We start from the raw sequence: 52,388 nt of genomic DNA on the forward strand, positions 1-52,388 counted from the left end.
GCCGCCGCCGTCGTGCGGCCCGCGGCCGGGCCGATGGCCGGCCACTCGCGCGGGCACGGCGGGTCGGCCGCCCAGAAGTCGGCGAAATCGGTCTCACCGGTCGGTCGTTGGGGCTCCACCAGGTCGTCGCTCCTCGGCTGGCGCGAGGGGGCTCCGCGGTGGCGGGGCGCACCTTCGCGACACGTTGTCTGGATGCTCGGCGGCCGGGGCGCGTGCAAGGGCACGGCCGGGCTCACGGACGGCGCCGGCCTGTGTTCAGGGGCAGGCCGGGCGGCGCGGAAGATCGCGGTGGTCCCGTTCGCCGGTCACCATGCGATGTGCAATCCGGTGTCCGTCCTAGGTCGCCGTGTCGAGTTTAGGGGGACACGGGGCACAGGGGTGGATCGGTTCATATCCGACCCCGGAGGGTGACGGCGGGATCGCCCGCCCCGCGGACGTGCCGGGCGGCGCCGCGCGGGAGAATGTGGTGAACGTTACCCGCTGTTCGTGCATATCAGCGCTATTTCCATCATTTCGGTATGGTTAGGTGGCTTTGTGGACTCTCGTGATCACGGCACCGTCACCGCCGCCCGCTCCGCCATGTGCGGCGGGTCACGGCGCTGTCCCCAGGGGGACGGCGCGGCCGGCGGTTGTACCGCGCGCCGCTGATCCGCCTCCCGTCTCCCCGGGGGCCCGCCCGGCCCTTCCGCCGCCAGCGCGTCGCCCCCCGCACCGGAACCTTCCGCTCCGTACGCTCTGCCATGGGCGCCTGCGGCCCGGACCGTTCCCACCCCCGCGCAGTCCCGGGCCTCCGGCGTGTGCGGATCCACTCTGAGCCGAGCATTGAGGAAGCCAGTGATAGACGCTGTGGGCCTGCGCAAGGTCTACCGGGTGAAACGCCGCGAGGTCCTCGCCCTCGACGGTGTCGACCTCCATGTCCGCCAAGGCGAGATCTTCGGTGTCGTGGGGCAGAGCGGTGCCGGCAAGAGCACCCTGCTGCGCTGCGTGAACCTGCTGGAGCGCCCAACGGCCGGCACCGTGGCCGTCGGCGGCGAGGAGCTGACCGGCCTGGGCGGCGCGCGGCTGCGCGCCGCACGGCGCGGGATCGGCATGGTGCACCAGCACTTCGCGCTGCTGTCGTCGCGCACCGTCGCGGCCAACGTGGCGTTCCCGCTGGAGATCGCCGGGGTGGCGCGGGCCGAGCGCCGGCGCCGGGTCGGTGAGCTGCTGGAACTGGTCGGCCTGGCCGACAAGGCCGGCGCCTACCCCGCCCAGCTCTCCGGCGGGCAGAAGCAGCGCGTGGGCATCGCCCGCGCCCTGGCGTCGCGGCCCAAGGTCCTGCTCAGCGACGAGGCCACCTCGGCGCTGGACCCGGCGACCACCGCCTCGATCCTGGAGCTGCTGCGCGACCTCAACCGCGAGCTGGGCCTGACCATCCTGCTGATCACCCACGAGATGGACGTGATCAAGCGGATCTGCGACTCCGCCGCGATCATGGAGTCCGGCGCCTTCACCGAGTCGGGCCGGGTGCTCGACCTGCTCGCCACCCCCGGGTCGCTGCTGGCGCGCTCGCTGTTCCCGCTGCCCGGCTCCGGGCTGCCGGAGGACACCGTCGCCCTCACCTACACCCGGGCCTACGACGAACCGCTGATGTCGGAGCTGACCCGCCGCTTCGACGTCGACGTCAACGTCCTCGGCGGGGCCGTGGAAGCAGTCTCCGGGGTGTCCGTGGGCCGGCTCAACGTGCAGATCAGCGGCGCCAACCGGGACGCCGCGCTGGACTATCTCAGCGGCAAGGGGCTGCTGGTGGAGGTGGCGGGCCGATGAGCTGGCTGACCGAACTCATCGAGCGGTGGCCCGACATGGGGCCCGTGCTGTGGATCGGCACCCTCGACACCCTCTACATGGTGCTGTGGTCGACGGTGATCAGCTCCCTGGTGGGCCTGCCCCTGGGCGTGCTGCTGGTCACGACCGACCGCGGCGGCCTCACGCCCGCCCCGGCGGTCAAGGCGGTGCTCGGCGCGATCGTCAACGTCGGACGCTCCCTGCCGTTCATCGTGCTCATGGTGGCCGTCCTGTCGCTGACCCGGCTGCTGATCGGCACCACACTGGGCCCCACGGCGGCCATCGTGCCGCTGAGCATCGGCGCCATCCCCTTCTTCGCCCGCCTGGTGGAGACCGCGCTGCGCGAAGTCGACCGCGGCGTCATCGAGGCCGCCCACGCCATGGGCGCGCGCAAGACCACCATCGTGGGCAAGGTGCTGCTCCCCGAGGCGCTGCCCGGCCTGATCGCGGGGCTGGTCATGACGGTCGTCGCGCTCATCTCCTACTCCGCCATGGCCGGGGCCATCGGCGGCGGCGGGCTCGGCGACATCGCCATCCGCGAGGGCTACCAGCGCTTCGACGAGTACTACCTGTGGGCGACGGTCGTCCTCCTCGTCATCGTCGTCCAAGCCGCGCAGAGCATCGGCGACCTGCTGATCAGGCGGCTGTCCCACCGCTGACCCCGGGCGGTGCCGTCCGGTCCGCCGCCCTCCGCGGGCCCGGCCGCCACAAGCGCGCCGGACCCGGAACCGACCACCCCGACCACCCGGCCGGCGGAGGCCACACCGAAACGAAGGAGCACACACGTGCGCAAGATCTGGGCCATCATCGGAGCCGCGACGCTCACCACGGCCGTCGCCGCGTGCGGCAGCCCGAGCGAGCAGGCGCAGGACGACGGGGGCGGCGGCGACCGCACCACCCTGCGCGTGGGGGCCTCGCCCGTGCCCCACGCCGAGATCCTCCAGTTCGTCCAGGACGAGCTGGCGGCCGACGCCGGGCTGAACATCGAGATCGTCGAGTTCACCGACTACAACCAGCCCAACGCCGCACTCACCGAAGGCGAGATCGACGCCAACTACTTCCAGAACGTCCCGTTCCTGGACGAGTACCTGGCGGCCAACCCCGACGCCGACCTGAGCTGGGTCGCCAACGTCCACCTGGAGGCCTTCGGCCTGTACTCGGAGGACATCGAGGACATCGCCGACCTGCCCGACGGAGCGCAGGTGGGCATCCCCAACGACCCCGCCAACCTCGACCGCGCGCTCAAGCTGCTGGAGTCCCAGGAGCTCATCACGCTCGACCCCGAGGCCGGCGACACCGCCACCGAGAACGACGTCCAGGACAACCCGCAGGACCTGGAGCTGGTCCCGGTCGAGGCCGCGCAGCTGCCGCGCTCGCTGGCCGACGTCGACGCCGCGGTGGTCAACGGCAACTACGCCCTCGAGGCGGACCTGCCCGAGGCCGCCAACGCGCTGGCCTGGGAGGACACCGAGGACAACCCCTACGGCAACGGGCTGGTCGTGTCCGCCGCCGACGCCGACAACGAGGACATCGCGACCCTCAACGAGCTGCTGCACAGCGACGAGGTCCGCACGTTCATCGAGGAGCAGTGGCAGGGCGTCGTCATCCCGCTCGACGCCGACGCCTGACGCCCGGCGGTGCCGCGCGGCCCCTGGGGCTGAGCGCGGCCCGTGTGCCCAGGTGTGAAACGGGGCGCCCGTACTTCGGTGCGGGCGCCCCGTCGCGTTTCGTGACACTGCGTGGCGGTGGGCCCGGCGGGTAACGGTTGAGTCTCGGCGGCGCCTGGGGATTGACTGCGTGTCTGTGAGCCAGTTCTCTTATGGGAGCGCTCCCATGCAGGGGTACCGGGACGCGATCGAGATGCACTTCTCCGATTCGTTAGGGGTCGCATGATGACTAAGCGTGTGCGCGGTGCCCGGGTGGTCGCCGCGATGCTGGGCGGCGGGGCACTGCTCGTGAGCACCGCCTGCGGAGGTGGAGACGGGGCCGGGGGTGACGTCGAGCTGGTGATCGACACCTTCGGTGTAATGGGCTACGACGAGCTGATCAGCCAGTTCGAGGAGGAGAACCCCGGCGTCACCGTCGAGGAACGCAACATCACCGACCTCGCCGACTACACGCCGCAACTCCAGCAGAACATCGCCGCCGACGGCGGGGCCGGCGACGTGGTCGCCATCGAAGAGGCCAACATCGCCCAGTTCCTCGCCCAGGCAGACCGCTTCGTGGACCTCAACGAGCACGGCGGCGCCGACCTGGAGGGCGACTTCCTGGAGTGGAAGTGGGAGCAGGGGCACAGCTTCGACGGCCGCCTCATCGGGCTCGGCACCGACATCGGCAGCATGGGCGTCTGCTACAACGTCTCGCTGTTCGAGGACGCCGGCCTGCCCACCGACCGCGAGGAGGTCGGCGAGCTCTGGCCCACCTGGGAGGACTTCATCGCCACCGGTGAGGACTTCGCGGCGGCGGACACCGGCGCGAGCTTCGTCTCCACCATCCAGCCCTACTTCCGCGCGGTCACCGCGCAGGCCGGCGGTGCCCCCTTCCAGAACCCCGAAGGCGACCTGGTGGTCGAGGACAACGCCGACACCCGCGCCGCCTACGACACCGTCACCGCCATGGCCGACGCCGGGCTCTCGGCCAACCTGCCGATCTGGTCGGAGGAGTGGAACGCGGGCATCCAGAACAACGCCTTCGCGACCCTGCCCTGCCCGGCCTGGATGCTCGGCCACATCGAGAGCACCGCGGGCGACGCCGGCGAGAACCAGTGGGACGTCGCCGCGGTCCCCGGCGGCAGCGGCAACTGGGGCGGCTCCTTCCTCGCCGTGCCCGCGCAGAGCGAGCACCCCGAGGAGGCGGCCGAACTGGCCAAGTTCCTGACCAGCGCCGAGGGCCAGCTCGGCGCCTGGAACGAGGCCAACGTCCTGCCCTCCTCGCCCGAAGCGCTGGAGAGCGCCGACGTCACCGACTTCACCCGGCCCTACTTCAACGACGCCCCCGTGGGTGAGATCTACGGCGCCTCGGCCTCGCAGCTGTCCCCCGTCTACTACGGCCCCGACAACCAGGCCATCGACGACGCCTTCCGCGCGGCCCTGGAATCGGTCGAACAGGGCCAGGCGACGGCCGACGAGGGCTGGGACACCGCCGTGGCCGACTCCGAGCGCGCCCTCGGCGAAGGCTGACCCCGACCGACCCGGCGGCCCGGACCTTCCCTCCGGCGGCGGCGTCCACGCCGCGCCCGGCACCGGGCCGCCACTCCGGGGCGGGCCCGGGAGCGGCCGCGCGGGCGCGGACCCGCGGCGGCCGCCCGGAGCCGCCCCCCAGCCCACCGACGGAAAGGAGCGCGACGTGGCCTCGACCCGGCACGGCGCCCCACCGCCCGCGCCGCCGAGCGCGGGCACCCCCGAGGGACGGCGCCCCTCGGCCTCCGGCACCCCGCGCCGCGGCGCGGGCAGCGGCCGGTTGCTCTCCCGCCTCGACCTCAAAGGGTCCCCCTACCTGTTCATCGCCCCGTTCTTCCTGCTCTTCGGGGTGTTCGGGCTGTTCCCGCTGCTCTACACGGTCTGGGTGTCCTTCCACGAGTGGAGCCTGATCGGCGGCAACGAGGGCTTCATCGGGCTGGACAACTACGTCCGCCTGGCCGGTGACGCCAAGTTCTGGATGGCGCTGTACAACACGATCGGCATCTTCATCGTCGCCGTCGTCCCCCAGCTCCTGCTGGCGCTGGCCCTCGCCGACGTCCTCAACCGGCGCATCAAGGGCCAGTCCATGTTCCGCATGGTGCTGATCCTGCCCTACATCACCTCCATCGCGGCACTGGCGATCGTCTTCAGCCAGCTGTTCGGATCGGAGTACGGCATCATCAACCAGGCGCTCGGCTACCTCGGGATCGACGCGGTCAACTGGCGCGGCGACAAGTACTTCTCCTGGGTCGCCATCGCGGTGATGATCGACTGGCGCTGGACCGGCTACAACGCCCTCATCTACCTGGCGGCCATGCAGGCCGTGCCCAAGGACGTCTACGAGGCGGCCGCGCTCGACGGGGCCTCGCGGATCCGCCAGTTCTTCCAGATCACCATCCCGATGCTGCGGCCGACCATCATCTTCACCGTCATCATCTCCACGATCGGCCAGATGCAGCTGTTCACCGAGCCCGCGATCTTCGACACCGGCGGCGCCATGCAGGGCGGCACCCAGGGCCAGTTCCAGACGGTGATGATGCTCGTCTTCCAGGAGGCGTTCCGCTACGGCAACTACGGCTACGGGTCGGCCATCGCGTGGGTGCTGTTCCTGCTGGTCGTCGTCCTCGGGCTGATCAACGTCGCACTGACGAGCCGGATCAGGGGGGCATGATGACCACCGCGACGATCTCCCCGCCCGCGGGCGGCCGCGCACCGCGCACCCCGCGCCGCTCCGGGCGCATGCGCCGGATGCGCGAAGCCACCCAGCTCACCTACCTCGCGCTGCTGCTCACCGTCCTGACCTCGGTGTTCCCGCTGTGGTGGATGTTCGTCATCGCCACCCGCGACAGCGCCTCGGCGTCGCAGTTCCCGCCCGCGCTCGTGCCCGGCGGCCAGTTCCTCGCCAACATGGAGCGGCTGTTCGCCAACACCACCGCCAACTTCACCACCGGCCTGGCGAACTCGCTGATCGCCGCGACCACGGTGTCGGTGTCGGTGGTCTTCTTCTGCTCGCTGGCCGGCTTCGCCCTGGCCAAGCTGAAGTTCGCCGGCCGCACCTTCTTCACCGTCGCGGTGGTCGTCACCATGGCGGTGCCGGTTCAGGTCGGGGTCATCCCGCTGCTGATCATGATGGACTGGCTGGGCTGGCGGGGCGACCTCCAGGCCGTCATCGTCCCGTTCCTGGTCAGCGGGTTCGGCGTGTTCATGATGCGCCAGTACGTCCAGCAGACCGTGCCCGACGAACTGATCGAGGCGGCGCGCATCGACGGCTGCTCCACGTTCCGCATCTACTGGAGCGTCGTGCTGCCCGCCCTGCGCCCCGCCATGGTCGTGCTGGGGCTGCTCACCTTCATGCAGGTCTGGAACGAGTTCATCTGGGCGCTGGCCGTCCTCAACCCGGACAACCCCACCGTCCAGTTCTCCATCAACCAGCTCAACGAGTCGGCCTACTCCCGCGACTTCGCCCTGATGTTCACCGGTGCGACGTTCGCCACCCTGCCACTGCTGATCATTTTCGTCGTGCTCGGCCGGCAGCTCGTCGGCCGCATCATGGAAGGAGCGATCAAAGCGTGACTCGACTCCCGACGTCCCCTGTCGCCCAGCAGGCCCCGGCCCCCGGAGCCGCCCCCGCGGTGCGCTTCCCCGCCGGCTTCGTCTGGGGCGCCTCCACCTCGGCCTTCCAGGTCGAGGGCAACACCACCGCCGACGGCCGCGGGCGCAGCATCTGGGACACCTTCTCCGAGACCCCGGGCAACGTCGTCGACGGCGACACCGGCGAACCCGGCGGCGACCACTACAACCGCTATCCCGAGGACATCGCGATCATGCGCGAACTCGGGCTCGGCGCCTACCGGTTCTCCATCGCCTGGCCCCGCGTCCTGCCCGAGGGCGGCGGCCGGGTCAACCAGGCCGGGCTGGACTTCTACGACCGGCTGGTCGACGCCCTGCTCGACGCCGGCATCGACCCCTGGCCCACCCTCTACCACTGGGACCTGCCCCAGGCGCTGGAGGACGCTGGGGGCTGGCCGGCCCGCGACACCGCCTACCGCTTCGCCGACTTCGCCGAGGTCATGCGCGACGCCCTGGGCGACCGGGTCGGCACCTGGACCACCGTGAACGAGCCGTGGTGCGCGGCGTTCTTGGGCTATGCCGACGGCGCACACGCCCCGGGCCGCCGCGAACCCGCCGCGGCGCTGGCAGCGGCCCACCACCTGATGCTCGGCCACGGCCTGGCGGCGGCGGCGCTGCGCGAAGGCCAGGGCGGGACCGGCCAGGCGCGCCGGGTCGGCCTCGTGCTCAACCCCACGACGCTGCGGCCCAACTCCACCGACCCCGCCGACATCACCGCCGTGCGGCGGGCCGACGGCGTGCGCAACCGGATCTTCCACGGCCCGCTGTTCCAGGGCGCCTACCCCCACGACGTCCTGGACGACCTGGCGCCGGTGAGCGACTTCGCCTTCGTCAAGGACGGCGACCTGCCCATCATCGCCGCCCCGCTGGACCTGGTCGGGGTCAACTTCTACACCCCCCACTGGGTCGCGGCCTCCGACCGCGGCATCGACCCGGCCGACATCGCAAGCGGAGGCGACAGCGGCGCCTACGTGGGGTGCGAGGACGTCACCTTCGTGTGGCACGGGCTGCCGCGCACCGGGATCGGCTGGGAGGTCGACCCCTCCGGCCTCTACGACGTGCTCACCCGGCTGGCGGGCGACGCACCGGGGGTGCCGATCTACATCATCGAGAACGGCGCCGCCTACCCCGACCAGGTCGGCGACGACGACGCCGTCCACGACCCCGACCGCGTGGCCTACCTGGACGGCCACCTGCGCGCCGTGCGCGAGGCCATGAAGGCCGGGGCGCCGCTGGCGGGGTATTTCGCCTGGTCACTGCTGGACAACTTCGAGTGGGCCTGGGGCTACAGCCAGCGTTTCGGGCTGGTCCACGTCGACTACGCGACCCAGCGCCGCCGCATCAAGGACAGCGGCCGCTGGTATGCGCAGGTCGCGCGGGCCGGAGAGCTGCCCGGATAGCGGTGTAATGGTGGGAGGGGCGCGCCAGGGGAGCGCGCCCGACCGTGGCACGGGGGACCGGGAGGGTGCGTCATGAACGGTGGCCGACGGCCGACGCTGGAGATGGTGGCCGCGCGCGCGGGGGTCGGGCGCGGCACCGTCTCACGCGTCATCAACGGGTCCGAGCAGGTCAGCCCGGCGACGCGCGAGGCGGTGCGGGCCGCGATCGCCGAGCTGGGCTACGTGCCCAACCACGCCGCCCGGACCCTGGTCACCCGGCGCACCGACACCGTCGCCCTCGTCGTCTCCGAACCCGACGAGCGGCTCTTCGCCCAGCCCTTCTTCGCCGATGTGGTCCGCGGGGTCAGCGCGGTGCTCAACGAGCGTGAGCTTCAACTCATGCTCACCACCGCGCGCTCCGCGGACGAGCACGACCGGCTGGGCGACTACCTGACCGGCCACCACGTCGACGGCGTGCTCCTGGTGTCGATGCACCGCCACGACCCGCTGCCCGACCGGCTGGCCGAAGCGGGGGTGCCCTGTGTGATCGGCGGCCGGCCGCAGTGGCAGACCCGCCACCCCATCCACTACGTCGACATCGACAACGTCGGCGGCGCTCGGATGGCCACCGAGCGGCTGATCACCACCGGGCGCGAGCGCATCGCCACCGTCGCCGGGCCGCAGGACATGGGCGCGGGGGAGGACAGGCTCACCGGGTACCGGGCGGCGCTGGAGGACGCCGGACGCTCCGCGCCCGACGAGCTGGCCGCCTTCGGCGACTTCAGCTTCGAGAGCGGCGAGGCGGCCATGCGCCGGCTGCTGGAGACCGCGCCCGATGTCGACGGCGTGTTCGCCGCGTCGGACCCGATGGCCCTGGGCGCCATGCGCGTGCTGCGCGCATCGGGCCGCCGCATCCCCGACGACGTGGCCGTCATCGGCTACGACGACTCCACCTTCGCCCTCCACAGCGACCCTCCGCTGACCACCGTGCACCAGCCCACCACGCGCATGGGCGGGGAGATGGCGCGGCTGCTGGCCGACAGCGTCATCCCCGGCGCCACCTCCTCCAACCGGCTCATCCTCGACCCCCACCTGGTGGTGCGCGAGACCGCCTGATGCGGCGCTCCCGGAGCCGGGCCGCGAACCCTGGACGGCCGGTGACCGACTGTGCGACGCTGTGCACGCTTCTGCGGTGCGATGAGAGGGCACCCCGGTGCCGGCAGGGCGGGTCGGGACCCTTGCGGTCCGGGAGCGGTGGGAGAGGATCGGGGGACGGGATGGATGCCCGAACGCGCCAGTGCTGTGCGCTCACCGACTGCCCGTGGTGCAGCCGCGGTGATCTGCTGTGCCACTACTGCGCGGGATCCGGGCTGTGGCGCCCCGAGATGCCGGTCCAGGACGGCGACGGCATGATCTCGTGGAAGCGCGTCGAGGAGGAGTGCCGGATGTGCACCGGTACGGGGAAGGAGCACCTCCACGTCGCAGCGGGGTGATCCCGGAACGGGAAACCAGCCCCGGAGCCGCCCGGCACCTCAGGCCGGATCCGACGCCAGCGGGCAGCGGATGTCCTCCCAGGCGTTGGGGGAGCAGCAGACGGTCGCGATGAACGCGCGCTCACCGTCGTCGAGCAGGTAGCCCCACGCCACGTCGCGGCCGTCGGACAGGTCCCTGATCGCCGCCTCACGGCGTCGCTCGTCCGGTTTCCAGAAGGGCTCGGGATCCCTCAGCACATCGGAGATGTCGGCGTACTGGCCGGCCATCCAGCCGACCGCGCCGTCGGCGTCGTCCCACGTGCCGCGGACCGCGTGCGCGGGGCGACGCAGCCACCAGCAGGTCTTGATCGGCGGGATGTCCGACGACCGGAAGCCGGGGCCGTCGATGTGGCTCGCGGCTCTGTGCCGCGCGCGCTGCTCTTCGGGCCCCCGCCACATGAAACCGTGGTAGTGCATGGTCCAACCATGCCATGCTCCCCGCCGGCCGGGCGGGCCATCGCGGTATCGGACGGTGCCGCCGCCCATCACCCGCACGGCCCGGACCGGCACCGGTCCCGGTACGTGGAGGTCCCCGGGCCGGGATACCGTGCAGGAGGGAGCCGGCGGCCGGATGCGGCCGCTCGCAGGGGGAGGGGATACGTCATGCGCTGGGTCACCTATCTGTCGCCGAGCGGGGGCAACGAGCGGCCGGGGGTCATCGACGACGGCTGCGTGTTCGGCTACCCCGGCGGGCAGAGCCTCCCCGAGCTGCTGGCCGAGAACGGCGGGGCGCTCGGCGGTGCCTTCCAGCGCGCGCTGGCCGCGCCGGTGGAGATCATCGTGGAGTTCGAGACCCGGCTGTGCGCCCCGGTCCGCCCCGCGGGGCCCGTTCCCGCCCTCATCGGCGGGGCGTGGACCACTCTTGACCCCGCGCTGGTCCGCGGGACCGACGACGGTGCCGGCCTGCCGCCCGGCGCGCAGGCGGCGTCGGCCGCCGTGGGCGCGGCCGCGCTCTTCGGTGCCGGAGGCCGCCACGCGGGCTACGCGCCCGCCTGCCTGTGGCGTACCCCCGGCCAAGGGCCGGTGGCGCTGACCCTGGGCCCGGCGGTCGTCACCGGCGACGAGTTCGACGGCACGGACCTGCGCGTGACCGCCTCGGTGGACGACACCGAGCTGGCCCGCGCCGAGATCGACGGCGGCCTGGGCTGGGTGCCCGCCGAGCACAGAGGCGGCGGCGTGGTGGCGAGCCTGCCGGCCGAGACCCGCCTCCTGGAGCCCGGCGAGGAGCTGTTCGTCGACGGCGGCCCCCTGGGCGGCTTCGAGATCCGGGTGGGCTCCGGGGTCTAGGTCCTGTTTTTTGGATGCTTTCGGAATAGCGAGCGGCCGTCCAGGCGTCGCGTCGCAAGCCGATTCGCGAAGGTCAGCCTGGTTGGCTGTCCGAGCGCAATCGGCGCAGCGAGGCGGCGTCTGGTGGTCGCGAGCCCGGAATGATCCGAAAAACAGGGCCTAGTCCCCGCCCGCACCTCCCGCTCAGCCCGTGTACTCCCAGTGCCAGGGCTCGAATCCGTTTTGCGCCCATGCGGGGTTGTGCCAGTCGTAGCGCGGGGCGTGGTCCATCATCCACGTGTACTCCGCGGAGCCGTGGACGTTCACGCCGCCGCACAGGTCCACGGCGATGCCCAGGCCGTGGGTGCTCGTGCCGGGGCTGGCCGCCATCCCGGCCGCCATCTCCCGGAACAGGCGCACCTGCTCGTGCAGCGGCCGGTAGGAGTCGGCCACGCACATGGGGCGGCCGAAGCGCTTGCGGAAGGCGCCGTCGAGCTCGATGAAGGCCGCGGCGGCATCGGCGCGCAGCCGCTCCCCGGTCTGCGGGAGAGGGCACAGCGCCGACTCCGGGATGCGGCCGTTGGCGTAGCCGGCGGTGCGCACCGACACGCAGCCAGCGGGCGCGGCGGCCTCCGTTGCGGCCGGGGGAGTGTCGTCCCCGGAATCGTCCCGGGCCGCCGCCTTGGCGCGGTCGAGCGCCTGCTCCCTCTCGCGCTCCAGGGCATCGGTGCGGTCGCGCGCCTCCGCGAGGGAGAGCTCCAGTTCCGTCTGGTCGGCGAGGATGCCCTCGACCGCCCCCTCCTGCTCGGTGACGGCCTCCAGGGCCTCCTCCTTGGCCGTCTCGGCGTCGTCGGCCGCCGTCCGGCTCTCCTCGGCGGCCTGCGCGGCGCGGTCCGCCAGCGTCCCTGTGGCGGCGCCTGCGGCGTCGGCGCGGTCGAGCACCTGGCCGCGGTGGCCGCTGAGCAGATCGAGGTAGGAGCCGCGGTCCACGACCTCCTGGGGGCCGCGGGCCGCGGTCCAGGCGACGATGGGGCCGAGGTCGGCCCCTGTGTAGGCGGCGACGGCGTAGGCGGCGGCATCGCTGCGAGCACCGTCGCCGGCCTCCTCGGCGGCGTCGGCGGCGCGACGGGCCGAGTGCGCCCGGCGCTCGGCGTCGTCGCGGCGCTCGACGGCGTCGCCGTAGGCGAGGATCGCGCGGTCGGCCTCCTCGTAGAGGCCGTCGAGCTCGGCCCGGACCCCGGCGAGCCGGGCGGTCAGCTCGCCCACGGCGTCGGCGCGCTCCTGTTCGGTGGCGCGGGCGCGGTCGATGTCGTCGTCGCCGGGGGGATCGGCGAAGGCGACGGGGGGCGGCCCGCTGGCGGCGACCGCCCCGGCGGCCAGGGCGGCGGTGAGGGCGGCGCGGAGCGCGGCCCTGCCGCGGCCGGGCCGGAAGCCGGGGCCGGACCGGAGGAGGGCACCGCCTCGGCTGCGCGTCACCGGTGACCCCTCTCGTGCCCGTGAGCGATGTCCGTCGTCACGTGTCACGTTGGCACAGAGTCTCCGTTACATCACCTATCGTCACCGGTGTGTTCAAAAAGTTATCTATGTGATGGGTGAGGCCGATGGGGTCGGCCCGATACCGCCCTGATCAACGCATCATGGGCGGAAACGTGTGGTGGCGGAGGTCCCGGTTGCGAAGATCTTCCGGATTGGGTGCCGTCGGAGTCTCGGATACCTCTGTGCTAATTGGTACGCTATCCACCTCACGTGCACCATTCATGGTTTATGGTGCTCGACGCCTCTCCCCCTCTTGAGGCGCGTCCGGCGCGGACGATCCCCACCCCATCCGTCGCCGATCGCCGTGCACGGCCACGCCGACCGGCCGGCCCCGGAGTCACCACGGTTCCGCCGGGCGCCCGCGGCAACTCTTGGGGGGCCAAACGTCCATCACCCGAGGCGGTGACACGAAAGGTTGCGAGGGTCCGTGTCGACACGAGCGACAGAAGATGGTGCAGACTCCCGTCATGAGGAGCCGCCGGCCGGGCGATCCGGAGCCTCGAAGCGCAAAGTGCGCTGGTGGGCGCCGCGCGACTGGCGCGTGCGCTCCCGTCTCGTCGCTCTCATCGTCATCCCGACGGTCGTGGCCCTGGTCCTCGCCGGGCTGAGGGTCTACGAGGGCGTCGTCAACACGCTCACCCACGAGCGCATCGAGAACACGGCCGTCCTGCACGAGGCGGTCGTGGAGCTGGCCAACCAGCTCGGCCGCGAGCGCCTCGCCAGCGCCGCCTACATCGCCGACAACCCGAACTACCAGCTGCGCTCGGACGAGCTGCGGGGCGCGCTGGAGGACGAGGTCGAGCTGAGCCTCCAGGCCCAGCAGAGGGTCGACCAGGCGGTGCTCGCACTGGGCGACCCCGGCACCGAGCTCGCCTCCGACCGGCTGTCGTCCATGGTGACCGCCATCGAGGGCCTCGACTCCATCCGCGAGGAGGTCCAGAGCACCCGCGTCACCGTCCTGCCGACCGTCGCCAAGTACCGGCAGGTCATCACCGCGATGAGCGACTTCAGCCAGACCATCGCGGAATCCACCGAGGACACCGAGCTGCGCGAGAGCGTCCGCACCACGACCGCCCTGGGCCGGGCGCGCGAGCAGCTGTCCTACGAGGCCGCGCTGATGCTGCACTCCCTGGTGCGCGGCACGATGTCGGGCGGCGTGCAGGAGGCCGTCGACGGCGCCCGCGCGCGCTACGACAACGAGATCCAGAACTTCAGCAACAGCGCCACCCCCGAGCAGCGCCAGGTCTTCGACACCACGTTCACCGGCGTCGAGGTGAGCCAGATGGCCACCACCCGGCTGCGGGTGATGATGCGCGCCGAGACCGACCAGCGGCTCACCGGGATCAGCGACGACGACAACGCGCAGTCCTACCTGGGGGTGGCCACCACCTCCCTGGAGCGCATGGAGCAGGTCGAGGACTCCCTGGCGGGCTCCGTCGAGAGCCAGGCGTCCGACCTCCAGTCGGCCGCACTCATGCGGGCCGTGCTCGACTCCCTGGTCGTGCTCTGCGTGATCATCGCGGTCGGCATCATCACCTCCCTGGTGGTGCGGTCGCTCGTGCGCCCCCTGCGCGCGCTGCGCGAGGGCGCCATGCGCATCGCAGAGGACGACCTGCCCGGCTCCATCAGCCGGATGCAGGAGATGAACACGGCACCCGGCGAGGTCGAGGTCGAACCCATCGGGGTGTCCTCCCACGACGAGATCGGCGAGGTCGCCCGGTCCTTCGACGAAGTCCACCGGGTGGCGCTGCGCCTGGCCTCCGACGAAGCCGCCCTGCGCAGCAACGTCAACGCGATGTTCGTCAACCTCTCCCGCCGCAGCCAGACCCTGGTCGAGCGCCAGCTCCGGCTGATCGACGGCCTGGAGCAGAGCGAGCAGGACTCCGACCGGCTGTCGGACCTGTTCTCGCTCGACCACTTGGCCACCCGCATGCGCCGCAACAACGAGAACCTCCTGGTCCTGTCGGGCCAGGACAACACCCGCAAGTGGGCCCAGCCCGTCCCGCTGGTCGACGTGCTGCGCGGCGCGATCTCCGAGGTCGAGCAGTACGACCGCGTCAACGTCCGGGCCCCCTCGCACATCTCGGTGCTGGGCCGCCCCGTCAACGACGTCATCCACCTGGTCGCCGAGCTGGTCGAGAACGCCACCTCGTTCTCCTCGCAGGACACCCAGGTCTCGGTGTCCGCGCAGGTGCTCGACGGCGGCGGCGTCCTGGTCGAGGTCACCGACAGCGGCATCGGCATGGCCCCCGACGAGATCGTCGCCACCAACATGCGCCTGTCCGAGCCGCCCGTCATCGACGTCGGCGTCTCGCGGCGCATGGGCCTGTTCGTGGTCAGCCGCCTGGCCGCCCGCCACGGCATCCAGGTGCGGCTGTCGGAGGCCCACAACGGCGGCATCACCGCCTCCGCGGTCTTCCCGCCCGACCTGCTGATCACGCCGGTCGAGCAGCCCGCGCCGCCGTCCCCGGGCTCCGCACCCGGAACCCCCGACACCTTCGCCGACGCCACCGCGGCCTTCGCCGCCAGCCCGGCGCCGCCGGAGCCCGACGACATGTGGTCGTCCCCGCGCAGCGGCGCCGGCGACCTCCCCAAGCGCAGCCCCGGCGTCTCGCCGCGGCCCGGCGACGACTCCGGGCCGGCCGGCAACGGCCGCCGCGGCGAGGACCGGCGCGCCGACGAGCACCCGCCCAGCGGTGAGGACCTGTGGCGCACCGGCTGGAACGCACCCACTCCGGCCGCCGCCCCCGAACCGCCGCCCGCACCCGAGCCCCTGCGCAGCGAACCGCCCGTCCCTGAGGTGCCGCGTGCCCAGGAGCCCCGGGTCGAGCCCTACTCCTCCTACGGGGCCGACACCGCCCGCGGGCGCGACGCCCTGGACCGCTCCGAGAGCGGGGAGCGGCAGCAGGAGCGCCGCCCCGTCGAGGAGACCCGCGCCTGGCACGCCGAGCCGGAGCCCTCGGGCGGGGTCTGGGCGGCCGCGCGCGACCGTTCGGGCACCGACCGCCCCGGCCCCCGGCCGGGCGACCCCGAGACCCGCGAGGGCTACGGCTCCACCGCCTACCTGTCCCGGCGCTACGGCGGGGGCGCGGCGGGCCGCGACACGGTCGTGCCGCCCTCCCCGGAGCACGCCGCCGAGGCGCTGCCGATCTTCGACGCCATAGAGTCCAACTGGTTCCGCCGGCGCACCGGCGGGCCCGTGTCCGAACCCGAGACCGGCCCCATCCCGCACGTCAACGGCGCCGGCTCCAACGGCGACGCCCAGGGCGGCCGGAGCGCCGCCGCGGCCACCGCCGACAGCGGGACCGACACCCCGCCGGCCGGCAGGGTGACCCCCCGCGACCGGGCCGCGGGCGTCTACCGCAGGCCCCGCCCGCACTCGCGGCCCGTGCCCGCCACTCCGCCGGCGGCGGCCCCCGCGGCGGGCGCGGAACAGGCGCCGGCGGCGCGTACCGGTGGCCCTGATCAGGCGCGGACCGAGGACGAGTGGCACTCCGAGGCCGACCGCGGCTGGAAGGCCGCGCGCAGCGCTTCGGAGCCCATTGCGGGCGGTCTGACGAGTACGGGGTTGCCAAAACGCGTTCCTAAGGCAAACCTTGTCCCCGGTACGGCTCCCCAGCCGGAGAACGTCAAGCAGATTCCGGCGCGTTCCGCGGACCGCGTGCGCAACCGCTTCTCCGGCTTCCAGAAGGGGATCCGTGAAGGACGCAACCGAACCGGCGAGCAGCAGTCCGAGGAGAACTAGTGTTCAGCGCGGGTAGGTCCGGGTATGGCCCGGCGACCCGCGGCACGGCCCGAGGGCCCTGTCGCGGGGGCAGCCGGAGATCACGGATGAGGCATGAATTAGCATCATCTGCACTTCTCGCGACATTCAACCCCATAAGGTCACTACAGAAGCACACTCGGCTGGCGGCCTCCTGCGTGGACGGCCGACGTGAAAGCTGGGACGGACAGGAGCGCAGATGAATCAACCGGTGAATGAGCTCAACTGGCTGATCACTGACTTCGCGAATCGCGTACCGGATGTCGCGCACGCGATCGTCGTATCGTCGGACGGCCTGCCGCTGGCGGCCTCCGCCGGTTTCCCAGCCGACCGGGCCGACCAGTTGGCGGCCATCGCCTCGGGTCTGTCCAGCCTCACCCAGGGCGCATCACGCGTCTTCGAGGGCGGAGCGGTCGCGCAGACCGTCGTGGAGATGGAGCGTGGGCTGCTGCTCATCATGTCCATCGGCGACGGTTCCTGCCTGGCCGTCCTCGCCGCCGCGGAATGCGACCTGGGGCTCGTCGCGTATGAGATGACCCTGCTCGTCGAGCGGGCCGGGAGGGCGCTGACTCCGGCGGCGCGCACCTCGGGAATCCACTGACCCCCACCCCACAGGAGGAAGTGGTGGCACCTCACAGCAGAGATGCCGGGAACGCGTCGTGGTTCGGACAGGCGCCGGGTACCCCCAGGACCCTTGCCGACGGTCCGGGCGCGGACGTTCAACGACCCACCCAGCAACCAGTCGACCAACAACCCAGGCCGGCGGCCAACAACGCCCCCAGCTCGCTGGTGCGGCCCTACGCTGTCACAAGGGGCCGGACCAAGCCGAAGTCCCAGCTCCCGCTGGAGGCGCTGATCTCCTCGACGACGACCGCACGTGGCGAGACCGGATCGCTCACCCCGGAGTGCCAGGCCATCAGCGACCTGTGCCGTGAATGGCGCTCCGTGGCCGAGGTCTCCGCGCTGCTGCGGATCCCGCTCGGCGTCGCGAGAGTGCTCGTGGCGGACATGTCGGAGCAGGGCCTGATCCAGATCAGGTCCTCGCTCAACACCGAGAGCCGGCCCAATGCCAACCTTCTTGAAAGGGTGCTCAGTGGACTTCGCAAGCTCTAGCGCGGCCGACGAAGGCGGTGCTGTGGCGAGTGCGATGACGTCGGTCAAGATCGTCGTCGCCGGAGGCTTCGGTGTCGGTAAAACGACGTTCGTGGGCTCCGTTTCCGAGATCGTGCCCCTCACGACCGAAGCGGTCATGACCAGCGCGAGCGTCGGGGTCGACGACCTCGCCAAGACGCCGGACAAGCAGACCACCACGGTGGCGATGGACTTCGGCCGGGTGTCCCTGGACTCCGACCTCATCCTCTACCTGTTCGGCACGCCCGGCCAGCACCGCTTCTGGTTCATGTGGGACGACCTCGTCAAGGGTGCCATCGGTGCCGTCGTCCTGGTCGACACCCGCCGCCTCGCCGACTGCTTCCCGGCGATCGACTACTTCGAAGAGGCGCGGCTGCCCTTCGTCGTGGGGATCAACGGGTTCGACGGGTACTACCCGCACGCCGCCGCCGAGGTACGCGACGCCCTCACGCTCAGCCCCGACATCCCGATCGTGCAGGTCGACGCGCGCGACCGCGCCTCCACCAAGTCGACCCTGATCACGCTGGTGGAGCACGCCATCACGGTGGGCGACCCCGGAGGCGCGGCCGGCCAGCCGACCTCCACCGGGAGCCAGAGCACCTGGCGCTAGGTCGTGCTTCGGAGACCGTGGCCCGTGCGCCGCGGCACCGGGGCACGACCTGCGCCGCCCGTCAGCGGGCGCTCAGCCGTCGGCCGACCAGCGCATCGCGACCGCCCGCACCGGGGCGCCGTCGCCGCTGTCCAGCCGCAGGGGAAACGCCGAGAACCACGGGTCGGGGAAGTCCAGCAGCTCCAGGCCGCACAGGTTCTCGATGATCGTGCCGCCCGCGCCGAGCACGGCGAGGTGGGTGTCCCACCCGCTGCCGGGGTGCGCCCCGAAGGGCGTTTCGTCGGGGCTGGGGGCGTCGATCCCGATCGTGCGCACGCCCGCGTCCACCAGCATCCGCGCGGCGTCCCCGGCGAGGTAGGGGTGGTCGAAATAGCGGTCCGTCCCGTAGTGCGCCGACCAGCCCGTGTGCAGCAGCACCACCGCGCCCGGCACGAAGCGCCCCCGCCAGGGCCCGAGGTCGGCGGCGGCGATGGGGGAGCGGTCGCCGCGGCCGCGGACGTCGGCCACCACCGCGCGTCCGGTGAACAGCTCCAGCGGTAGCTCGTCCACCCGGGCGCCATCGGCGAGGAAGTGGAACGGCGCATCGGCGTGCGTCCCGTTGTGCGTGCTCATGTGCAGTTCGGTGGAGTTGTACCCCTCCTCCGCCAGCGTCGCCGACCGCGTGAGCTCCGGGGCCCGGTCGCCGGGGAACGCCTGGGTGCCGGGCCCGATGGGGCGGCTCAGATCGACGATTCGCGTCACGCGCACGGCGGCTCCCTGCCTGGGGTGGGTATGCGGAATCAGGCCTGGGGGCCTGCGTACCACACGGCCGCCGCACGCACCAGCGGGTGCGGGGAGTGCGCGTCATGGCGCGACAGGGCAAGATGGCAGGCGATGACTGCGAATCCACCGCAGGGCGGGCCCGACGGCGGGTCCGACCCGGGCGCCAACGCCATGACCGACCGGTTCCACGACGCCGGGACCCGCATCCTCGACGCCCTCCTCGAAGCCTCCCCGGAGTGGGCGAGTGAACTCGGCGACCAGCGGTTCTCCGACCGCCTGTCCGACCACTCCGCCGAGGCCGACGCGCGCAAGGCGGCGATGCTCACCGACGCCCTCGGGGCGCTCGACGAGATCGACGACCTCCTGCTGCCCGCCGCCGACCGGGTCGACCTGGAGATGCTGCGCAACCGCGTCTCAGCGGACCTGTGGCGCCTCACCGAGCTGCGCCCGCACACGTGGGACCCGCTCGTCCACCTCCCGGGCGACGCCCTCTACGCGCTCATCGAGCGCGGCACCCAGCCCCCCGAGGACCGGCTGCGGGCGCTCGCGGCACGCTGCCGGGCCGTGCCCGGCCACCTCGCCACCGCGCGCGAGCGCCTCGGCGACGGCCCCGGAATGCCGCGGGTGCACGTCGAGACCGCCATCGCCCAGGCGCGCGGCGCGGCCGCGCTGCTCGGCGCCGGGGTCGACACCCTGCTGGAGCAGGCGCCCGCCCTGCGCGGCGAGGTGGAGCCCGCCCGCGACGCCGCGGCCGACGCGGTGCACGCCTTCGCCGGCTGGCTGGAGCAGGAGGCGGAGCGCGCCACCGCCGACCCCCGCCTGGGTGGGCGCTTCTACGCCGCCCAGCTCTGGTACACGCTCGACTCGGAGCTGACCGAGGACGCGCTGCTGACCCGCGCCGAAAGCGACCTGCTGGCCACCGAGGAGGAGATCGCCGAGGTCGCCGCCGCCTACGACGGCCGGCCCCCCTTCCCCGGCCAGGTGCGCGAGGTCCTCGACCGGCTCGCCGCCGACCACGCCTCCACCGCCGACACCATCCGCCCCGCCTGCCAGGAGGCGTTCGACCACCTCATCGAGCGCATCGGCGACGTCGGCTTCGCGACCGTCCCCGACCACCCCGTCCGCATCATCGACATGCCCGAGGCGCGCCGCGGCGTGGCCGTCGCCTACTGCGACCCGCCCGGACCCCTCGCCCCCGCCAACGGCGAGCCCACCCTCATCGCCGTCGCCCCGCCGCCCGACGACTGGACCGAGGAGCGCCGCGCCTCCTTCTACCGCGAGTACAACAGCGTCATGCTGCGCAACCTCATGGTCCACGAGGGGGTACCCGGCCACGCGCTCCAGCTCGCCCACGCCGCCGGGTACCAGGGCGGCACCCGCATCCGCCGGGCACTGTGGAGCGGCACCTTCATCGAGGGCTGGGCCGTCTACACCGAAGAGGTCCTGGCCGGCCTGGGCTGGAGCGCCTCCGGCGGGGACGGCGACGACCTCCGGCTGCGCCTCGTGCAGCTCAAGATGCGGCTGCGGATGATCATCAATGCCATCCTCGACGTGCGCACGCACGCCCGCGGGATGACCGAGGCCGAGGCCATGACGCTGCTCATCGAGCGCGGCCACCAGGAAGAGGGCGAGGCCGCGGGCAAATGGCGGCGCGCCCAGCTCACCAGCGCGCAGCTGTCCACCTACTACGTCGGCTACCGCGAGGTCGCCGACCTCGCCCGCGACCTCGCCGAGGCGCGGCCCGGGGCCGCGCGCCGCGAGATCCACGACGCTCTGCTGGCCCACGGCTCGCCGTCACCGCGCCATTTGCGCACCCTGCTGGGGCTCGGTACCGGCTGAAACTCCGGTCCGCACCCCCGTGGCCGGGGTGCGGACCAGGGAGCGGAAGCGCACCGGATCCGGCCGGATCCGGCCTCAAGGGAACCCCGGACGCCCCGGGAACGTCGGACAGCCGCAGGTGCCGGACACCGGTGACGCCCCCCGCCCCGGGGCGGCAGCCCATACCCGCCGGGCGCGCTCCGCGCCCCGGGCCCGGTGTGCGGTCTTTACACCTGGCTTACGCAGGTATCCCTAGATTCCTGGGCTCGCGCCCCGAACCCACCCCGGAGTACGCACCCCCATGGCCACGGACCTCATCGTCGGATTCCTCACGCTCACAGCGCTGGAGATCGTGCTCGGGATCGACAACCTCGTCTTCATCTCGATCCTCGCCGGAAAACTCCCCGAGCACCAGCGCGACCGGGCCCGCAAGCTCGGCATCGCCCTCGCCCTCATCTCCCGGCTGCTGCTGCTCGCCTCCATCACCTGGATCATGCGGCTGACCACGCCGCTGTTCACCCTCTTCGGCCATGACTTCAGCGGCCAGTCGCTCATCCTGCTCATCGGCGGCCTCTTCCTCATCGGCAAGGCCACCTACGAGATCCACGAGAGCCTGGAGGGGGAGGAGGACCACGCCGGATCCAAGGTGCGGGCCGCCTTCGGCGCGGTCGTCCTCCAGATCGTCGCGCTCGACGTGGTGTTCTCCCTCGACTCCGTGATCACCGCGGTCGGCATGATCGGCGACCAGCCCAACGGCATCTGGGTCATGGTCGCGGCGGTGGTCATCGCGGTCGTCGTCATGCTCGTGTCCGCCACCCCGCTCAGCAACTTCGTCAACGCCCACCCGACGGTCAAGATGCTGGCGCTGGCGTTCCTGCTGCTCATCGGCATGACCCTGGTCGCCGACGGGCTCGGCTTCCACGTGCCGAAGGGCTACATCTACACCGCCATGGGCTTCTCGCTGTTCGTCGAGATCCTCCAGCTGCTCCGGCGCCGCGCCAAGAAGTCCCCGCCGGTCCAGCTCAGCAGCCGCTACTCCGAGCGCACAGAGGGGACGGAGGGCACGGAGGCCGCCGCCTCCTGAGCTTGAGCTGTTCCGGTCGACATGCTGTTGGGGTTTGTCGGCCACGCCGCGTCGCTCCGTGTCACTCGGGGCGGCGCGGACTTCTATGCTGGGAACCGCGGAGTCGGAAGGGGCTGGCATGACGGACCGAGACGAGCACGACCACGCGGCCGGTGTCGGCGGTGGAGCGGCCCTCTCGCCCGATGCCGACCCCGACGGCTACGAACGGCTGTGGACCCCGCACCGCATGGCCTACATCAAGGGCGAGAACAAGCCCGCGGGCGCCGGCCCCGGCGACGGCTGCCCCTTCTGCCGCGCCCCTCGGCTCCCCGACGACGACGCCCTCATCGTGGCGCGGGGCAAGGCCGCCTTCGCGGTCCTCAACCTCTACCCGTACAACAGCGGGCACCTGCTCATCTGCCCCTACCGGCACGTCGCCGACTACACCGACCTCGACGACGCCGAGACCGCCGAGCTGGCCGCGCTCACCCAGGCCGGGATCACCGCACTGCGCCGGGCATCGGCGCCCCAGGGGTTCAACGTCGGGATGAACCTCGGCGCCCCCGCGGGCGCCGGCATCGCCGCCCACCTGCACCAGCACATCGTGCCCCGCTGGGGCGGCGACACCAACTTCATGCCCGTCATCGGGAGGACCAAGGTCCTTCCCGAACTGCTCCGCCAGACCCGCGAGGCGCTCGCCGCGTCGTGGCCGGAACCCTGAACCGGCCGATGGACGTGAGCGGAGAAGCCATGACCACCACCGAGCCACGCGGCCCCGTCCTCATTTTCGACGGCGACTGCGCCTTTTGCAGCAGCAGCGCCGAGTTCCTGCAACGGCACGTCGCCCCCGGGATCACTGTGGTGCCCTGGCAGTTCAGCGACCTCGCCCCGGCCGAACGCGACCGCGCCCAGCGCGAGGTCCTGCTGCTGCACCCCGACGGCCGCCGGGTCTGGGGCGGGGCCGACGCGATCGCCGCGCTGCTCCTGCACAGCCCCCTGTGGGCGCCCGCTGGCTGGGCGCTGCGCCGCGCGCCCGGCCGCGCCGCCGGCGCCGCCGTCTACCGGTGGGTGGCGCGCCACCGGCACCGCATGCCGGGCGGGACCCCTGCCTGCCGGATCGGCGCACCCATGTGAGACCCCGCTCCGCCCCTCTCCCGCGGCGGAGTGCCGCACCGCCGCCGCGGGCCGCCGACCCTACGATCTGAAGAAGCCATGCTGAGAAAACTTCGCCCCCTGATCGCCCGGGTGATGCTGCCCATCGGCCGGCTGCTCGCCCGCGCCGGCATCACCCCCACCATGGTCACGCTCACGGGCGCCATCGGCGTGCTCGCCAGTGCGCTGTTCTTCTACCCGCGGGGTGACCTTTACGTCGGCTCGGCCGTCGTCACCGTTTTCGTGCTGTTCGACATGCTCGACGGCGCCGTCGCCCGCGCCTCGGACTCCGCCAGCCCGTGGGGGGCGTTCCTGGACTCCACCCTGGACCGGCTCTCCGACGCCGCCGTCTTCAGCGGCCTGCTGTTGTGGTTCACCACCGGGGGAGACGACCCGGTCCTCGCCGGCGTGGTCCTGTTCTGCCTGGTCGGCGGGTTCGGCGTCTCCTACATCAAGGCCCGGGCCGAAGGGCTGGGCGTCAACTGCGATGTCGGGATCGCCGAGCGCTCCGAGCGGCTGGTGATCGTCCTGGTCTCGGTGGGCCTGGGCGGCCTGGGCGTCCCCTACGTCATGGAAGCCGGGCTGTGGATCCTCGCCCTGCTGTGCGCGCTGACCATCGCCCAGCGGCTGGTCGAGACCCGGGCCCGGCTGAGCGAGCCGAGCCGCCGTGTCGGCGACGCGGAGGCGCCGTGACCGGGCGCGGGGGAGGGGAAGGCGGTGCGGGCGCCGACGTCGGCCTGGGCGACCGGTCGGCGGCGGCGCTGTACGCGGTGGCCTGGCGGGCCCTCGGCGCCGTCCCCGAACGCACCGGCCGGCGCGTCTTCGACCGCATCGCCGACCACGCGTGGCGCTCGCGCACCGACGGCCTGCGCCGGCTGGAGGCCAACCTGCGCCGTGTCGCCGGGCCCGGTGCCACACAGGCGCAGCTGCGCGCGCTCTCCCGCGCCGGGATGCGCTCCTACCTCCGCTACTTCCACGAGATGTTCCGCCTGGCCCACACCCCGCGCGAGGTGATCCTCGGGCGCACCGACGCGACCGGCGTCGACGTGCTCGAAGACCACATCCGGGCCGGCCGCGGGGTCGTCGCCGCCCTCCCGCACATGGGCAACTGGGACCACGCCGGAGCCTGGATCGCGCTGCGGGGCATCCCGCTGACCACCGTCGCCGAACGCCTGCGCCCCGAGAGCGTCTACGAGCGCTTCACCGCCTTCCGCGAAGGCCTGGGCATGGAGGTGCTGCCGCTGACCGGCGACGGCGCAGGGACCGCGGGACGGCTGGCCCGGCGGCTGCGCGCAGGCCGGCTCGTGTGCCTGCTCGCCGACCGCGACCTCACCGACCACGGGGTGGAGGTCGAGCTCTTCGGAGAGCCCGCGCGGTTCCCGGCCGGCCCCGCGGCCCTCGCGCTGGGGACCGGCGCGGCCCTGATGCCGGTGTCGCTGTGGTACGAGGGCGACCGCTGGTGCATCCGGGTGCACGAGGAGATCCCCCCGCCGGCCGCGGGCGACCGCGCCGCGCGGGTGCGGGAGATGACCCAGGGGCTCGCGGCGGTGTTCGAGGGCGCCATCGCCGAGCACCCCGAGGACTGGCACATGCTCCAGCGCGTGTTCAGCGCCGACCTCGGCCCCGGCACCGCCACGGCCGCCGCCGGGCCCTCCCCGGCGCCCGGGCCCGCGCCCGCCGCCCCGGAGAACCGGTGACGATGCGCATCGGCCTGGTCTGCCCCTACACCTGGGAGGTCCCCGGCGGCGTGCAGCAGCACGTCGGCGACCTCGCCGAGGCGCTGCTGGACCTGGGCCACGAGGTGTCGGTGCTGACACCCTGCGACGCCGAAACCGAGCTTCCGGAGCACATCGTCCCCGCCGGGCGCGCCGTGCCGGTGCCCTACAACGGGTCGGTGGCCCGGCTGGCGTTCGGCTTCCGCGCCGCCGCGCGGGTGCGCCGCTGGATCCGCGAAGGCGCCTTCGACCTCCTGCACGTCCACGAGCCGGCCGCCCCCAGCCTGTCGCTGCTCGCCTGCTGGGTGGCCGAGGGCCCCATCGTCGCCACCTTCCACACCGCCAACCCCCGCTCGCGCGCCATGGCGGTCTCGGCCGCCGCCCTGCGCACCGCCCTGGAGAAGATCAACGGGCGCATCGCGGTCTCCGAGGCCGCCCGCACCACCCTGGTCGAGCACCTCGGCGGCGACGCCGTCCTGATCCCCAACGGGGTCGCGGTCCGGCGCTTCACCGGCGGCGCGCCGCTGCCCGGCTGGCCCGGCGACGGCGGCGCCATCGGCTTCCTGGGGCGGCTGGACGAGCCCCGCAAGGGCCTGCCCGTGCTGCTGGAGGGGTTCTCCCGGCTCGCGGCCGAACGCCCCGGCCTGCGGCTGCTCATCGCGGGGCCCGGGGAGACCGGCGACCTGAGCGAGCGGATGCCCGCCGGGATCCGCGACCGGGTCGTCGCGCTCGGCCGGGTCGACGACGCCGACAAGGTCCGGGCCTACCACTCGGTGGACGTCTTCTGCGCGCCCAACCTCGGGGGAGAGAGCTTCGGGATCGTCCTCGCCGAGGCGATGTCGGCCGGGGCGGCGATCCTGGCCAGCGACATCCCCGCTTTCCGGCGGGTGCTCGACAACGGCGGCGCGGGGGAGCTGTTCGCCACCGGCGACCCCGCCGACCTGGCGCGCGGCGCCGCGCTGCTGCTCGACGACCCCGAGCGCCGCCGGAAGCTCTCGGAGGCGGCGCGCGCGGCGGTGCGCGCCTACGACTGGCCCACCGTCGCGGCCGACGTCGTGCGCGTCTACGAGACCGTCCTGCCGGCGGGCCCCGCCGCCGGGCCGGTCACCGCCGGCCGCCGCGACCCTTGGGCGCCGCCGTGACCGCGCCGGCCGACGGCGGGTGGGTCGACGCCGTGACCGGGCCGGCCGGCGCCGGGCAGGCCTGGCTCGCCGCCGCCGTCATCGTCCTGACCGTGCTGCTCAGCGGCTACATCCAGTGGCGGGCCTCCCGCCTGGACCGGCTGCACGTGCGGGTGGAGACCGCGACCGCCGCGCTCGACGCCGCTCTGGCCCGGCGCGCCGCGGCCGTGCTGGAGCTCGCCGCCGCACCCGGGCTGGAACCCGCCTCGGCGGTGCTGCTCGCCGACGCCGCGGTCCGCCCGCGGCTGGCCGGGGACCCAGGCGAACGCGAGCTGGCGGAGAGCACGGTCTCCCGGGCGCTGCGCGCCGTCATGGAGCAGCCCGGCTTCGGCGCCGGGCTGGCGGCCGGCGGCGACCCCGGTGGCGAGCTGCCCGCTGCGGCGGAGGCCGCGGCCAAGCGCGTGTACCTCGCCCGGCGCTTCTACAACGACGCCGTCGCCGCCACCCGCGCCGCCCGGGCCGACCGCCTCGTGCGGGCCCTGCGCCTGGCCGGCAGCGCGCCCCTGCCGGAGTTCTTCGAGATGGACGACGAGCCGCCGCGACCGCGCGACTGAGGAACGGGGGCGGGCACCACCGCGGCCGCGTGCGCCCTCATCGGAAGAATCGGCCCCCGCCCGGTGTTCTCAGAAGTGGCCGGGGCGAAGGGCCTTCTCCTCAGGCGTGCCAGTGGGTCGCGACAGACTGTAAGGATGTGGCCGCGGCGTACGCCGATATGTCCTGAAAAGGGCGCGAGGGGGTGTTCTACCATTGGATCGCAGAGGCGACCGGCGGCCGCACGCCGCAGCCCCGCCCCCGACGAAACGTCCTCCGCGCATCGAGGTGCCACCTCATGTCCGCCCAGAACTTGGAGTCCGCCACCGTGACCAACACCGCTGACACCCCGACCGCGAGCACGGTCGGCACCACCCGCGTCAAGCGAGGCATGGCAGAACAGCTCAAGAACGGCGTGATCATGGATGTGGTCACCCCGGAGCAGGCCAAGATCGCCGAGGACGCCGGAGCCGTCGCGGTCATGGCGCTGGAGCGGGTGCCCGCCGACATCCGCAAGGACGGCGGCGTCGCGCGCATGTCCGACCCCGACATGATCGACGGCATCGTCGAAGCCGTCTCCATCCCGGTCATGGCCAAGGTGCGCATCGGGCACTTCGTCGAGGCGCAGGTCCTGGAGTCCCTCGGCGTCGACTTCATCGACGAGTCGGAGGTCCTCACCCCCGCCGACGAGGCCTACCACATCGACAAGTGGGCCTTCACCGTCCCGTTCGTGTGCGGGGCCACCAACATCGGCGAGGCGCTGCGCCGCATCGGCGAGGGCGCGGCCATGATCCGCTCCAAGGGCGAGGCCGGCACCGGCAACGTCGTCGAGGCCACCCGGCACATGCGGTCCATCCGCTCCGAGATCAAGCGCCTCGGCACCCTCGACGAGGCCGAGCTGTTCGGCGCCGCCAAGGAGTTCCGCGCCCCCTATGACGTCGTCAAGGAGGTCGCGCGCCTGGGCAAGCTGCCTGTGCCGCTGTTCTCCGCCGGCGGCGTCGCCACGCCCGCCGACGCCGCGCTGATGCGCCAGCTCGGCGCCGAGAGCGTATTCGTCGGCTCGGGCATCTTCAAGTCCGGCGACCCCGCCAAGCGCGCCGACGCCATCGTCCAGGCGACCCTGCACTACAACGACCCCGAGGTCATCGCCAAGGTGTCCCGCGGGCTCGGCGAGGCCATGGTCGGGATCAACCTCGACGACCTCTCCGACGGCCAGCGCTACGCCGGACGCGGCTGGTAGCCGGCGCACCCGGCACCCGCGCCCGTGCGGGCCGCGCCGCGGCCCGCACCACCGGCGCGTGCCCGTCCGTCCCCACGATCCCGAGCGAGGTTGTTCTCCGTTGACCGCCACACCCACCATCGGGGTGCTCGCCCTCCAGGGCGACACCGCAGAGCACCTGCGCGTCCTCGACGGGCTCGGTGTCACGGCCGTGCCGGTGCTGCGGGCCGCCGAACTCGACGGGGTCGACGGCATCGTCATCCCGGGCGGCGAGTCGACCACCATGTCCAAGCTCGCGGTCCGCTACGAGCTGATGGAGCCGCTGCGCAAGCACATCCGCGAAGGCCTGCCCGCCTTCGGGACCTGCGCGGGGATGATCCTGCTGGCCGACCGCATCATCGACGGCACCGCCGACCAGCAGACCATCGGCGGGATCGACATGACCGTGCGCCGCAACGCGTTCGGCCGCCAGACCGAGTCCTTCGAGGGCCGGGTCGCCGTCGACGGCGTTGAGGGGCCCGATGTCGACGCCGTGTTCATCCGCGCCCCCTGGGTCGAGGAGGTCGGCTCCGGCGTGCGCGTCCTCGGACAGCTCACCGACGGGGACCGGGCCGGTAGGATCGTCGCGGTACGACAGGGGGGGCTGCTGGCCACCTCATTCCATCCCGAACTCACCGGGGACCCGCGTATCCACCGGCTCTTCGTCGACATGGTGAAAGGAACGGTATGAGCGGCCACTCAAAGTGGGCCACCACCAAGCACAAGAAGGCGGTCATCGACGCCAAGCGCGGCAAGCTCTTCGCCAAGCTGATCAAGAACGTCGAGGTCGCAGCGCGTACGGGCGGCGGGGACCCTGACGGCAACCCCACCCTGTACGACGCCATCCAGAAGGCCCGCAAGAACTCCGTGCCGCTGGACAACATCGAGCGCGCCCGCAAGCGCGGCTCCGGCGAAGAGGCCGGCGGCGCCGAGTGGCAGACCATCATGTACGAGGGCTACGCCCCCGGCGGGGTGGCGCTGCTGGTCGAGTGCCTGACCGACAACCGCAACCGCGCCGCCTCCGAGGTGCGCGTGGCCGTCACCCGCAACGGCGGGTCCATGGCCGACGCCGGCTCGGTGTCCTACCTGTTCAACCGCAAGGGCGTCGTGATCGTGCCCAAGGAGGGCACCAGCGAGGACGACGTCACGCTCGCGGTCCTCGACGCAGGGGCCGAGGACGTCAACGACCTCGGCGAGGCCTTCGAGGTGGTGTGCGAGGCCACCGACCTCGTCGCCGTGCGCTCCGCGCTCCAAGAGGCCGGGATCGACTACGAGTCCGCCGAGAGCTCCTTCCTGCCGAGCATGGAGGTCCCCCTGGGCGAGGACGACGCCAAGAAGGTCATGCGCGTCGTCGACGCCCTGGAGGACTCCGACGACGTCCAGAACGTCTTCACCAACGCCGACATCCCCGAGGACGTCCTCGAGAAGATCGGCTGACCGGCCGCCGACCGCGGCCACGCACGTTCGCCTCGGGCCCCGCTCTCTCGAGCGGGGCCCGAGGCGTTCACCCGGGCTCGATAGGGTGTCCATCGGCCGCCTCCGCGCGGCCCCGGCCCCGTCGCCCGGGCCCCTCCGGGTCCGACGGCCCCCGTTCGCGACCCCGGGCCGGGCATCCCGCCCGCAGTCTCCCCCTTGGAGCAGTCCGCTATGACCACCCCCGGCGACAACCCCTACGAGCAGTACGGCCAGCAGCCCGGGTACCAGCAGCAGCCCTACCAGCAGCAGCCGCAGGGCGGCGGCGCCCCCTACCAGGGCGGCACATCGGGCCCCGCGACCCCGCCCCCCGGCACGGCGCAGCCGCAGGGCCAGGGGTTCTTCGGGGCCCTGTTCGACCTGAACTTCACCCGGTTCGTCACCGTGCAGTTCGCCAGGACCCTGTTCCTGATCTGGCTCGTCCTCGTCGGCGTCGTCACCTTCACCGGCGTGGTCGGCGCCTTCGCCTCGATCGTGGTCACCCCCGTGTCCTCGCTGCTGTCCGTGCTCGGCGCGCTGGCCGCGGGCGGTATCTCGGTCCTGCTGGGCCGGGTCGGGCTGGAACTGGCCATCGCGGTCGCCCGCACCTCCGACGACATCGCCGCCCTGCGCCGCAACAGCGGAGCCTGACAGCAGGGCGCGATGCGGCGCCCGCCCGCGCATGTCGCCCGTCCGCCCGTCCCCGCACACCGGTAGGCTCGGGGACTGCGAACGGGCGTTCGAGCCCGGCGGACCCGGTGCGACGGAGGAGACGCGTGCGAGTTCTGGGGATCGACCCCGGCCTGACCCGCTGCGGCGTGGGGGTGGTCGACGGCGCGATCGGCCGGCCGCTGGCATTCGTCGCCGCCGGTGTCGTGCGCACCCCGCCCGACGGCGACCTCGCCGCGCGCCTGCTCGGCATCGAACGCGGCATCGAGGGCTGGCTCGACTCCCATGCCCCCGAAGCCGTCGCGGTCGAACGCGTCTTCGCCCAGCACAACGTCAGCACCGTCATGGGCACCGCCCAGGCCAGCGCCATCGCCATCACCTGCGCGGCCCGGCGCGGGCTGCCCGTCGCCCTGCACACCCCCAGCGAGGTCAAGGCCGCCGTCACCGGCAGCGGCCGAGCCGAGAAGGCGCAGGTGCAGACCATGGTCGCCCGGCTGCTGCACCTGGACGCCGCCCCCAAGCCGGCCGACGCCGCCGACGCCGTCGCCCTGGCCATCTGCCACATCTGGCGCGGCGGGGCGCAGGCCCGCGTCGCGGCGGCGCAGCAGGAGTTCGCCCGCAAGGTCGAACTCGCCCGCCGGGCCCGCGCCACCGCCACCACCGACCCCGGGAAGAGGTGACCGAAGCGTGATCGCGTTCCTCAGCGGCCGGGTGGCCGCCCGAGGCGGCGGCACCGCCGTGATCGAGGTGGGCGGTGTCGGCATGACCGTGCAGTGCACCCCCGCCACCCTCGCCGGGCTGCGCGTCGGCGACACCGCCACCGTCGCCACCTCCCTGGTCGTGCGCGAGGAGTCGCTGACCCTGTTCGGCTTCGCCGACGACGACGAGCGCGACGTCTTCGAGCGCCTCCAGACCGCCGGCGGGGTCGGCCCGCGCCTGGCGCTGGCGATGCTCGCGGTGCACACCCCCGACGCACTGCGCGCCGCGGTCGCCGCCGAGGACACCGCCGCGCTCACCCGCGTGCCCGGCATCGGCCCCAAGGGCGCCCGGCGCATCGTGCTGGAACTGCGTGACAAGCTCGGCCACCCGCAGACGGGCGCCCCGGAGGTCACCGATGCCGCGCCCGCAACCGCGGCGGCGGCCCCCTGGCGGCCTCAGGTGGTATCCGGCCTGATCAACCTGGGCTGGTCGGCCAAGGACGCCGAATCCGCCGCCGACGCCGTCGCCCCCGAGGCGGCCGCGGCGGGGGAGCGGCCCGACGTCGCCACGCTGCTCCGCAGCGCCCTGCGCAAGCTGAGCCGTGCCTGAGAGGAGCCGGACCCCCGCCATGGCCGAACACGAACGCGACGTCGTCTCTCCCGACGCCGACCTCGACGAACGCGCCCTCGAGGGTGCCCTGCGCCCCAAGCGGCTGGAGGACTTCGTCGGCCAGGAGCGCGTGCGCGAACAGCTCTCGCTGGTGCTGCGCGGCGCCCAGCGGCGCGGCCGCGCCCCCGACCACGTGCTGATGTCGGGCGGGCCGGGCCTGGGCAAGACCACCCTGGCCATGATCATCGCCGCCGAGCTTGGCGCCCCGCTGCGCATCACCTCCGGCCCCGCGATCGAGCGCTCCGGCGACCTCGCCGCCGTCCTGTCCACCCTCCAAGAGGGCGAGGTCCTCTTCCTCGACGAGATCCACCGCATGGCCCGGCCCGCCGAGGAGATGCTCTACGTCGCCATGGAGGACTTCCGGGTGGACGTCGTGGTGGGCAAGGGGCCCGGGGCCACCGCGATCCCCCTCGACATCGCCCCCTTCACCCTGGTCGGCGCCACGACCCGGGCCGGCCTGCTGCCCGCCCCGCTGCGCGACCGGTTCGGCTTCACCGCGCACATGGACTTCTACCGCGCCGACGAGCTGGAGCTCATCCTGCGCCGCTCCGCCGGCCTGCTCGCCGCCGACCTCGACGACGACGCCGCCGCGGAGATCGCGGGGCGGTCGCGGGGCACGCCGCGCATCGCCAACCGGCTGCTGCGCCGCGTCCGCGACTACGCCGACGTGCGCGGCGACGGCCGGCTGACCCTCGACATCGCGCGCTCCGCCCTCAGCCTCTACGAGGTCGACGTCCAGGGGCTCGACCGGCTCGACCGCGCCGTCCTCGACGCCCTGCTGCGGCGCTTCCGCGGCGGACCGGTCGGGCTGTCCACGCTGGCGGTGTCGGTGGGCGAGGAGCCCGAGACCGTCGAGGTGGTGGCCGAGCCCTTCCTCGTGCGGTCCGGTTTCATCGCCCGCACGCCGCGCGGCCGGGTCGCGACCCCCGAGGCGTGGGCCCACATGGGCCTCACGGCGCCGCCCGACGCCGCGTTCGGCGCCGGGGCGCCCGCCGACGGCGCCGCCGCACCCGCCGCCGGGCCGTGATGACCGCGTGACCGACACCGGCGTCCACGGCGCGTAAGGTGGGGCCTGGGGCCGCTCCGGCCACATCGGCGCCGGTAGGGAACTCGCGGACCGGTCCCGCTCGTTGAACCGGAAAGCGCCGGCATCAGGGCCTGCTTTTCGGATGCTTTCGGATGCCCCTACCGCCAGGGTCACACAGCGGGGGCCCAGCCCCGAAATGATCCGAAGAGCAGGGCCGGGCGCCGCGCAGCAGTGGCAGCGGCCACGAGACGAACGTCAGGAAGGAACAGCCCCGTGCAGGGCCAATACATACTCGCAGGGGCCGCCGAGCAGACCGGCGGCGCATCCCTCGTCCAGCCGGTCATGATGATCCTGCTGATCGGCGTGGTCTTCTGGCTGCTGATCCTGCGTCCGCAGAAGAAGATGCGCGAGCGCGAGGCCCAGACCCAGCAGCGCCTCCAGCCCGGGGTCGAGGTGCTCACCAAGGCCGGGTTCTACGGGACCGTGGTCGACGTCCGCGACAACGACGTCGAACTGGAGATCTCGCCCGGCACGCGGATCCGGCTGCTGAAGGCCGGTGTCGGCGAGGTGATCACCCCCGTCGACCCGATCGACGACACCCCGGTCGAGGACCGGCCCGACTTCGGCAACGACAACAAGGACGACGGCCCGAAGTAGGTCCGAGCCCGACCTGAGACGGTACCGGTCCCGCCCGGCGGGGCCGGTACCGTCGTGTGCACCCCCTTCTCCCTCGTCCCCGCCCCCTCCCGGCCCCGTGCGCCGCCGCAACCGTGAAGGTGAGCCTCCGTGCCCCAGGACCTTGACCGGCTGATCGCCAAGAGCGTCCGCGACATCCCCGATTTCCCCCAGCCCGGCGTGGTGTTCAAGGACATCACCACGCTGCTGGCCGATCCCGAGGTCTTCGGCGCCGTGGTCGCGGCCATCGCCGACCGCCACCGCGGGGCGACCGTCGACCACGTGGTCGGCCTGGAGGCCCGCGGCTTCATTCTCGCGGCCCCCATCGCGCTGGCGCTGGGCGCCGCGTTCGTCCCGGTGCGCAAATCGGGGAAACTGCCCTCGGATACACTGAGCGCGACCTATGATCTGGAATACGGCACGGCGACGGTCGAGATGCACACCGACGCCATCGCCCCGGGTGGCCGCGTCCTCATCGTCGACGACGTCCTGGCCACCGGCGGCACCGGACGGGCCGCGGTGGATCTGGTCCGCAGAGCGGGTGGTACCGTCGTGGGATTCTCGGTCCTCATGGAACTCGCGTTCCTCCAGGGGCGCGAGAAACTGGCCGACGTGGAGTTGCACGCCCTCTCCGTGGTCTGAGTCCGCCCCCGCGCCGCCCGCTGGGCCGACCAGCCATACGCTCTGACGTGCGGTGATGTCCCCAAGAGCTACACTTGCGGGCATACCCGAACCCCATGGCGCGTTGGTACAGGTGAGCCGATCGAACGCGACGGATGTGACCAGGCGGGCCTCGCCGGGACGACCCCCGGCGCGCTGCCGGGTGAACCGCGGGAGGGGATGTCCATGCCAGGCGAAGCGGTTTCCACCGAGGCGGTCTCAGCGCTGCACGACCATCCGGCGCGCGCCGGGACCAACGGTGAGTGTCGGACGGGCGCCGCGGATTCCGCGGCGCCCGTCCGGCCATCGGGCGCCCATGCGCCCCCGCCTCCCGCCGACCAGGGCACTGACGCCCCCACAGCACCCCCAGGGGATGATGCCCATGACCGGCCCGCCTCCGCCGCTCCGCCCGGCCCGTCCTCTACCGTGCGAGTACGCCGCAGACTCGCCCGCCTCGGCGCCCAGCGGGGGGTGACCATGAACCCGGTTCTCGAACCACTGATCAAGACCGTCCGTGCGACCCATCCCAAGGTCGACGTGCGGCTGATCGAGCGCGCCTACGACGTCGCCGCCCACCACCACCGCCACCAGAAGCGCAAGAGCGGCGACCCCTACATCACCCACCCCCTCGCGGTCGCCACCATCCTCGCCGAGCTGGGCATGCAGGAGCCCACGCTGGCTGCCGCGCTGCTGCACGACACCGTCGAGGACACCAGCTACACCCTGGACCAGCTGCGCGCCGACTTCGGCGACGAGATCGCCGAGCTGGTCGACGGCGTCACCAAGCTCGACAAGGTCAAATACGGCGAGGCCACCCAGGCCGAGACCGTCCGCAAGATGGTCGTGGCGATGTCGCGCGACATCAAGGTCCTGGTCATCAAGTTGTGCGACCGGCTGCACAACATGCGCACCCTGCGCTACCTCCCCCAGGCCAAGCGCGAGAAGAAGGCCCGCGAGACCCTGGAGATCTTCGCGCCCCTCGCCCACCGCCTGGGCATGAACACCATCAAATGGGAGCTGGAGGACCTCGCGTTCGCCACGCTCTACCCCAAGCGCTTCGACGAGATCGCGCGGCTGGTCTCCGAGCGCGCGCCCCGCCGCGACGTCTACCTCCAGGACGTGATCGAGGCGGTCTCCGCCGACCTGCGCGAGGCCAAGATCAAGGCCACGGTGCGCGGTCGGCCCAAGCACTACTACTCGATCTACCAGAAGATGATCGCCCGCAACTGCGGCTTCGACGAGATCTACGACCTCGTCGCCGTGCGGGTGCTCGTCGACAGCGTCCGCGACTGCTACGCCGCGCTGGGGACCATCCACGCGCGGTGGAACCCGGTGCCGGGGCGGTTCAAGGACTACATCGCCATGCCGAAGTTCAACATGTACCAGTCGCTGCACACGACCGTCATCGGCCCCGCCGGCAACCCGGTCGAGTTGCAGATCCGCACCCGCGCCATGCACCGCCGCGCCGAGTACGGCATCGCCGCACACTGGAAGTACAAGGAGGACCGGGCCAGCGGCAAGGAGAACCGCGCCGACACCCGGTCCAAGGGCGCCGGCGACATGGCCTGGCTGCGCCAGCTCATCGACTGGCAGCAGGAGACCAAGGACCCCGGCGAGTTCCTGGAGTCCCTGCGCTTCGACCTGTCGGTGCAGGAGGTGTTCGTCTTCACCCCGCAGGGCGACGTCATCTCCCTGCCGCAGGGCGCCACCGCGGTCGACTTCGGCTACGCCGTGCACACCGAGGTCGGCCACCGCACCGTGGGCGCCCGGGTCAACGGCCGGCTGGTGTCGCTGGAGAGCGAGCTGCACAACGGCGAGACCGTCGAGATCCTCACCTCCAAGGCGCCCGACGCCGGCCCCAGCCGCGACTGGCTGAACTTCGTCAAGAGCGCACGGGCGCGCAACAAGATCCGCCAGTGGTTCACCAAGGAGCGCCGCGACGCCGCGATCGAGCAGGGCAAGGACGCGATCGCCCGGGTCATGCGCAAGCAGGAGCTGCCCATCAAGCGGCTCTTCAGCGGCGAGGCGCTGGTGGCGCTCGCCCGCGACCTGCGCTACGGCGACGTCGACTCGCTCTACGCCGCGGTCGGCGAGGGGCACATGGGCCCCCAGAACGTCGTGCAGAAGCTCGTCGACTCCCTGGGCGGCATCGAGAGCGCCGAAGAGGACATCGCCGAATCCGCCCTGCCCACCCGCGCCCGGCCCCGCCCCGCGGGCAACCCGGGCGTCGTCGTCGAGGGCGACCCCGACGTGTGGGTCCGGCTGTCCAAGTGCTGCACCCCGGTCCCCGGCGACCCCATCGTCGGCTTCGTGACCCGCGGCAACGGCGTCTCCGTCCACCGGGGCGACTGCGTCAACACCAGCGTCCTCGACCCCGAACGCATGGTCGACGTCGAATGGCAGCCCACCGAGGACTCGATGTTCCTGGTCGCGCTCCAGGTCGAGGCGCTGGACCGCTCCCGGCTGCTCTCCGACATCACCCGGGTGCTCTCCGACCAGCACGTCAACATCCTGTCGGCCACCGTGCAGACCAGCCGCGACCGCGTGGCGCTGAGCCGGTTCACCTTCGAGATGGCCGACCCCACCCACCTGGGCCACGTGCTCAAGGCGGTGCGCGGGGTCGACGGGGTCTACGACGTCTACCGCATGAAGAACTGACCCCGCGGCGGCGTTGCGGCCCGGCGTGCCCGCCGCGGCCCCGCGACACTGCGGGTATGAACAAGTTCTCCTTGGACACGCTGGTGCGCCGGCATCTGGAGGCGGCGGCAGCGGCGCCCTCCGGGCGCAGCGCCGAGACCTTCCACGGCGGGCACGAGCGGGTCCTGCGCCAGACCCTGATCGCGCTCAACCGCGGCAACGAGCTGTCGGAGCACCCCAGCCCCGGCGAGTCCACCCTGCTCGTGCTGCACGGGCGCGTCCGGCTCTCCTCGGGCGGCGACCACTGGGACGGCCGCATCCACGACCTCATCATCGTGCCCCGGGCGCCGCACACCGTGACCGCGCTGGAGGACGCCGCGATCGTCCTGACCGTCGCCATGCCCTAGGGAAGGGCACAGGCCGCGAGGGCGCGAGACGCCCCGGCCGTGGCACCTGCGGCGGCGGGCCCCGGTGCGCGCCGCGTCCCCGTACGGGGACCCGGCGCGCCCGGCGGTCAGCTCATCTCGTCGAGCGCCTTGACGGCCTCGTCCAGCCAGGAGCGCCGCGCGGTGAGGGCCTCCTCGGCGTCGCGGACCTTGCGGTCGTCGCCGCGCGAGCGCGCCTTCTCCAGGTCGCCCTCGAGCTGGGCGATGGAGTCGCGCAGCCGGGCGATGGTGGCCTCGGCGCGGGCCCGCGCCTCGGGGTTGGTGCGCTGCCACTCGTGGTCCTCGGCCTTGCGCACCCCCTCCTCGACCTTGCGGAACGCGCTTTCGAGCCGTTCCCGGGAGTCGCGGGGCAGCGCACCGGCGTCCTCCCACGCCTCCTGGTAGTCGCGCAGCCGGGCGCGGGCCTCACGCGGGTCCTTGATGCCCGGCAGCTCGCGGCGGGCGTCCTCGAGGATCTTCTCCTTGGCGTCGGCGTTGACCCGCAGCTCGGCGTCGCGCTCGGCGAAGAGGGCGTTGCGGGCCTGGAAGAAGCGGTCCTGGGCGCCCTTGAAACGCGCCCACAGCCGGTCCTCGCTGGCGCGGTCGGCCCGCCCGCTGGCCTTCCACTGCTGCATGAGGTCGCGGTAGCGGCCCGCCGTGGGCCCCCAGTCGGTGGAGTCGGCCAGCTCCTCGGCCTCGGCGACGATCCGCTCCTTGTCGTCGCGGACCTGCTCGCGCTGCTGGTCGAGCCCGGCGAAGTAGGACTTGCGGCGCTTGGAGAAGGCGTTGCGCGCCGCCGACATCCGCTTCCACAGCGCCTGCTCGGTGGGGCGGTCGGCGCGCGGGGCGGCCTTCCACTCCTCGATCAGCTGGCGCATCCGCTCGCCGCCGGACTTCCAGTGCGTGGTCTCCTCGGCGACGCGCTCGGCCTCGGCGACGATCCGCTCCTTGACGTCGCGCGCCTCGTGCCGGGCCTGCTCCTGGGCGTGCTTCTGCTCGACCTTGCGCTCCTCGGCGCGCTCGGTCAGCGCGTCCAGCCGGTGCGCGAGGCCGTCGAGGTCGCCCACGGCGTGCGCCTCGCGGACGGCGGTGCGCAGCTTCTCGACGCTGGACAGCGCCTGCGCAGCGGACAGGTCGGTGGTCGCCAGGCGCTTCTCCAGCAGCTCCACCTCGGTCACCAGCGAGTCGTACTTGCGGCGGAAGAACGCGAGGGCCTCCTCGGGCGCTCCGGCCTGCCACGATCCGACGACCCGCTCGCCCTCGCTCGTGCGTACGTAGACCGTGCCGTCGTCGTCTACGCGGCCCCAGGGGTCCGTGGTCACCGTGTCCTCCAGAGGTAATGAGCCTGGCGCATGTGGCCAGGTCCGGTGGTCCAGACAGTCTTTCCCGGGCACACGGTGTGTGGGAACTGCCGTGACTTGCACGATATCCGCAGCTCCGGCGGATATCGCCGTGTACTTTCTACTGTTACCGCATCTCAGGGCGCCTGGCCGCGGGAGCCGGCCGGTGGACGGGGCCCCGTGCGACGTGGACCAATATGGCACTGTCGGGCCGATTGGCAAAGAGCCGTCCGCTGCGCGGTGATCGAATGGTGATGAAGAGGCGGACCCCCCCGGGCCGGCCCGCGCGCCGCCCGCCGCGCGGACAACCCGTTCGCCCCGCCGCGCCCGCCTCGGTAGGCTCGGGTGGACAGCGGGACAGGGCAGGACCGCGCCCGTCCGCGCCGCCGCCCCGACTCACGAACGAGGTCGACTCCCACGTGCTCATCGCCGCTTTCGCCGCCGGGCCGCTCGCCGCGAACTGCTATGTCGCCGCGCCCGGCCCCGGCGCCGAGTGCGTCGTCGTCGACCCGGGCCAGGACGCCGCCGCCGGCCTGGCCGGGGTGCTGGCCGAACACGGCCTCACCCCCGCCGCGGTACTCCTCACCCACGGCCACTTCGACCACGTGTGGTCGGCCGCCGAGGTCTGCGCCGCCCACGACATCCCCGCCTACATCCACCCCGCCGACCGCGCCCTGCTCACCGACCCCGCCAAAGGCGTCGATCCCACCCTCGCCGCGCAGCTCGCCGGGATCGTCGGCGACGCCCCGCCCGCGGAGCCCGGCCGCATCGCCGAGCCCGGCGACGGCGCCGTGCTCCGCCATGCCGGGCTGGAGGTGACCGTCGCGTACGCGCCCGGCCACACCCCAGGATCGGTCGTCTACTCCCTGGCCGCGGGGGAGGACCACCCCGAGGTGCTGTTCACCGGCGACCTGCTGTTCGCCGGGTCGATCGGCCGCACCGACTTCCCCGGTGGCGACCACGCCGAGATCCTGAGCAGCCTCGACCGCGTCTGCCTGAGCCGCCCCGATGACACCGCGGTGCTGCCCGGCCACGGGCCCGCCACCACCATCGGCCGCGAGCGCACGGGCAACCCCTTCCTGCGCGATACCGGCGGCCGCTAGCCCGCGCTCCGTCCCACCGCGCCGGGCCCGGCCGTCTCACCCCATGCCCGCCCGGCCCGTCCGCGCAGCGCACCGGCGCCCGCGCCCCGGTAGACCTGGAAGCCTGGAACCACCCATGGACACCACGACCGCCCGACACAGCGCGCCCTCCTTCGCCCGCCGAGATAGCGGCACCGGCCCCCGGGAGCGGGGTCCGGACCTGCGCGCACGTCAGGCAAGATGAGTAGCTACAGAAACGTTGAAGGAGAACCCCGTTGATCCGCACGCATGACGCCGGCGCGCTCCGCGCCGAGCATGCCGACGAGACCGTCGTCCTCGCAGGTTGGGTCGGCCGCCGCCGCGACCACGGCGGCGTCGTCTTCCTCGACCTGCGCGAAGCCTCCGGTGTGGTCCAGGTCGTCGTCCGCGAGGACGAGCTCGCCCACGACCTGCGTGCCGAGTACTGCATCAAGGTCACCGGCACGGTCCGCGTCCGCCCCGAGGGCAACGCCAACCCGGAGATCCCCACCGGCGACATCGAGGTCGTCGCGGACCACATCGAGGTCCTGAGCGAGTCCGCGCCGCTGCCGTTCCCGCTCGACGGCTCGCAGGACATCTCCGAGGAGGCGCGGCTGCGCTACCGCTACCTCGACATCCGCCGGCCCGAGCGCGGCGCGGCGCTGCGGGCGCGCTCCGAGGCGAGCTACATCGTGCACGACGTCATGCGCCGGCACGACTTCGTCAACATCGAGACCCCCTACCTCACCCGCTCCACACCCGAGGGCGCCCGCGACTTCCTCGTGCCGGTCCGCCTCCAGCCCGGCCACTGGTACGCGCTGCCCCAGTCGCCGCAGCTGTTCAAGCAGCTGCTCATGGTCGGCGGCATGGAGCGCTACTACCAGATCGCCCGCTGCTTCCGCGACGAGGACTTCCGCGCCGACCGGCAGCCGGAGTTCACCCAGATCGACATCGAGATGAGCTTCGTCGACCAGGAGGACGTCATCCGGGTCGGCGAGGAACTGGTCGCCGAGCTGTGGAGCGGGATCCTGGGCCACGAGATCCCGCTGCCGCTGCCGCGGATGCCGTTCCTGGAGGCCATGGACCGCTTCGGCTCCGACAAGCCCGACCTCCGGTTCGGCCTGGAGCTGCGGGAGCTCACCGGCTACTTCTCCGCCACCCCGTTCCGGGTCTTCCAGGCGCCCTACGTGGGCGCGGTGGTCATGCCCGGCGGTGCGTCGCAGACCCGCAAGGAGCTCGACGCCTGGCAGGACTGGGCCAAGGCGCGCGGCGCCAAGGGCCTGGCCTACGTGCTCGTGCAGCAGGACGGCACGCTGGGCGGGCCCGTCGCCAAGAACCTGTCCGAGCAGGAGCGGGCCGGTCTCGTCGAGGCCGTCGGCGCCGCGCCCGGCGACGCCGTGTTCTTCGCCGCCGGCGCCCGCCGCGCGTCGCAGGAGCTGCTGGGGGCTGCCCGGCTGGAGATCGGCACCCGCCAGGGGCTCATCGACGAGTCGCAGTGGTCGTTCCTGTGGATCGTGGACGCCCCCATGTTCGAGGAGGACGGCGAGGGCGGCTGGACCCCGGTGCACCACCCCTTCACCGGGCCCAAGCCCGAATGGGCCGACACCTTCGACAAGGACCCGGGCAACGCCCTGGCCTACGCCTACGACATGGTGTGCAACGGGATGGAGATCGGCGGCGGATCCATCCGTATCCACCGGGTCGACGTCCAGGAGCGGGTCTTCGAGACCCTCGGCATCGGCCGGGCCGAGGCCGAGTCGAAGTTCGGGTTCCTGCTGGACGCGTTCAAGTTCGGCCCGCCGCCGCACGGCGGCATCGCGTTCGGGTGGGACCGGATCGTCGCGCTGCTGACCGGCGGTGACTCCATCCGGGACGTCATCGCCTTCCCGAAGACCGCCTCGGGCGGCGACCCCCTGACCGGGGCGCCCACCCCGATCACCGTCCCCCAGCGCCGCGAGGCGGGCGTGGACGCCGACCCCGAGGCCGGCAAGGCCTCCTGACCGCGGGCACCGGCCGGCGGGTGTGCGGGGGCGGGGCATCGCCGCGTCCCCGCACACCGGCGCCGTTCGGCCGGGGCGGGCCCCGGCCCCCCGGCGGCCGGCCGGCATCGCCGCCCTAGCGCGGCGGGCGCCGACCGAGGGGAAGCGTCCGCCCGGCCCCCTGCGGCCCCGCCGCACCCGTGGTGCCCGGCAGGGCCGGCCGGCGGCGGCCGATGGCGGTCACCGCGCATTCGGCGCGTCGTGCCGCATCGGGCCCTCTGGGGGAAATATCGTTCCTGCGACGCGTTTTGCGAGCGCGGTCGCTGCCGTGGCTACTTTTTCACGGCACCGCACCGCTGGCAGCAGATGGTCTCGTTATCGGGATTGCTGTGGCTACAGAGTCGGCAGGTCCAGTTGCGGTCGATGTGCCGACCCCCGAACCGGCGGACGGCGCGAGCCATTGATTCTCTCATGCACGAATTTTAGGGCGTGCTTTCCGGCGCGGCCATGACAGCGGAAGGGCCTCGGGGCGCATGCGACGTGAGTGAGCGGCGAGGACGGTGTGACATACGCTGAGGGCTGCTTCCGCCTTGTTGCGACGGAATGACGTCATACCGGGCGGCGTTCTCATCGGCGGGGACCGGTGCGGCGTGCCATGACGTGTGGTTTCCTGCTGCATGACCGTTTGTTGTATTGCACGTATGAAATGTCCGGTGGGAACGGGGGTGGAATGGCGGCGGGGGAGGTTGTGAACAAGCCCCCCTTCACCAGCCCGAACAAGGAATCCTGTCGCTAAACTAAGCCGAACCGGATGTTCCAGGGGAGAAGCGCGTGAGCGCGAGCGGACATCCGGGACGACACAGGGATGATCTATTACGTGAACGGCTCAACCGGCTCAACCGATGGCATCGCCGGTTCCTCGGCGGTGCCCGAAGGTCGCCTACGCGACCCCATCGACATGGCGTTCCGCCATGCACCCTCCGCCATGATCGTCGCCGATCGTGAGGGCGCCATCGCGCTGGCCAACCACGCCTTCTCCGAATTCACCGGGCACGCGCCCGACTCCGCCGCCGGCCGTCCCTGGCCCGAGCTGCTGTCGCACGGCGACCCCGCGCGGGCATGGGCCCTGCACCGTTCCGCACTCGAAGGCCGGCCCCGCAGACAGAGCGGGCTCAGCGTGACCGGGGCCGACGGCGCCTCCCGCAGGGTCTCCGTCGAATCGCGCGCACTGCCCGCCGACGGCGACGGTCGCCCCGCCGGTGTGGTCGTGGTCCTCCGCGAACCGATGCGCGACGAAGCGACCCTGCGGGTCGTCACCGAGCTGCGCACCGAGAACTCCGACACCGTCCTGTGGACCCTCGACCTGCGCACCGGCCGCCTCGACGAGCTGTTCGGCCCCTCACCGCTGGGGCGGCTGCTCGCCGGCGACGCCCGCGACCTCGAAGAGTGCCTGGCGCGCGTGCACCGCGACGACATCGCCCGGGTCCGCGACGCCATGGAGGCGTCCCACCAGGGCCGCGACTACGAACAGCGCTTCCGGATGTTCGACCGCAACGGCGACGAGCGCTCGCTGCACGCCCGCGCCCGCTTCATCAACGGCGACCGCCCCCGCCTCATCGGGATCATCGACGACGTCACCGAGCACGTCCAGCTCATCCGGCGGCTGGCCGACCGCCGCCGCATCGAGGCCGCCCAGGGCCGCCAGGTCACCGACCTCGCCGCCAAGCTCGTCTCGGCCACGACGGTCGAGGAGGTCACGGGGCTGCTCACCGAGGAGTTCGTGCCCATCTTCGGCGGTACCACCGCCGGCGTCATGCTCGTCGAGGACGGCAAGCTGCGCAGCTCGCCCGCCGCGGCCGAGGCCTCCGCCACGGTCCCGATGATCGACGGCCGCGACGCCGCCGACACCACCTACCCCATGGGCGCCGTCGTCCAGGACCGGCAGCCGCGGTTCTTCGAGAACCGCGCCGAGATCCTGGAGCGCTTCCCCGCCGTCGCGAGCATCCTGCCCTACACCAGCGCCCAGGCGTGGGCCACGGTCCCGGTGTTCGGCGACCGGCGCGTGGCCCTGGGCGTCTGGCAGGTCGCCTGGGACCAGCCCCACCACGCCACCCCCGACGAACGCGCCCTCATGCTCACCCTCGCCGGCCTGGCCGGGCAGGCGCTGCAACGCGTCCACCGCCAGAAGGCCGAGCTCGAACTCGCCGACGCCATGCAGAAGCGCATGCTGCCGCCGAAGCTCCCCGACTTCGCCGAGCTCGACATCTCCGTGCGCTACCTGCCCGCGCGCGCCGGCTGGCGGGTATGCGGCGACTTCTACGACGTCATCCGGCTGCCCGACCGCCGCGTCGGCCTGGTGGTGGGCGACGTCCAGGGCCACGGCGTCGAAGCGGCGGCGGCCATGGGGCAGATCCGCATCGCCTTCCGCGCCTACGCCACCAACCAGGGAGACCCCGGGGTGGTGCTCGCCGAGACCAACCGGCTGCTCACCGAGACCGGCGAGATCGTCTTCGCCACCTGCGGCTACCTCGTGCTCGACCTCGACACCGGGGAGATGCAGGCGGCCTGGGCCGGCCAGCCGCCCGCCATCATCGCCACCCCCGAGGGCTACGACGTCTGGGAGCCCGAGACCGGCCCGCCCGTCGGCGTCGACGCCGACAGCAAGTACCCGGTGACCACCCGGCGCCTGCGGCCCGGCGACACCCTGCTCATGTGCTCCGACGGCCTGGTCGAGAGCGCCGACGTCGCCATGGACGACGGCCTGGACACGGTCGGCGCCGCCCTGCGCCAGCAGAGCGACGACGTCGAGGGCGCGGCCACCGCACTGGCCGCCCTCGCCCCGGCCGGCCGCAGCGACGACATCGCGATCCTGATCGCCCGCCTGAACAACTGAACACCAACACCCCACCGCACCCGGCGCCCCACACAGCCACCGCCACAGGGGGCGCCGGGCGGGCCACCGCTCCACGCACCCGGCGCAGTGGACGTGAGCGTCTAGGCTGGATGCGTGTCCGAAACACTGTTCGACGATGCGGGCGCCGAAGCCCAGCGGGCCCACGAGCCGCTGGCCGTGCGGATGCGCCCCCGCACGCTCGACGAGGTCGCCGGCCAGCGCCACCTCCTCGGTGACGGCAGCCCGCTGCGCCGCCTCGTCGAGGACGATGCCCCTATGTCCCTGTTCCTGTGGGGGCCGCCGGGTACCGGCAAGACCACCCTGGCGACCGTGGTCAGCCGGGCCACCCACCGCCGGTTCGTCGAGCTGTCCGCCGTCAACGCCGGCGTCAAGGACGTCCGCGCGGTCATCGACGACGCCCGCCGCCAGATGGGCATGCGCGGCACCCGCACGCTGCTGTTCGTGGACGAGGTGCACCGCTTCAACAAGACCCAGCAGGACGCCCTGCTGCCCGCGGTCGAGAACCGGTGGGTCAGCTTCATCGGGGCCACCACCGAGAACCCCTTCTTCTCCGTGGTCTCCCCGTTGCTGTCGCGGTCCCTGCTGCTCACCCTGGAGTCGCTCTCCGACGACGACGTCCGCGCCCTGCTCGACCGGGCGCTCACCGACGAGCGCGGCCTCGCGGGCAGCCACACCCTCGCCGACGACGCCGCCGAGCACCTGGTGCGCCTGGCGGGGGGCGACGCCCGCCGGTCGCTGACCTACCTCGAAGCCGGCGCCCTGGTCGCGGGAGGGCGCGGGGAGATCACCGTCGACGACGTCGAGCGCGCCGTCGACCGGCACGCGGTGCGCTACGACCGCTCCGGCGACCAGCACTACGACGTCATCAGCGCGTTCATCAAGTCGATGCGCGGCAGTGACCCCGACGCCGCGCTGCACTACCTGGCGCGGATGATCGAGGCCGGCGAGGACCCGCGGTTCATCGCGCGCCGGATCGTCGTGCACGCCAGCGAGGACGTCGGCATGGCCGATCCCACCGCCCTCCAGGTGGCGGTCGCCGCCGCCCAGGCGGTGGAGTTGATCGGCCTGCCCGAGGCCCGCATCAACCTGGCGCAGGCCGTGATCCACATCGCCCTGGCGCCCAAGTCCAACGCCGTCGTGTCGGCGATCGACTCCGCGATGTCCGACGTCCGCGCCGGCCGCGGCGGCCCGGTGCCCGCGCACCTGCGCGACGCCCACTACAAGGGGGCCAAGGAGCTCGGCCACGGGCAGGGCTACGCCTACGCCCACGACCACCCCGGCGGCGTCGCGTCCCAGCAGTACGCCCCCGACTCCCTCGACGGCCGCGAGTACTACACGCCCACCACACACGGCGCCGAGCGCCGGTTCGGCGAGGTTCTGGCACGGATCCGCGGCGTCCTGCGGGACCGCTAACGGCTGCGGGACCGCTGACGTGACCGGCGGTTACTGAGGGGGAGCGGGGAACAGCTCGGTGACCCCGACGATCTCTCGGGGTCCCTCACCCGCTGTGTCGGCGAACTCCACCTCGGCGATCACGACGTTGCCCCAACTCAAATAGTCGATGAAATCCTGGCCGCGCACCGGGTAGGTGCCGCGGCCCTCCTCGATGTGGCCCGGCCCGGGGACGCAGAACTGGGCGCACAGCACCTCGGCGTCGGGTGCGATCACCGCCTGCTGCGGGTCGCCCGCTTCGCTCCACTGGGCGCTCCAGGTATCGGGGGTGACGGTGCCCCCGGCGGCCGCCCCGCCGTCCGCGGCGGCCTCGGCGTTCTCGGCCTGCTCGACCGGGGTGAACTCCCACGGGCCGTCGATCGGGTTCTGCTGCTCCGCAGGGACGAACCGGACCACGGCCGTGGAGTCGTCGACCGTGTCGGCGGAGGGTGACGGGGAGGCCGCCGCCTCGTCGCCGCCCGAGCCGCCGTCCAGGGCCGTCAGCACCCCCCAGGCGGCGCCGCCCACGAGGGCCAGGGCGAGCACGCCGCCGCCGGCGGCGAGCAGCGGGAGCCGTGAACGGCCTGCCCCGCCCTTGGCGCCCGCAGCGCCCGTCCCGCCCGTCCGGGGCCGTGTGCCGTTGTCGAGCCGGATGACCTTGGGCAGCCGGGACTGCTCGGCCACCCCCTTCCACTCCCGCGACAGCACCCGCGTGACCGCGGTGCCCTTGACCGCATCGGCGGTCGTGCTGGTGTTCGCCTCCCACGCCGCGATCGCCGACCCCAGGAGTTCGCGGACCGTGGGACGGTCGTCGGGGTCCTTCGCCAGCGCCCGGCGGATCAGCGGCAGCAGCTCCTCGGGGGCCCCGACGAGATCGGGGTCGGCCTGGGAGACACGCCGCGCGAGCACGTGCGGCTCGCCCATGCCGAACGGCAGCCGCCCGGTCGAGGCGAAGGCCATGACCGCGCCCCAGGCGAAGACATCGGCGGCCGGAGTGGGCGGCTCCCCGGTGTGGCGCTCCGGGCTCAGCCAGGCCGCTGCGGAGCGCCGCAGGTGCTCGTCGTCGCCCGGCAGGGCGCAGTCGAGGATCCGCGGCCCGGCCCCGCCCAGCAGCACATTGGCGGGCTTGAGGTCGCCGTGGGCGACGCTCTTCACGTGCAGGGCCGACAGGCCCTCGGCCAGCCCCGCCGCCAGCGCGATCAGCCGGCCCGACCCCAGCGCCCCGTGCCGGCGCGCGAACTGCGCCAGCGGCACGCCGGACACGTACTCCATGGCCAGCCACGGCGGGGCCGACGCGGTGTCGAACGCCACTGGCGGCACGTAGATGCGGCCGTCGACCGCCCCGAGCGCCGTGAGCCGCCGGTTCAGGACCGCCCGGGCGGCCGGGTCCTCCAGCAGGGGCGAGCTGAGGACCTTGACCGCCACCAGGGGGTCACCCTGCGTGGTCGGATTCACCGCGGCGTAGGCGGTCCCGGTGCCACCGGAACCGATCCGGCCGATCACCTGATACGGGCCAACGTGACGAGGATCGTCCGAGGTGGCCGGGATCAGGTTCGGCGGAACCAGAACGGAGATCTCGCGATGGGGGCGTCGGCTCATGGGGGTCCTGTTCGCTGGTCGTACCTGGGGCGGCGCCTACGCCGCGCAATCGTAGCCAAGGGCGACGTCCATGTCCGATTCTCCGCCATCCGTCCCGGTCCGTCGACGTCCCGGGTGTCCTGTCCTGGTCACGCTCGCCTCCTCGCTCCCCTCCTCGCTCCGCTCCACCGGCCCCGCGGAAGGGGCTGCCGGCCGGGGAGGCGCCGCCTCCGCACCCCGCCAGGGACGCGCGGGCGGCACAGCGGGTCGGGGTGCTGCCGGACGCGATAGGGTCGCCTCTGTTCGATATTCGGTTCTTTCCTCATTCCGCAGGGCCCGGTCGGCACCGGGAAGGGCCACCGCAGGCCCCGCCGCGGAACGACGCCCCTGGGCGGCCCCGAAGCCCATGCCCCCGACATCGAACGACCCCAACAGCCGACCGCCAACGGAGCCCGAATGCTGACCGGAGGAGAGGTGGCCGCCCTCATCGCAGCGGTGGTCTGGACGGTGTTGGTCGCGTTCCTGTGCGTGGCCCTCGTCAAGCTCACCCGACTGCTCTCCGAGACCACCAAGGTGGTCGCGGAGCTGGGCGAGCGCACGCGCCCGATGCTCGACGACATGGCGGCCACGGTCGAGCGCACCGGCGCATCGCTCGACCGGGTCGAGGAGATCACCGCCAACCTGGCCACCACCACCGAGGACGTGTCCACGATGACCGCGCTGACCCGGTCGGTCGTCACCGGCCCGCTGGTCAAGGTCGCGTCGTTCTCCTACGGGGTGCGCCGCGTCATGGGCCAGCGCCGCGCCCTGGCGCTGATGCGCGGCCGCCGCCGCAAGGAGCGCCGATGATGGGGCGCATCGTCTATCTAGTCGCAGGTGCGGCGCTCGGCGGGTATGTTGTCCACAGGCTCAACCGCACCACTCGTGCGTGGAGTCCGGCGGGAATCGCCGGCCGCGTCGAGGATCACGTCGCCGGCTACCGCGATGCCCTCCGCGAGTTCAACGACGACGTCCACGACGCCATGGACCGGCGGGAAGCCGAACTCCTCCGCCGCTACGGCGGTGAGCCGCGCCGCCCCGGTGGTGGCCACGCGCTCCCCGCCGGCTCGGCAACCGAACCCCTTGGCGCCCAAGGCGCCCACGACGTGAAGGACGGCCGCTGATGGAGACGGCAGAGATCGCCCGCCGGTTCCTGACATTCTTCGAGCAGAACGACCACACGGTGGTGCCATCGGCAAGCCTCGTCGCCGACGACCCCACTCTGCTGTTCGTCCCCGCCGGGATGGTGCCGTTCAAGCCGTACTTCCTGGGCCAGCGGACCCCGCCCTTCGACCGCGCCACCAGCGTGCAGAAGTGCATCCGCACCATCGACATCGAGGAGGTCGGCAAGACCTCCCGGCACGCCACCTTCTTCCAGATGCTCGGCAACTTCTCCTTCGGCGACTACTTCAAGGAGCAGGCCATCCCGCTGGCCTGGAAGCTGCTGACCTCCCCCGTGGCCGAGGGCGGCTTCGGCATCGACCCCGAGAAGCTGTGGGTCACCGTCTACCTCGACGACGACGAAGCCGCCGGCATCTGGCGCGACACCGTGGGCGTGCCCCCCGAGCGCATCCAGCGCAGGGGCGTCGAGGACAACTACTGGTCCATGGGCGTGCCCGGCCCCTGCGGCCCCTGCTCGGAGATCTTCTACGACCGCGGCCCCGAGCACGGAGTCGAGGGCGGCCCGATCGCCGACGAGGACCGCTACGTCGAGGTGTGGAACCTCGTCTTCATGCAGTACGAGCGGGGCGAGGGCGGCGTCAAGAAGGACTACCCCATCCTCGGTGACCTGCCCAAGCAGAACATCGACACCGGCCTGGGCCTGGAGCGCCTCGCCTCGCTCCTCCAGGGCGTCGACAACATCTACGAGACCGACACCCTCGGCCGCATCCTCCAGGACGCCGCGCAGCGCACCGGCACCCGCTACGGCGCCGCCGAGCGCTCCGACGTCATGCTCCGGGTCGTCGCCGACCACGTGCGCAGCGCGGTCATGCTCGTCTCCGACGGCGTCCGCCCCGGCAACGAGAAGGGCGGCTACGTCCTGCGCCGCATCCTGCGGCGCTCTATCCGCAACCTCCGGCTGCTCTCCGGGAGCGACACCGCGCACCTGCACGGCCTCACCGAGACCGCCATCAGCGCGATGGAGGGCATCTACCCCGAGCTGCGCACCGATTCCGAGCGCATCCACGAGGTCATCGACACCGAGGAGAAGAACTTCTCCGACACCCTGCGATCGGGCACCGCGCTGTTCAACCGCGCGGCCGAGCGCACCAAGGCCACCGGGTCCGGGCTGATCTCCGGCGCCGACGCCTTCCAGCTCCACGACACCTACGGCTTCCCCATCGACCTCACCCTGGAGATGGCGGGGGAGCAGGGGCTCGACGTCGACGAAGCCGAGTTCCGCACGCTCATGCAGAGCCAGCGCGACACCGCCAAGGCCGACGCCAAGGCCAAGAAGCTCGGCAACGCCGACATCAGCGTCTACGCCCGGCTGCTCGAGGGCTCCGGCCCCACCGAGTTCCTCGGCTACACCGACCACGAGGGCGAAGCCCGCGTGCTCGGCATCATCGCCGCGGGCGCGTCGGCCCCCGCCGCGCGCGAGGGCGAGACCGTCGAGATCGTCCTCGACCGCACCCCGTTCTACGGCGAGAGCGGCGGCCAGCTCGCCGACAAGGGCACTCTCACCGTCGAGGGCCGCGGCTCGGTCCGCATCGACGACGTGCAGAAGCCCCTGCCCGGCCTGTTCGTCCACCGCGGCACCGTCGCCTCCGGCGAGATCGTCGTCGACGACACCGTGCACGCCGCCATCGACGGCGACCGCCGCGCCGCCGTCTCCCGCGCCCACTCGGCCACCCACCTCATCCACTCGGCGCTGCGCAACGCGCTCGGCCCCTCCACCGGCCAGGCCGGGTCGGAGAACGGCCCCGGGCGGCTGCGGTTCGACTTCACCGCCGCCACCGCGCTGACCACCGGTGAACTCGCCGAGGTCGAAGAGGAGGTCAACACCGTCCTCGCCGGCGACATCGAGGTGCGCGACTTCCAGACCACGCTCGACGAGGCCCTGTCCATGGGCGCGCTGGCGATGTTCGGCGAGAAGTACGGCGACCGGGTGCGCGTCGTGGAGATGAGCGACTACTCCCGCGAGCTGTGCGGCGGCACCCACGTCGGCGCCACCGCCCAGCTGGGCATCGTCAAGCTGCTCGGCGAGTCCTCGGTGGGCTCGGGCGTGCGCCGGGTCGAGGCCGCCGTCGGCATCGACGCCTTCCGCCGCCTGTCCAAGGAGTCGCTGCTCGTCGGCCAGCTCTCCGAACAGCTCAAGACGCCCCGCGAAGAGCTGCCCCAGCGCATCGACTCCATGGTGTCGCGCCTGCGCACCGCCGAGAAGGAGATCGAGAAGCTGCGCGCCGCCCAGGTGCTCCAGGCCGCGGCCGGGCTCGCCAGGGACGCCGCCGAGATCGGCGGCGCGCTCGTGGTGTCCCACCGCGCCCCCGACGGCACCACCGGCGACGACCTCCGCCGCCTCGCCCTCGACGTGCGCGGCCGCCTCGGCGAGGACCGCCCCGCCGTCGTCGCGGTCACCGGGGTGCCCAAGGACCGCCCCGTCGTGGTCATCGCGGTCAACAAGGCCGGGCAGGGCAAGGGGCTCAAGGCCGGTGAACTCGTCGGCATCGCCGCCCGTGCACTGGGTGGGGGCGGCGGTGGCAAACCCGACGTGGCTCAGGGCGGCGGTACCGACACCACCGCCGTCGACGCCGCTCTGCGCGCGGTGGAGCAGCGTGTCGCGGCCACGCCGTGACCGAGCGACCGGAGAGAAAGGACCCCTCCACGTGACCTCTCACCTCCCCCATTCCGTGCCCCCGGTGGGGGAGTCCAGCCGTTGAGGCACGGAGTACGACTCGCGGTCGACCCCGGCGACGCCCGGATCGGGGTCGCCGCGAGTGATCCCAGCGGCATCCTGGCCACCCCGGTGGAGACGGTGCGGCGTGGGGACGGCGACCTGGACCGGATCGCGCACCTGGTGCTGGAGCACGAGGCGCGCGAGGTCATCGTCGGCTACCCCGCTTCCCTGTCCGGTGAAGAGGGACCCGCCGCGCGCGGGGCCCGCGCCTTCGCCACCGCACTGGCCCGTGCCCTCGCCCCCATCCCCGTCCGGCTGGTCGACGAGCGGCTGACCACCGTCACCGCCCAAAGCCAGCTCAGGTCCGGCGCCGCCTTCGGAAAGCGCGGAGCACGCGGCGGAAAGGCGCGCCGGTCGGTCATCGACCAGGCCGCCGCGACCGTCCTGTTGCAGAACGCGCTCGACACCGAACGCCGCACCGGCCTGCCCCCGGGGGAAGCCGTCGGAGAGAACCCCTCATGAGCGACAACGATCCCTATGACGATCGGCGCGGCCGCCGGCGCCGGGAGCGCGAACGCGGCCCCGACCCCCTGAGCGACCCGTGGCCGCGCACGACCCGCGCCGATCCGTCCGCCCCCGACCCGTGGACCGCGACCGCCGACCCCGCCCCCGTGACCGGCGGGTGGGAACAGCCCCGTCCCAGAGCCGAGGACGTCTGGCGGGCCGAACGCGCCCGAGCGGGCACGGCCCGCAGCGAGGCCCCCTCCGCCGAACGACCCGCACCCCATCCCCTCGACCCCGACCCCGACCGCCCCCGCGGACGCCGCCACCGCGCGGACGAACCCGCAGCTCCCGGCCGCGGATCCGCTACCGTTACCGGAACCGACCCCTTCGCCGCCGCAGGCGCCCCCGACCGTGGCCGGGGACGCCGCGGAACCGGACCGATCGAGACCGGCCCCGACGACCTCGACGAACGGCCCCACGAACCGGGCCGGCGCCGCCGTGCCGCCGAAACCGCGACCGGGCCGGCCCCCTCCGACGACGCCGCCCCCCGCGGGCGCCGCCACCGCCGCGCCGAGCGCGACGCCGCCGAGGCCGCCCCCTGGGCCGAGCGAGACGACGACCCGGACGCGGACTTCGAACCCGTGCAGCCGCGGGTGCTCGACTTCGACTCCGTCCCCGTGCGCCGCAAGCGCTCCCAGGACCGCGACGACGACCCCGCTCCGCGCCGGCGCCGACGCCGGCCCGACCCCGAGGAGGGGCCCGACACCCCCTCAGGGGGGATCGGGGACCTCGACCCCGACGACGCACCGGAGCCCCCGCGCAGCAGGCGCCGCCGGGCCGCGGCCGAGCCCGACGACGCGGACATCGCGGACCGCCCCACCGACGACCACCGGCGCGGGAGACGCCGCCGCGCCGCCGACGA

46 protein-coding genes and 1 pseudogene are annotated in these 52,388 nt (G+C 72.9%); 42 read left to right on the plus strand and 5 right to left on the minus strand.

Annotation, left to right across the window (positions count from 1 at the left end; genetic code table 11):
- Positions 1–846 precede the first annotated feature (846 nt).
- The 9 genes from ACFOVU_RS07330 (at position 847) to ACFOVU_RS07370 (ending at position 10,005) form a co-directional block, all read left to right on the plus strand.
- Complete coding sequence (locus tag ACFOVU_RS07330) at positions 847–1,806, plus strand: methionine ABC transporter ATP-binding protein (RefSeq protein ID WP_378531215.1); 960 nt, start codon at positions 847–849, stop codon at positions 1,804–1,806.
- The gene (locus tag ACFOVU_RS07335) at positions 1,803–2,483 is read left to right on the plus strand and encodes a methionine ABC transporter permease (protein WP_378531073.1); all 681 of its coding nucleotides are present in this window, start codon (positions 1,803–1,805) and stop codon (positions 2,481–2,483) included. Before ACFOVU_RS07330 ends, ACFOVU_RS07335 begins: the two co-directional genes overlap by 4 nt.
- A 126-nt stretch (positions 2,484–2,609) precedes the next feature.
- Positions 2,610–3,452, plus strand: a complete 843-nt coding sequence (locus tag ACFOVU_RS07340; RefSeq protein ID WP_378531075.1) for a MetQ/NlpA family ABC transporter substrate-binding protein — start codon at positions 2,610–2,612, stop codon at positions 3,450–3,452.
- Positions 3,453–3,713: 261 nt separating this feature from the next.
- Positions 3,714–5,003, plus strand: a complete 1,290-nt coding sequence (locus ACFOVU_RS07345) for an extracellular solute-binding protein (RefSeq protein WP_378531077.1) — start codon at positions 3,714–3,716, stop codon at positions 5,001–5,003.
- 280 nt (positions 5,004–5,283) lie between these two features.
- Positions 5,284–6,174 (plus strand): carbohydrate ABC transporter permease, encoded by an 891-nt coding sequence (locus ACFOVU_RS07350; RefSeq protein ID WP_378531217.1) that lies wholly within the window; start codon positions 5,284–5,286, stop codon positions 6,172–6,174.
- The gene (locus ACFOVU_RS07355) at positions 6,171–7,076 is read left to right on the plus strand and encodes a carbohydrate ABC transporter permease (RefSeq protein WP_378531078.1); all 906 of its coding nucleotides are present in this window, start codon (positions 6,171–6,173) and stop codon (positions 7,074–7,076) included. Before ACFOVU_RS07350 ends, ACFOVU_RS07355 begins: the two co-directional genes overlap by 4 nt.
- Positions 7,077–7,135: 59 nt before the next feature.
- Positions 7,136–8,533, plus strand: a complete 1,398-nt coding sequence (locus ACFOVU_RS07360) for a GH1 family beta-glucosidase (protein WP_378531219.1) — start codon at positions 7,136–7,138, stop codon at positions 8,531–8,533.
- Between the two features lie 72 nt (positions 8,534–8,605).
- The gene (locus ACFOVU_RS07365) at positions 8,606–9,628 is read left to right on the plus strand and encodes a LacI family DNA-binding transcriptional regulator (protein WP_378531079.1); all 1,023 of its coding nucleotides are present in this window, start codon (positions 8,606–8,608) and stop codon (positions 9,626–9,628) included.
- Between the two features lie 161 nt (positions 9,629–9,789).
- A complete protein-coding gene (locus ACFOVU_RS07370) occupies positions 9,790–10,005 on the plus strand; it encodes a hypothetical protein (RefSeq protein ID WP_378531080.1) in 216 nt (71 codons plus the stop codon).
- A 39-nt stretch (positions 10,006–10,044) separates the two neighbouring features.
- On the opposite strand, the gene ACFOVU_RS07375 is transcribed toward ACFOVU_RS07370, so the two are convergent.
- Positions 10,045–10,461: a hypothetical protein gene (locus ACFOVU_RS07375; RefSeq protein ID WP_378531081.1), complete on the minus strand. Its 417-nt coding sequence runs from the start codon at positions 10,459–10,461 to the stop codon at positions 10,045–10,047.
- Between the two features lie 186 nt (positions 10,462–10,647).
- Between ACFOVU_RS07375 and ACFOVU_RS07380 the strand changes: the two genes are divergently transcribed.
- A complete protein-coding gene (locus ACFOVU_RS07380) occupies positions 10,648–11,331 on the plus strand; it encodes a hypothetical protein (protein WP_378531082.1) in 684 nt (227 codons plus the stop codon).
- A gap of 183 nt (positions 11,332–11,514) precedes the next feature.
- On the opposite strand, the gene ACFOVU_RS07385 is transcribed toward ACFOVU_RS07380, so the two are convergent.
- The gene (locus ACFOVU_RS07385; protein ID WP_378531084.1) at positions 11,515–12,786 is read right to left on the minus strand and encodes a D-alanyl-D-alanine carboxypeptidase family protein; all 1,272 of its coding nucleotides are present in this window, start codon (positions 12,784–12,786) and stop codon (positions 11,515–11,517) included.
- A 571-nt stretch (positions 12,787–13,357) separates the two neighbouring features.
- Between ACFOVU_RS07385 and ACFOVU_RS07390 the strand changes: the two genes are divergently transcribed.
- The 4 genes from ACFOVU_RS07390 to ACFOVU_RS07405 all read left to right on the plus strand — a co-directional run bounded on the left by ACFOVU_RS07390 (position 13,358) and on the right by ACFOVU_RS07405 (position 18,350).
- Positions 13,358–16,591 carry a sensor histidine kinase gene (locus ACFOVU_RS07390; RefSeq protein ID WP_378531086.1) on the plus strand — a complete coding sequence of 1,078 codons (3,234 nt, stop codon included), beginning with the start codon at positions 13,358–13,360 and terminating at the stop codon, positions 16,589–16,591.
- A gap of 217 nt (positions 16,592–16,808) precedes the next feature.
- On the plus strand, positions 16,809–17,210 hold the full coding sequence (locus ACFOVU_RS07395) for a roadblock/LC7 domain-containing protein (RefSeq protein WP_378531087.1): 402 nt from the start codon (positions 16,809–16,811) through the stop codon (positions 17,208–17,210).
- Between the two features lie 20 nt (positions 17,211–17,230).
- Positions 17,231–17,722 carry a DUF742 domain-containing protein gene (locus ACFOVU_RS07400; RefSeq protein ID WP_378531089.1) on the plus strand — a complete coding sequence of 164 codons (492 nt, stop codon included), beginning with the start codon at positions 17,231–17,233 and terminating at the stop codon, positions 17,720–17,722.
- Positions 17,723–17,756: 34 nt separating this feature from the next.
- Positions 17,757–18,350, plus strand: coding sequence for a GTP-binding protein (locus tag ACFOVU_RS07405; RefSeq protein WP_378531221.1), 594 nt, complete (start codon positions 17,757–17,759; stop codon positions 18,348–18,350).
- 72 nt (positions 18,351–18,422) lie between these two features.
- On the opposite strand, the gene ACFOVU_RS07410 is transcribed toward ACFOVU_RS07405, so the two are convergent.
- Entirely contained in the window at positions 18,423–19,097 is a 675-nt protein-coding gene (locus ACFOVU_RS07410; protein WP_378531090.1) for a cyclase family protein, read from the minus strand.
- 186 nt (positions 19,098–19,283) lie between these two features.
- Between ACFOVU_RS07410 and ACFOVU_RS07415 the strand changes: the two genes are divergently transcribed.
- The 19 genes from ACFOVU_RS07415 (at position 19,284) to ACFOVU_RS07505 (ending at position 36,725) form a co-directional block, all read left to right on the plus strand.
- Positions 19,284–20,951 (plus strand): DUF885 domain-containing protein, encoded by a 1,668-nt coding sequence (locus tag ACFOVU_RS07415; protein WP_378531223.1) that lies wholly within the window; start codon positions 19,284–19,286, stop codon positions 20,949–20,951.
- Positions 20,952–21,231: 280 nt separating this feature from the next.
- Positions 21,232–22,014: a TerC family protein gene (locus ACFOVU_RS07420; protein ID WP_378531092.1), complete on the plus strand. Its 783-nt coding sequence runs from the start codon at positions 21,232–21,234 to the stop codon at positions 22,012–22,014.
- Positions 22,015–22,132: 118 nt separating this feature from the next.
- Positions 22,133–22,714, plus strand: coding sequence for an HIT family protein (locus ACFOVU_RS07425; protein WP_378531094.1), 582 nt, complete (start codon positions 22,133–22,135; stop codon positions 22,712–22,714).
- Between the two features lie 29 nt (positions 22,715–22,743).
- On the plus strand, positions 22,744–23,127 hold the full coding sequence (locus ACFOVU_RS07430) for a thiol-disulfide oxidoreductase DCC family protein (protein WP_378531096.1): 384 nt from the start codon (positions 22,744–22,746) through the stop codon (positions 23,125–23,127).
- 78 nt (positions 23,128–23,205) lie between these two features.
- A complete protein-coding gene (gene pgsA, locus ACFOVU_RS07435) occupies positions 23,206–23,838 on the plus strand; it encodes a phosphatidylinositol phosphate synthase (protein ID WP_378531098.1) in 633 nt (210 codons plus the stop codon).
- A gap of 44 nt (positions 23,839–23,882) precedes the next feature.
- A complete protein-coding gene (locus tag ACFOVU_RS07440) occupies positions 23,883–24,842 on the plus strand; it encodes a phosphatidylinositol mannoside acyltransferase (protein WP_378531225.1) in 960 nt (319 codons plus the stop codon).
- 2 nt (positions 24,843–24,844) lie between these two features.
- Positions 24,845–26,002: a glycosyltransferase family 4 protein gene (locus tag ACFOVU_RS07445; protein ID WP_378531227.1), complete on the plus strand. Its 1,158-nt coding sequence runs from the start codon at positions 24,845–24,847 to the stop codon at positions 26,000–26,002.
- A gap of 86 nt (positions 26,003–26,088) precedes the next feature.
- On the plus strand, positions 26,089–26,595 hold the full coding sequence (locus tag ACFOVU_RS07450) for a hypothetical protein (RefSeq protein ID WP_378531229.1): 507 nt from the start codon (positions 26,089–26,091) through the stop codon (positions 26,593–26,595).
- A gap of 290 nt (positions 26,596–26,885) precedes the next feature.
- Positions 26,886–27,812 (plus strand): pyridoxal 5'-phosphate synthase lyase subunit PdxS, encoded by a 927-nt coding sequence (gene pdxS, locus ACFOVU_RS07455; RefSeq protein ID WP_378531230.1) that lies wholly within the window; start codon positions 26,886–26,888, stop codon positions 27,810–27,812.
- Positions 27,813–27,912: 100 nt separating this feature from the next.
- Positions 27,913–28,521 (plus strand): pyridoxal 5'-phosphate synthase glutaminase subunit PdxT, encoded by a 609-nt coding sequence (pdxT, locus tag ACFOVU_RS07460; RefSeq protein ID WP_378531100.1) that lies wholly within the window; start codon positions 27,913–27,915, stop codon positions 28,519–28,521.
- Positions 28,518–29,267, plus strand: a complete 750-nt coding sequence (locus ACFOVU_RS07465) for a YebC/PmpR family DNA-binding transcriptional regulator (RefSeq protein WP_378531102.1) — start codon at positions 28,518–28,520, stop codon at positions 29,265–29,267. Before pdxT ends, ACFOVU_RS07465 begins: the two co-directional genes overlap by 4 nt.
- Before the next feature lie 210 nt (positions 29,268–29,477).
- A complete protein-coding gene (locus tag ACFOVU_RS07470) occupies positions 29,478–29,933 on the plus strand; it encodes a DUF4282 domain-containing protein (RefSeq protein WP_378531104.1) in 456 nt (151 codons plus the stop codon).
- Between the two features lie 125 nt (positions 29,934–30,058).
- Positions 30,059–30,631 (plus strand): crossover junction endodeoxyribonuclease RuvC, encoded by a 573-nt coding sequence (gene ruvC, locus ACFOVU_RS07475; protein ID WP_378531106.1) that lies wholly within the window; start codon positions 30,059–30,061, stop codon positions 30,629–30,631.
- A gap of 7 nt (positions 30,632–30,638) precedes the next feature.
- A complete protein-coding gene (gene ruvA, locus ACFOVU_RS07480) occupies positions 30,639–31,259 on the plus strand; it encodes a Holliday junction branch migration protein RuvA (protein WP_378531108.1) in 621 nt (206 codons plus the stop codon).
- A gap of 19 nt (positions 31,260–31,278) precedes the next feature.
- The gene (gene ruvB / locus ACFOVU_RS07485) at positions 31,279–32,346 is read left to right on the plus strand and encodes a Holliday junction branch migration DNA helicase RuvB (protein WP_378531110.1); all 1,068 of its coding nucleotides are present in this window, start codon (positions 31,279–31,281) and stop codon (positions 32,344–32,346) included.
- 273 nt (positions 32,347–32,619) lie between these two features.
- A complete protein-coding gene (gene yajC / locus ACFOVU_RS07490; protein ID WP_378531112.1) occupies positions 32,620–33,003 on the plus strand; it encodes a preprotein translocase subunit YajC in 384 nt (127 codons plus the stop codon).
- A 129-nt stretch (positions 33,004–33,132) separates the two neighbouring features.
- Positions 33,133–33,663 (plus strand): adenine phosphoribosyltransferase, encoded by a 531-nt coding sequence (locus ACFOVU_RS07495; RefSeq protein ID WP_378531114.1) that lies wholly within the window; start codon positions 33,133–33,135, stop codon positions 33,661–33,663.
- Positions 33,664–34,158: 495 nt separating this feature from the next.
- Entirely contained in the window at positions 34,159–36,339 is a 2,181-nt protein-coding gene (locus ACFOVU_RS07500; protein ID WP_378531116.1) for a RelA/SpoT family protein, read from the plus strand.
- A 56-nt stretch (positions 36,340–36,395) separates the two neighbouring features.
- The gene (locus ACFOVU_RS07505; RefSeq protein ID WP_378531117.1) at positions 36,396–36,725 is read left to right on the plus strand and encodes a LuxR family transcriptional regulator; all 330 of its coding nucleotides are present in this window, start codon (positions 36,396–36,398) and stop codon (positions 36,723–36,725) included.
- Positions 36,726–36,832: 107 nt separating this feature from the next.
- Here ACFOVU_RS07505 and ACFOVU_RS07510 read toward each other — a convergent pair whose 3' ends face one another.
- On the minus strand, positions 36,833–38,065 hold the full coding sequence (locus tag ACFOVU_RS07510) for a DUF349 domain-containing protein (protein ID WP_378531119.1): 1,233 nt from the start codon (positions 38,063–38,065) through the stop codon (positions 36,833–36,835).
- A gap of 437 nt (positions 38,066–38,502) precedes the next feature.
- Between ACFOVU_RS07510 and ACFOVU_RS07515 the strand changes: the two genes are divergently transcribed.
- From ACFOVU_RS07515 to ACFOVU_RS07530, 4 genes are all read left to right on the plus strand, one after another.
- Positions 38,503–39,186, plus strand: a complete 684-nt coding sequence (locus ACFOVU_RS07515; RefSeq protein WP_378531121.1) for an MBL fold metallo-hydrolase — start codon at positions 38,503–38,505, stop codon at positions 39,184–39,186.
- 254 nt (positions 39,187–39,440) lie between these two features.
- Complete coding sequence (aspS, locus tag ACFOVU_RS07520; RefSeq protein WP_378531123.1) at positions 39,441–41,183, plus strand: aspartate--tRNA ligase; 1,743 nt, start codon at positions 39,441–39,443, stop codon at positions 41,181–41,183.
- An 856-nt stretch (positions 41,184–42,039) separates the two neighbouring features.
- The gene (locus ACFOVU_RS07525) at positions 42,040–44,055 is read left to right on the plus strand and encodes a SpoIIE family protein phosphatase (protein WP_378531125.1); all 2,016 of its coding nucleotides are present in this window, start codon (positions 42,040–42,042) and stop codon (positions 44,053–44,055) included.
- Between the two features lie 114 nt (positions 44,056–44,169).
- Complete coding sequence (locus tag ACFOVU_RS07530; RefSeq protein WP_378531127.1) at positions 44,170–45,489, plus strand: replication-associated recombination protein A; 1,320 nt, start codon at positions 44,170–44,172, stop codon at positions 45,487–45,489.
- A gap of 30 nt (positions 45,490–45,519) precedes the next feature.
- On the opposite strand, the gene ACFOVU_RS07535 is transcribed toward ACFOVU_RS07530, so the two are convergent.
- Positions 45,520–47,106 carry a serine/threonine-protein kinase gene (locus ACFOVU_RS07535; RefSeq protein ID WP_378531129.1) on the minus strand — a complete coding sequence of 529 codons (1,587 nt, stop codon included), beginning with the start codon at positions 47,104–47,106 and terminating at the stop codon, positions 45,520–45,522.
- A gap of 435 nt (positions 47,107–47,541) precedes the next feature.
- Between ACFOVU_RS07535 and ACFOVU_RS07540 the strand changes: the two genes are divergently transcribed.
- The 5 genes and pseudogenes from ACFOVU_RS07540 to ACFOVU_RS07560 form a co-directional block, all read left to right on the plus strand.
- Positions 47,542–47,934 carry a DUF948 domain-containing protein gene (locus tag ACFOVU_RS07540; RefSeq protein WP_378531131.1) on the plus strand — a complete coding sequence of 131 codons (393 nt, stop codon included), beginning with the start codon at positions 47,542–47,544 and terminating at the stop codon, positions 47,932–47,934.
- Positions 47,931–48,248, plus strand: a complete 318-nt coding sequence (locus tag ACFOVU_RS07545) for a hypothetical protein (RefSeq protein ID WP_378531133.1) — start codon at positions 47,931–47,933, stop codon at positions 48,246–48,248. Before ACFOVU_RS07540 ends, ACFOVU_RS07545 begins: the two co-directional genes overlap by 4 nt.
- The gene (gene alaS / locus ACFOVU_RS07550) at positions 48,248–50,920 is read left to right on the plus strand and encodes an alanine--tRNA ligase (protein WP_378531135.1); all 2,673 of its coding nucleotides are present in this window, start codon (positions 48,248–48,250) and stop codon (positions 50,918–50,920) included. The genes ACFOVU_RS07545 and alaS overlap by 1 nt, the downstream gene beginning before the upstream one ends.
- Before the next feature lie 81 nt (positions 50,921–51,001).
- Positions 51,002–51,484, plus strand: a complete 483-nt coding sequence (gene ruvX / locus ACFOVU_RS07555) for a Holliday junction resolvase RuvX (RefSeq protein ID WP_378531137.1) — start codon at positions 51,002–51,004, stop codon at positions 51,482–51,484.
- Positions 51,481–52,388: pseudogene (locus tag ACFOVU_RS07560) on the plus strand (hypothetical protein); the annotation flags it as partial. The gene ruvX and the pseudogene ACFOVU_RS07560, both read left to right, overlap by 4 nt.

Source organism: Nocardiopsis sediminis, from assembly GCF_042650565.1.
Lineage (GTDB): Bacteria > Actinomycetota > Actinomycetes > Streptosporangiales > Streptosporangiaceae > Nocardiopsis_B > Nocardiopsis_B sediminis.

Bases quoted from the DNA above. Each gene is read 5' to 3' on its own strand.
- ACFOVU_RS07335 (WP_378531073.1), top strand. From the start codon at position 1,803: ATGAGCTGGCTGACCGAACTCATCGAGCGGTGGCCCGACATGGGGCCC.
- ACFOVU_RS07345 (WP_378531077.1), top strand. From the start codon at position 3,714: ATGATGACTAAGCGTGTGCGCGGTGCCCGGGTGGTCGCCGCGATGCTG.
- ACFOVU_RS07355 (WP_378531078.1), top strand. From the start codon at position 6,171: ATGATGACCACCGCGACGATCTCCCCGCCCGCGGGCGGCCGCGCACCG.
- ACFOVU_RS07365 (WP_378531079.1), top strand. From the start codon at position 8,606: ATGAACGGTGGCCGACGGCCGACGCTGGAGATGGTGGCCGCGCGCGCG.
- ACFOVU_RS07370 (WP_378531080.1), top strand. From the start codon at position 9,790: ATGGATGCCCGAACGCGCCAGTGCTGTGCGCTCACCGACTGCCCGTGG.
- ACFOVU_RS07375 (WP_378531081.1), bottom strand. From the start codon at position 10,461: ATGCACTACCACGGTTTCATGTGGCGGGGGCCCGAAGAGCAGCGCGCG.
- ACFOVU_RS07380 (WP_378531082.1), top strand. From the start codon at position 10,648: ATGCGCTGGGTCACCTATCTGTCGCCGAGCGGGGGCAACGAGCGGCCG.
- ACFOVU_RS07395 (WP_378531087.1), top strand. From the start codon at position 16,809: ATGAATCAACCGGTGAATGAGCTCAACTGGCTGATCACTGACTTCGCG.
- ACFOVU_RS07405 (WP_378531221.1), top strand. From the start codon at position 17,757: ATGACGTCGGTCAAGATCGTCGTCGCCGGAGGCTTCGGTGTCGGTAAA.
- ACFOVU_RS07415 (WP_378531223.1), top strand. From the start codon at position 19,284: ATGACCGACCGGTTCCACGACGCCGGGACCCGCATCCTCGACGCCCTC.
- ACFOVU_RS07420 (WP_378531092.1), top strand. From the start codon at position 21,232: ATGGCCACGGACCTCATCGTCGGATTCCTCACGCTCACAGCGCTGGAG.
- ACFOVU_RS07425 (WP_378531094.1), top strand. From the start codon at position 22,133: ATGACGGACCGAGACGAGCACGACCACGCGGCCGGTGTCGGCGGTGGA.
- ACFOVU_RS07430 (WP_378531096.1), top strand. From the start codon at position 22,744: ATGACCACCACCGAGCCACGCGGCCCCGTCCTCATTTTCGACGGCGAC.
- pgsA (WP_378531098.1), top strand. From the start codon at position 23,206: ATGCTGAGAAAACTTCGCCCCCTGATCGCCCGGGTGATGCTGCCCATC.
- ACFOVU_RS07445 (WP_378531227.1), top strand. From the start codon at position 24,845: ATGCGCATCGGCCTGGTCTGCCCCTACACCTGGGAGGTCCCCGGCGGC.
- ACFOVU_RS07465 (WP_378531102.1), top strand. From the start codon at position 28,518: ATGAGCGGCCACTCAAAGTGGGCCACCACCAAGCACAAGAAGGCGGTC.
- ACFOVU_RS07470 (WP_378531104.1), top strand. From the start codon at position 29,478: ATGACCACCCCCGGCGACAACCCCTACGAGCAGTACGGCCAGCAGCCC.
- ruvB (WP_378531110.1), top strand. From the start codon at position 31,279: ATGGCCGAACACGAACGCGACGTCGTCTCTCCCGACGCCGACCTCGAC.
- ACFOVU_RS07500 (WP_378531116.1), top strand. From the start codon at position 34,159: ATGAACCCGGTTCTCGAACCACTGATCAAGACCGTCCGTGCGACCCAT.
- ACFOVU_RS07505 (WP_378531117.1), top strand. From the start codon at position 36,396: ATGAACAAGTTCTCCTTGGACACGCTGGTGCGCCGGCATCTGGAGGCG.
- ACFOVU_RS07535 (WP_378531129.1), bottom strand. From the start codon at position 47,106: ATGAGCCGACGCCCCCATCGCGAGATCTCCGTTCTGGTTCCGCCGAAC.
- ACFOVU_RS07540 (WP_378531131.1), top strand. From the start codon at position 47,542: ATGCTGACCGGAGGAGAGGTGGCCGCCCTCATCGCAGCGGTGGTCTGG.
- ACFOVU_RS07545 (WP_378531133.1), top strand. From the start codon at position 47,931: ATGATGGGGCGCATCGTCTATCTAGTCGCAGGTGCGGCGCTCGGCGGG.
- alaS (WP_378531135.1), top strand. From the start codon at position 48,248: ATGGAGACGGCAGAGATCGCCCGCCGGTTCCTGACATTCTTCGAGCAG.